This is a genomic window from Streptomyces sp. NPDC087906, assembly GCF_055584925.1.
This window is the reverse complement of the sequence record NZ_JBVJLC010000006.1, coordinates 112,435-168,373: the sequence shown is the minus strand read 5'-3', so window position 1 is coordinate 168,373 and position 55,939 is coordinate 112,435. Positions and strand designations below refer to the sequence as shown.

At 71.5% G+C, this 55,939-nt stretch carries 49 protein-coding genes (2 of these 49 running past the window's edge); 17 read left to right on the top strand and 32 right to left on the bottom strand.

Annotation, left to right across the window (positions count from 1 at the left end):
• From ACZ63I_RS19615 to ACZ63I_RS19605, 3 genes are all read right to left on the bottom strand, one after another.
• A protein-coding gene (locus ACZ63I_RS19615) for a ThuA domain-containing protein (RefSeq protein WP_469340516.1) crosses the window boundary here: on the bottom strand, positions 1-1,646 show its 5' portion. The gene continues 91 nt to the left of window position 1, outside the view; the window shows 1,646 of its 1,737 coding nt (coding positions 1-1,646); it begins with the start codon at positions 1,644-1,646; the stop codon falls past the left edge of the window.
• 20 nt (positions 1,647-1,666) lie between these two features.
• A complete protein-coding gene (locus ACZ63I_RS19610) occupies positions 1,667-4,495 on the bottom strand; it encodes a carbohydrate-binding protein (RefSeq protein WP_469340515.1) in 2,829 nt (942 codons plus the stop codon).
• A gap of 535 nt (positions 4,496-5,030) precedes the next feature.
• Positions 5,031-5,798 (bottom strand): SDR family NAD(P)-dependent oxidoreductase, encoded by a 768-nt coding sequence (locus ACZ63I_RS19605; RefSeq protein WP_469340193.1) that lies wholly within the window; start codon positions 5,796-5,798, stop codon positions 5,031-5,033.
• A gap of 172 nt (positions 5,799-5,970) precedes the next feature.
• Between ACZ63I_RS19605 and ACZ63I_RS19600 the strand changes: the two genes are divergently transcribed.
• Positions 5,971-7,119, top strand: coding sequence for an inorganic phosphate transporter (locus ACZ63I_RS19600; protein WP_469340191.1), 1,149 nt, complete (start codon positions 5,971-5,973; stop codon positions 7,117-7,119).
• A 19-nt stretch (positions 7,120-7,138) separates the two neighbouring features.
• The gene (locus ACZ63I_RS19595) at positions 7,139-7,384 is read left to right on the top strand and encodes a hypothetical protein (protein WP_469340189.1); all 246 of its coding nucleotides are present in this window, start codon (positions 7,139-7,141) and stop codon (positions 7,382-7,384) included.
• An 83-nt stretch (positions 7,385-7,467) separates the two neighbouring features.
• Here the strand turns inward: ACZ63I_RS19595 and ACZ63I_RS19590 are convergent, their stop codons facing one another.
• Positions 7,468-9,420, bottom strand: a complete 1,953-nt coding sequence (locus tag ACZ63I_RS19590) for a S53 family peptidase (RefSeq protein ID WP_469340187.1) — start codon at positions 9,418-9,420, stop codon at positions 7,468-7,470.
• Between the two features lie 320 nt (positions 9,421-9,740).
• On the opposite strand from ACZ63I_RS19590, the gene ACZ63I_RS19585 reads away from it, so the two are divergent.
• Positions 9,741-10,769, top strand: a complete 1,029-nt coding sequence (locus tag ACZ63I_RS19585; RefSeq protein ID WP_469340186.1) for a LacI family DNA-binding transcriptional regulator — start codon at positions 9,741-9,743, stop codon at positions 10,767-10,769.
• Between the two features lie 61 nt (positions 10,770-10,830).
• On the opposite strand, the gene ACZ63I_RS19580 is transcribed toward ACZ63I_RS19585, so the two are convergent.
• Complete coding sequence (locus tag ACZ63I_RS19580) at positions 10,831-11,214, bottom strand: VOC family protein (RefSeq protein ID WP_469340184.1); 384 nt, start codon at positions 11,212-11,214, stop codon at positions 10,831-10,833.
• A 137-nt stretch (positions 11,215-11,351) separates the two neighbouring features.
• On the opposite strand from ACZ63I_RS19580, the gene ACZ63I_RS19575 reads away from it, so the two are divergent.
• Positions 11,352-11,846: a spore-associated protein A gene (locus tag ACZ63I_RS19575; protein ID WP_469340182.1), complete on the top strand. Its 495-nt coding sequence runs from the start codon at positions 11,352-11,354 to the stop codon at positions 11,844-11,846.
• A 140-nt stretch (positions 11,847-11,986) separates the two neighbouring features.
• On the opposite strand, the gene ACZ63I_RS19570 is transcribed toward ACZ63I_RS19575, so the two are convergent.
• Complete coding sequence (locus ACZ63I_RS19570) at positions 11,987-12,949, bottom strand: SDR family NAD(P)-dependent oxidoreductase (protein WP_469340180.1); 963 nt, start codon at positions 12,947-12,949, stop codon at positions 11,987-11,989.
• A gap of 195 nt (positions 12,950-13,144) precedes the next feature.
• Between ACZ63I_RS19570 and ACZ63I_RS19565 the strand changes: the two genes are divergently transcribed.
• Positions 13,145-14,134, top strand: a complete 990-nt coding sequence (locus tag ACZ63I_RS19565) for an alpha/beta fold hydrolase (protein WP_469340179.1) — start codon at positions 13,145-13,147, stop codon at positions 14,132-14,134.
• A gap of 49 nt (positions 14,135-14,183) precedes the next feature.
• On the opposite strand, the gene ACZ63I_RS19560 is transcribed toward ACZ63I_RS19565, so the two are convergent.
• The 8 genes from ACZ63I_RS19560 to ACZ63I_RS19525 form a co-directional block, all read right to left on the bottom strand.
• Complete coding sequence (locus ACZ63I_RS19560) at positions 14,184-15,959, bottom strand: PP2C family protein-serine/threonine phosphatase (protein WP_469340177.1); 1,776 nt, start codon at positions 15,957-15,959, stop codon at positions 14,184-14,186.
• A 79-nt stretch (positions 15,960-16,038) separates the two neighbouring features.
• Entirely contained in the window at positions 16,039-16,398 is a 360-nt protein-coding gene (locus ACZ63I_RS19555; RefSeq protein WP_469340175.1) for an STAS domain-containing protein, read from the bottom strand.
• 30 nt (positions 16,399-16,428) lie between these two features.
• On the bottom strand, positions 16,429-17,223 hold the full coding sequence (locus tag ACZ63I_RS19550; RefSeq protein ID WP_469340173.1) for a YqjF family protein: 795 nt from the start codon (positions 17,221-17,223) through the stop codon (positions 16,429-16,431).
• A gap of 60 nt (positions 17,224-17,283) precedes the next feature.
• On the bottom strand, positions 17,284-18,768 hold the full coding sequence (locus ACZ63I_RS19545; RefSeq protein WP_469340171.1) for a UDP-N-acetylmuramoyl-L-alanyl-D-glutamate--2,6-diaminopimelate ligase: 1,485 nt from the start codon (positions 18,766-18,768) through the stop codon (positions 17,284-17,286).
• A 523-nt stretch (positions 18,769-19,291) separates the two neighbouring features.
• Positions 19,292-20,311 carry a DUF2510 domain-containing protein gene (locus ACZ63I_RS19540; protein WP_469340169.1) on the bottom strand — a complete coding sequence of 340 codons (1,020 nt, stop codon included), beginning with the start codon at positions 20,309-20,311 and terminating at the stop codon, positions 19,292-19,294.
• 42 nt (positions 20,312-20,353) lie between these two features.
• Positions 20,354-21,739: a carboxyl transferase domain-containing protein gene (locus tag ACZ63I_RS19535; protein ID WP_469340168.1), complete on the bottom strand. Its 1,386-nt coding sequence runs from the start codon at positions 21,737-21,739 to the stop codon at positions 20,354-20,356.
• A complete protein-coding gene (locus ACZ63I_RS19530; RefSeq protein WP_469340166.1) occupies positions 21,732-23,168 on the bottom strand; it encodes an acyl-CoA synthetase in 1,437 nt (478 codons plus the stop codon). The genes ACZ63I_RS19535 and ACZ63I_RS19530 overlap by 8 nt, the downstream gene beginning before the upstream one ends.
• 117 nt (positions 23,169-23,285) lie before the next feature.
• On the bottom strand, positions 23,286-24,536 hold the full coding sequence (locus tag ACZ63I_RS19525) for an MFS transporter (protein ID WP_469340165.1): 1,251 nt from the start codon (positions 24,534-24,536) through the stop codon (positions 23,286-23,288).
• 156 nt (positions 24,537-24,692) lie between these two features.
• Between ACZ63I_RS19525 and ACZ63I_RS19520 the strand changes: the two genes are divergently transcribed.
• A complete protein-coding gene (locus ACZ63I_RS19520) occupies positions 24,693-25,154 on the top strand; it encodes a MarR family winged helix-turn-helix transcriptional regulator (RefSeq protein WP_469340163.1) in 462 nt (153 codons plus the stop codon).
• A 111-nt stretch (positions 25,155-25,265) separates the two neighbouring features.
• Here ACZ63I_RS19520 and ACZ63I_RS19515 read toward each other — a convergent pair whose 3' ends face one another.
• Both ACZ63I_RS19515 and rpmG read right to left on the bottom strand, forming a co-directional pair.
• A complete protein-coding gene (locus ACZ63I_RS19515; RefSeq protein ID WP_469340162.1) occupies positions 25,266-25,517 on the bottom strand; it encodes a type B 50S ribosomal protein L31 in 252 nt (83 codons plus the stop codon).
• A 71-nt stretch (positions 25,518-25,588) separates the two neighbouring features.
• Positions 25,589-25,753, bottom strand: coding sequence for a 50S ribosomal protein L33 (gene rpmG / locus ACZ63I_RS19510; protein ID WP_469340160.1), 165 nt, complete (start codon positions 25,751-25,753; stop codon positions 25,589-25,591).
• Positions 25,754-25,966: 213 nt separating this feature from the next.
• On the opposite strand from rpmG, the gene ACZ63I_RS19505 reads away from it, so the two are divergent.
• On the top strand, positions 25,967-26,623 hold the full coding sequence (locus ACZ63I_RS19505) for a histidine phosphatase family protein (RefSeq protein WP_469340159.1): 657 nt from the start codon (positions 25,967-25,969) through the stop codon (positions 26,621-26,623).
• Positions 26,624-26,768: 145 nt separating this feature from the next.
• Entirely contained in the window at positions 26,769-28,262 is a 1,494-nt protein-coding gene (locus ACZ63I_RS19500) for an MFS transporter (protein ID WP_469340157.1), read from the top strand.
• Between the two features lie 80 nt (positions 28,263-28,342).
• Here ACZ63I_RS19500 and ACZ63I_RS19495 read toward each other — a convergent pair whose 3' ends face one another.
• The 3 genes from ACZ63I_RS19495 to ACZ63I_RS19485 form a co-directional block, all read right to left on the bottom strand.
• Positions 28,343-29,347 carry a hypothetical protein gene (locus ACZ63I_RS19495; RefSeq protein WP_469340156.1) on the bottom strand — a complete coding sequence of 335 codons (1,005 nt, stop codon included), beginning with the start codon at positions 29,345-29,347 and terminating at the stop codon, positions 28,343-28,345.
• Positions 29,348-29,629: 282 nt separating this feature from the next.
• Entirely contained in the window at positions 29,630-29,833 is a 204-nt protein-coding gene (locus tag ACZ63I_RS19490; protein WP_041994569.1) for a cold-shock protein, read from the bottom strand.
• A 277-nt stretch (positions 29,834-30,110) separates the two neighbouring features.
• Positions 30,111-31,094 (bottom strand): aldo/keto reductase, encoded by a 984-nt coding sequence (locus tag ACZ63I_RS19485; protein WP_469340154.1) that lies wholly within the window; start codon positions 31,092-31,094, stop codon positions 30,111-30,113.
• A gap of 92 nt (positions 31,095-31,186) precedes the next feature.
• Here ACZ63I_RS19485 and ACZ63I_RS19480 point away from each other — a divergent pair, with 92 nt between their 5' ends.
• From ACZ63I_RS19480 to ACZ63I_RS19465, 4 genes are all read left to right on the top strand, one after another.
• Complete coding sequence (locus tag ACZ63I_RS19480) at positions 31,187-31,813, top strand: TetR/AcrR family transcriptional regulator (RefSeq protein WP_469340152.1); 627 nt, start codon at positions 31,187-31,189, stop codon at positions 31,811-31,813.
• 86 nt (positions 31,814-31,899) lie between these two features.
• Positions 31,900-33,447 carry an MDR family MFS transporter gene (locus ACZ63I_RS19475; RefSeq protein WP_469340514.1) on the top strand — a complete coding sequence of 516 codons (1,548 nt, stop codon included), beginning with the start codon at positions 31,900-31,902 and terminating at the stop codon, positions 33,445-33,447.
• Between the two features lie 79 nt (positions 33,448-33,526).
• Positions 33,527-33,880 (top strand): YciI family protein, encoded by a 354-nt coding sequence (locus ACZ63I_RS19470; protein WP_469340150.1) that lies wholly within the window; start codon positions 33,527-33,529, stop codon positions 33,878-33,880.
• Entirely contained in the window at positions 33,877-35,145 is a 1,269-nt protein-coding gene (locus ACZ63I_RS19465) for an RNA polymerase sigma factor (protein WP_469340148.1), read from the top strand. The genes ACZ63I_RS19470 and ACZ63I_RS19465 overlap by 4 nt, the downstream gene beginning before the upstream one ends.
• 15 nt (positions 35,146-35,160) lie before the next feature.
• Here ACZ63I_RS19465 and ACZ63I_RS19460 read toward each other — a convergent pair whose 3' ends face one another.
• From ACZ63I_RS19460 to ACZ63I_RS19435, 6 genes are all read right to left on the bottom strand, one after another.
• The gene (locus tag ACZ63I_RS19460; RefSeq protein WP_469340146.1) at positions 35,161-35,718 is read right to left on the bottom strand and encodes an anthrone oxygenase family protein; all 558 of its coding nucleotides are present in this window, start codon (positions 35,716-35,718) and stop codon (positions 35,161-35,163) included.
• A gap of 140 nt (positions 35,719-35,858) precedes the next feature.
• Positions 35,859-36,803: a methylenetetrahydrofolate reductase [NAD(P)H] gene (gene metF / locus ACZ63I_RS19455; RefSeq protein ID WP_469340144.1), complete on the bottom strand. Its 945-nt coding sequence runs from the start codon at positions 36,801-36,803 to the stop codon at positions 35,859-35,861.
• 168 nt (positions 36,804-36,971) lie between these two features.
• The gene (locus tag ACZ63I_RS19450) at positions 36,972-37,814 is read right to left on the bottom strand and encodes an NmrA family NAD(P)-binding protein (RefSeq protein WP_469340143.1); all 843 of its coding nucleotides are present in this window, start codon (positions 37,812-37,814) and stop codon (positions 36,972-36,974) included.
• A 108-nt stretch (positions 37,815-37,922) separates the two neighbouring features.
• A complete protein-coding gene (locus ACZ63I_RS19445) occupies positions 37,923-38,495 on the bottom strand; it encodes a cupin domain-containing protein (RefSeq protein ID WP_469340141.1) in 573 nt (190 codons plus the stop codon).
• Entirely contained in the window at positions 38,492-39,742 is a 1,251-nt protein-coding gene (locus ACZ63I_RS19440; RefSeq protein ID WP_469340139.1) for a cytochrome P450, read from the bottom strand. The genes ACZ63I_RS19445 and ACZ63I_RS19440 overlap by 4 nt, the downstream gene beginning before the upstream one ends.
• Positions 39,743-39,744: 2 nt before the next feature.
• Positions 39,745-40,881: a type III polyketide synthase gene (locus ACZ63I_RS19435; RefSeq protein WP_469340138.1), complete on the bottom strand. Its 1,137-nt coding sequence runs from the start codon at positions 40,879-40,881 to the stop codon at positions 39,745-39,747.
• A gap of 260 nt (positions 40,882-41,141) precedes the next feature.
• Here ACZ63I_RS19435 and ACZ63I_RS19430 point away from each other — a divergent pair, with 260 nt between their 5' ends.
• The 3 genes from ACZ63I_RS19430 (at position 41,142) to ACZ63I_RS19420 (ending at position 45,837) form a co-directional block, all read left to right on the top strand.
• Positions 41,142-42,410 (top strand): cytochrome P450, encoded by a 1,269-nt coding sequence (locus ACZ63I_RS19430; protein ID WP_469340136.1) that lies wholly within the window; start codon positions 41,142-41,144, stop codon positions 42,408-42,410.
• A gap of 104 nt (positions 42,411-42,514) precedes the next feature.
• Positions 42,515-43,813 (top strand): ATP-grasp domain-containing protein, encoded by a 1,299-nt coding sequence (locus tag ACZ63I_RS19425; protein WP_469340135.1) that lies wholly within the window; start codon positions 42,515-42,517, stop codon positions 43,811-43,813.
• On the top strand, positions 43,813-45,837 hold the full coding sequence (locus ACZ63I_RS19420) for a CocE/NonD family hydrolase (RefSeq protein ID WP_469340134.1): 2,025 nt from the start codon (positions 43,813-43,815) through the stop codon (positions 45,835-45,837). The genes ACZ63I_RS19425 and ACZ63I_RS19420 overlap by 1 nt, the downstream gene beginning before the upstream one ends.
• 18 nt (positions 45,838-45,855) lie before the next feature.
• On the opposite strand, the gene ACZ63I_RS19415 is transcribed toward ACZ63I_RS19420, so the two are convergent.
• Positions 45,856-46,977, bottom strand: a complete 1,122-nt coding sequence (locus ACZ63I_RS19415) for an enolase C-terminal domain-like protein (RefSeq protein WP_469340132.1) — start codon at positions 46,975-46,977, stop codon at positions 45,856-45,858.
• Between the two features lie 238 nt (positions 46,978-47,215).
• Between ACZ63I_RS19415 and ACZ63I_RS19410 the strand changes: the two genes are divergently transcribed.
• On the top strand, positions 47,216-48,700 hold the full coding sequence (locus ACZ63I_RS19410) for a hydrolase (protein ID WP_469340130.1): 1,485 nt from the start codon (positions 47,216-47,218) through the stop codon (positions 48,698-48,700).
• Positions 48,701-48,773: 73 nt separating this feature from the next.
• Here the strand turns inward: ACZ63I_RS19410 and ACZ63I_RS19405 are convergent, their stop codons facing one another.
• The 5 genes from ACZ63I_RS19405 to ACZ63I_RS19385 all read right to left on the bottom strand — a co-directional run bounded on the left by ACZ63I_RS19405 (position 48,774) and on the right by ACZ63I_RS19385 (position 54,723).
• Positions 48,774-49,982 (bottom strand): acyl-CoA dehydrogenase family protein, encoded by a 1,209-nt coding sequence (locus ACZ63I_RS19405; RefSeq protein ID WP_469340128.1) that lies wholly within the window; start codon positions 49,980-49,982, stop codon positions 48,774-48,776.
• Positions 49,979-52,018, bottom strand: a complete 2,040-nt coding sequence (locus ACZ63I_RS19400) for an FAD/NAD(P)-binding protein (RefSeq protein ID WP_469340127.1) — start codon at positions 52,016-52,018, stop codon at positions 49,979-49,981. The genes ACZ63I_RS19405 and ACZ63I_RS19400 overlap by 4 nt, the downstream gene beginning before the upstream one ends.
• Positions 52,019-52,559: 541 nt before the next feature.
• Positions 52,560-53,444: a glutathione S-transferase C-terminal domain-containing protein gene (locus ACZ63I_RS19395; protein WP_469340125.1), complete on the bottom strand. Its 885-nt coding sequence runs from the start codon at positions 53,442-53,444 to the stop codon at positions 52,560-52,562.
• A 165-nt stretch (positions 53,445-53,609) separates the two neighbouring features.
• Complete coding sequence (locus ACZ63I_RS19390; RefSeq protein WP_469340124.1) at positions 53,610-53,729, bottom strand: putative leader peptide; 120 nt, start codon at positions 53,727-53,729, stop codon at positions 53,610-53,612.
• Between the two features lie 19 nt (positions 53,730-53,748).
• On the bottom strand, positions 53,749-54,723 hold the full coding sequence (locus ACZ63I_RS19385; protein WP_469340123.1) for a DMT family transporter: 975 nt from the start codon (positions 54,721-54,723) through the stop codon (positions 53,749-53,751).
• Between the two features lie 39 nt (positions 54,724-54,762).
• On the opposite strand from ACZ63I_RS19385, the gene ACZ63I_RS19380 reads away from it, so the two are divergent.
• On the top strand, positions 54,763-55,272 hold the full coding sequence (locus tag ACZ63I_RS19380) for a MarR family winged helix-turn-helix transcriptional regulator (RefSeq protein WP_469340121.1): 510 nt from the start codon (positions 54,763-54,765) through the stop codon (positions 55,270-55,272).
• 53 nt (positions 55,273-55,325) lie between these two features.
• Here the strand turns inward: ACZ63I_RS19380 and ACZ63I_RS19375 are convergent, their stop codons facing one another.
• A protein-coding gene (locus ACZ63I_RS19375) for a DUF1684 domain-containing protein (RefSeq protein WP_469340119.1) crosses the window boundary here: on the bottom strand, positions 55,326-55,939 show its 3' portion. It continues 202 nt past the right edge of the window; 614 of the gene's 816 nt are visible here — the last part of the coding sequence; its start codon lies beyond the right edge, outside the window; its stop codon occupies positions 55,326-55,328.

Sequence of the window (55,939 nt, the reverse complement as noted above, 5' to 3'; positions counted from 1 at the left end):
GGCAGTGTCGTGGAGACCGTCTGGAAGGTCTCCCAGCCACCGGTGTTGCGGACGGCGACCGACCCGATGACCGGTCCGGTGGCCGAGCCCGAGCGGATCTGCACGGTGCCGCCGGCGCCCGCCGAAGAGACCTTCGCCGTGAAGGACTTGACGCCGTTCAGGCTCGCCTGGGAGTAGCCGGCCCAGTCGCCGTTCTCGATGTAGCCGAGCGTCCTGCCACCGCTGGCGGGACCGTGGTCGGCGGGCTGCACACCGGCTCCCGAGGTGTACGACTCGCCCTCGTACGTCGAACTGGTCGGGGTGGTGCCGCCCAGTTCCTTGATCCGGATGTTGCGGAACGCCACGTCGTCACCGGTGCCGTGGTTCTGGATCCCGATGTAGCCCTGCTTGAGCGACCTGACCGGGTCGGTGTTGGTGAAGTCGTTGATCTTCGCGCCGTTCAGGAAGACCTGCAGGCGCTCGCCCTCCACCCGCAGCTCGTAGGTGTTCCACTGGCCCGGCGGGTTGAGCGCCGCGTCCCTCGCCGCGAGGTCGGCGGACTTGAACCCGTAGACGGACCCGGTGGTGCGGTCGGCGGTGTCCGTCGCGTCGATCTGCACCTCGTAGCCCTGGTTGACGGCCGAGTTGGGGTCGTCGGAGGCCGGGAAGCCCACGTAGACACCGGAGTTGTCGTCGCCCGCCAGCTTCCAGTCGAGCTTCAGGGAGTACGAGGCGTACTCCTTCGCCCGGTACCAGAGCAGGCCCATGCCTCCGGTGGAGGTGAGGGTGGCGTCGGTGTTGGTGAAGCTGCCGGGTCCCGCCTGCGACCAGCCGGTCGTCGAGCCGTTGTAGAGGCTCGTGTACCCGCTGTCCGGACGGCAGTCGGCCTTGGCGAAGCCGGCCGCGTACCGGATGCCGCCGAGCAGCAGCGTGCGGAACGACGAGTCGGCGTAGGTCTCGATGGTGTGGCCGAGACCGGTGTAGAACGAACGTCCGCCGCCCTGCGGGTGGCACCACGTGATGGGGTGGTCACCGCCCATCTCGCCGCCGGAGTAGCTGGATTCGTCGAGGGTCTGCAGGACGTGCACGTTGGCCCGCGGGTTGGTGCGGTAGTTGTACAGCTCGTCGGTGTGCGCCCAGGTCTGCCCGAAGTGGGCGGTCGCCGGGTTGGCGCGGTCCTCGGTGCGCACCGTGGCCTGCTGGATCGCCGGGTGGCTCTTGAACCAGGCGCCGACGAGCTGCTCGTACTGCGGCGACTCGTACTCGGCGTCGGCCGCCGCGTGGACGCCGACGTACCCGCCGCCGCCGGCGACGTACGTCTGCAGCGCCGACTGCTGCGCGTCGGTCAGCATGTCGCCCGTGGTGCTGAGGAAGACCACCGCCTTGTACTGCGCCAGGTTGGCCGCGGTGAAGGCGCTGCTGTCCTCGGTCGCCGTGACGGTGAAGTTGTTGGCCGCCCCGATGTCCCGTACGGCCTGGGTGCCGGCCGGGATGGAGTCGTGCCGGAACCCGGCCGTCTTGGAGAATAGGAGCACCTTGTACGCCGGGTCGGCGGCCTGCGCCGTCACGGCGGGGGTGAGGAACGCCCCGACGAGGGCGAGCGTGGTGACGATCACCGAGGCGGAGGCGGTGGACAGCCGTCTCAGCCGTGGGGGCAGCACTTTCATCATGGTCCCTTTCCCGCCCGTCACTTGGTGAGGGTGAGCGTGTCGATGTCGAACAGGGACCCGGAGCCGCCGGTGAAGGTCAGGAAGAGCGCTCCGGAGGATGCCGTGCCCGTCAGCGGCGTGGAGACGGTGGTGAAGGTCTCCCAGTTGCCGGTGGGCTGGACGGCGACGGTGCCGAGCACGGCGCCGGTCGCCGAACCCGAGCGGACCGTGATGGTGCCGCCGGCTCCCGCGGACGAGACCTTGGCCGAGAACGTCTTGGTGCCGGCCGTGGGTGCGGACGCGTAGCCGGCCCAGTCGCCGTTCTCGATGTAGCCGAGTGTCTTGCCGCCGCTGGCGGGCGCGTGATCGGCCGCCTGGACACCGGAGTTGGAGGTGAAGGACTCACCCTCGACCGTCTGGCTGGAGCCGCCGCCCGTCGTGCCGGTGGTGAAGGTGAAGGCGTCCAGGTCGAAGAGGTTGCCCTGGCCCGTCGGGCCCTTGAAGACGAGGAACAGCTCCGTGGAGCCGGCCGGTGCGCCACTCAGGTTGGCCGACACGTCGACGAAGTTCTCCCAGCCGCCGGTCGGTGCCACCGCGGCCGTGCCGAGCAGGGTGCCGGTGGCAGAACCGGCCCGTACCTCCAGGCTGCCGCCCACACCGCCGGAGGAGACCCGTGCGGTGATCTTGGTGGCGTTGCCGAGGGCGTAGGGCTTGAAGGAGATCCAGTCGCCGTTGTCGGTGAAGCCGACGGTGTTGCCGCCCTCGGCCGTGCCGTGCGCCGCGACCTGGATGCCGTTCTGGGCGCCGTAGTGCTCGCCCTGGCGGTGGCGGGGCTGGAGGACCCGCTGGTTGTGCGAGGTCAGCCCGGCGGCGTCGGTGTACTCGGCGTCCAGGACGCCGTAGATGTTGGCGGCGCTGTCGTGCTCGCCGTCGACGGGCACGGCGATGCTGCCGGTGCAGCCGTTCTTCGAGGTGATCTGGTGCTGGTGGACGTCATGGCCGAGCAGGTAGGTGACCTTGACCTTGGCGCAGTCGATGGCACCGTCCTCGGGGTCGCTGACGGTCACGTTGAAGGGGACCGTGTCACCGAAGGAGAAGAGCTGCCCGTCGTTGGGTGTGGTCAGCGTGACGGTCGGGGCGGTGTTGCCCGCGGTCACGACGAGGCTGGCGCTGCCGGTCAGCCCCTCCGGGTCCTTGACGGTCAGGGTCGGCCGGAAGGTGCCGGTGGTCGTGTACGTGTGCGACGGGTTGGCGGCCGTGGAGGTGGCGCCGTCACCGAAGTTCCACGCGTAGGTGAGGGCCTTGCCCTCGGGGTCGGAGCTGCCGGCCGAGGAGAAGTTCACGGCGAGCGGGGTGGGTCCTGAGGTCTTGCTGGCCGCGGCGACGGCGACGGGGTTGCGGTTGCTCCCGCCGACGTACTCCACGCGGTACAGGGCCTGGTTGTTGGCTCCGGTGCCGTAGTCGAGGACGTACAGCGCGCCGTCGGGGCCGAAGGCGGTGTCCATGACCTGGGTGCCGGTCCACGGGAAGGCGTCGATGGTGCCGGGGCTGCCGTCGGCGTTGACCGTGATGGCCTTGATCCACTTGCGGCCGTACTCACCGGCGAAGAACTTCCCGTCCAGGGACTGGGGGAACTTCACAGCCGAGTTGAGGTTCGCGTCGTAGCGGTAGACCGGGCCGCCCATCGGCGACTCGGAGCCGCCGCCGAACTCGGGCGGGGAGCCCGCGTCACCGCCGTACCTGATCCAGGCGGACTTGACCGCGGGCAGCGTGGCAAGACCGGTGTTGCGGAACGAGTTGTTGGCGGGGCCGCTGCCGCAGTTGTACTTCGCCGCGGCCGGGCCGCTGGGGAAGGTGTACTCGTTGTAGGTCTCGGTGGCGGTGTTCGTGCCGGTGCAGTACGGCCAGCCGTAGTTGCCCGCCGAGGTGATCCGGTTGAACTCGACCTGGCCGCTGGGGCCGCGGTTGGCGTCGGTGACGCCGGCGTCCGGGCCGTAGTCGCCGAGGTAGACGATCCCGGTGGCCTTGTCGACGGACATCCGGAAGGGGTTGCGGAAGCCCATCGCGTAGATCTCGGGCCGCGTCTTGGCGGTGCCGGGGGCGAAGAGGTTGCCCGCGGGGACGGTGTAGCCGCCGGCCGCCGTGGGCTTGATCCGCAGGACCTTGCCGCGCAGGTCGTTGGTGTTGCCCGAGGAGCGCTGGGCGTCGAACTGCGGGTTGCGGTCGGTCCGTTCGTCGATCGGCGAGTAGCCGCTCGACTCGAACGGGTTGGTGTCGTCGCCCGTCGTCAGATACAGGTTGCCCTGCGCGTCGAAGTCGATGTCACCGCCGACGTGGCAGCACTGGCCGCGGTCGTTGGCCACTTCGAGCAGGACCTTCTCGCTGGCCAGGTCCAGGGTGCCGTCGGTCTTCAGCGTGAACCGGGACAGGTTGAGGTGTCCCTTCCACTGGTCGAAGGTGGCGGCGGAGCCGGTGACCGGCGCGTCGCCGTCGGGGGTGCTGAGCCGGGGCGAGTAGTACAGGTAGAGGAACCGGTTGGTGGCGAAGCCGGGGTCGGCGGCGACGCCCTGGAGCCCTTCCTCGTCGTGCGTGTACACATTCAGCTTGGCCGAGGTCTTGGTGTTGCCCGCGGCGTCCGTGTACCGGAGTGTGCCGTCGCGGGCGGTGTGCACGACGGCTCGGTCCGGCAGGACGGCGAGCGACATCGCCTCGCCCAGTTCGGCTCCGCCCAGGGCGAGTTGCACCTGCTGGTAGTCGCCGGCCGGTATCGCGGCGGCGGCTTCGGGGTCGTGCGCGACCACGGCGGGTGCGGCGGCGGGGGCGGCTGCGGCGGCCGGGCTGACGGCTGCGCCGCCGGCGACGATCATCGCCAGCGCCGTGACCCATCTCAGCCATGGCTGTCTGTGCTTCCGTGCTGTTCCTGGCGTTCTTGACATGGAGCTTCCTTCCTGACCTTGCGGGGGGTGAGTCAGGCATGGGCGCGCGTCGCGTCGACCGCGCTGCCGTGTCACTTGGGGGGAGGAACCTGCGGCCTGGGTGATGTCCCTTCACCCAGGCGACAGCCGTACCGATCTCAGGCGAACTTTCGAAACGCATGCCGGTAATTGCAGGTACTCAAGGAGTTTTTGCATGTTGGCAACGTGGCGTTAATTTGTCAAGGGAGTATCTAAATACCCGAACGGGCGACCCAACTCGTGCACTCGGCAACGACCTTGGACGCGAACGCGGGGCCAGGGACGATGCCGGGAGTGCACGGAATGAAACGTTTCGGTTACCCGAAACGTGCATCGCACACCCAGTCGCCCGACACACGGCGGCCCCCGCCGGCGAGGGCCGGGAGGGGCCGGGAAGGATTTGGTCGGGTCGCGACAGAAAGGGGCCCGGGGGACAGCGGCTCCGCACTCAGCCGAGCCGCGGGCCGGGCCGGGTCGCCAGTACGCCGCCGTCGACGGCCAGCGTCGTACCGTGCACGTATCCCGCGCCGTCGCCCGCCAGATACGCGGCGGCGTTCGCGATGTCCTCGACGCTGCCCGCGTGCCCGAACGGCGAGGTCTCGACCATCTTGTGGCGGAACTCGGCCGCAGGACCCTCGGGGTCGGAGATGATCACGCCGGGGGCGATGGCGTTGACCCGGACGCCCTGACCGCCGAACTCCGCGGCCCAGCCGCGGGTGAGCTGCTCCAGCGTCGCCTTGCTCGCCGAGTAGAGCGCGCCGCCGATGAAGCCGACCTGGGCGACCCAGGACCCGATGTTGATGATGACGCCCCGCGACCGGCTCAGCATCGAGGGCAGCAGCGCCTGGGTCAGGAACACCGGGCCCCGGACATTGAGGTCCATGACCCGGTCGTAGGTCGCCACGTCGAGGTCCAGCGTCGCCGTGCCGGGCGAGATGCCCGCGTTGTTGACGAGGATGTCGAGGCGCCCGCCGACCAGCTCCAGGGTGGCGGCCGCCAGCCCCTGGGCCGCCTCGGCCGTACTGAGGTCGGCGGCCACGAAGTCGGCCCGGCCGCCCGCCTCGCGGATCGCCGAGACGACCGCGCCGCCCCGGTCCGCGTCCCGCCCGCTCACGATCGCGTACGCCCCTTCGGCGGCGAGCCGGAGGGCGATCGCCCGGCCGATCCCTCTGGTGGAACCGGTCACGAGCACTGTCCTGCCGTCCAGATTTCCCATGGTGACGAGCCTTCCTCGCAGATTAATGGACCGAACGGTTCACTCTAAACCGCGATGGACCGGACGGTCCAATATCCGCCCCGGTGATCCTTGTCGTCCTTTGGGAGGACGCACGTGGTGTCTTCACATCGGATTTCCCTGGGGTACGTGTAGCTGCGCTTGTATGAGGCGAATGGACCACATCACCTTCCTTGTGGCAGTGGTGATCGTGACGGCTCTGGCCTTCGACTTCACCAACGGATTCCATGACACGGCGAACGCGATGGCGACCTCGATCGCCACCGGCGCGCTGCGTCCCAAAGTCGCCGTCCTCATCAGCGGCGTACTCAACATCGTGGGCGCGTTCCTCTCCACCGAGGTCGCCAAGACGATCTCCGGCGGCATCGTGGAGGACAGCCTGGTGACACCGGGCATGATCTTCGCGGGGCTGATCGGCGCCATCATCTGGAATCTGGCGACCTGGCTGCTGGGCCTGCCGTCCAGCTCCTCGCACGCCTTGTTCGGCGGGCTGATCGGCGCGGTGTGGGTCGGTGCGGGTCAGCACGGTGTGCACTTCGACCAGGTCGTCGAGAAGATCCTCGTCCCGGCCCTCGCCTCCCCGCTGGTGGCCGGTCTTGCGGCGCTGTTCGCCACCTATCTCGCCTACCGGATCACCGCGAAGGGCCGGGAGTCGTCCGTCAACAAGGGCTTCCGGCTCGGCCAGATCGCCTCGGCCTCACTGGTCTCCCTGGCGCACGGGACGAACGACGCGCAGAAGACGATGGGCGTCATCACCCTCACCCTGATCTCCGCCGGCGCGCTCGGCCATGACGCGGGACCGCCGCTGTGGGTCATCGGTTCGGCGGGTCTCGCCATCGGCCTCGGCACGTACCTCGGCGGCTGGCGCATCATCCGGACGATGGGCAAGGGCCTCACCGACATCAAGGCCCCGCAGGGCTTCGCGGCCGAGTCGGCGGCGACCACCGTCATCCTGACCTCGGCCCACCTCGGCTTCGCCCTGTCCACCACGCAGGTGTGCTCGGGCGGCATCCTCGGCGCCGGGCTCGGCAGGCGGCTCGCCGAGGTGCGCTGGGGCACCGCGGGACGGATGGTCGTCGCCTGGTGTGTGACGCTCCCCGCCGCGGCCGCCGTGGGCGCGGTCGCGGCGAGCGCCGTCGTGCACGGCGGGACGTTCGGCACGGTCGTGATCGCCGTGGTGGCCGCCGCCGCTGCCGCGTTCATCGTCCTCATGTCCCGCCGCAACCCGGTCACTTCGGGCAATGTCAACGACGACCACGCCGTGGCCGTCCGCACCGGTGCCGCCACAGCGGCGCACGCCTGATCAGGCAGGAGGAGTCCCGATGAGTCTCGACTGGAGTTCGCTGGGCGAGGTGGCGCTCGTCAGCATCGGTGTCACCGTCGGCGTCGTGATCGTCTTCTCGCTCGGTGTGCGCGCCCTCGGCGCGGGGGAAGAGGAGAACGGTACGGGAGGGGCCACCACACGGCGGGCCGCGACCCCCGCCACGGCCGTCGCCGCCGTCTGCTTCCTCGCCTGCGCCGCCGTCGTCGCGTACGGCCTCTATCTGATCATCCCGCAGTTCCACTGAGCGCACGGCGCGAAGGAGCGCACAACCCGAAGGCGGCCCCCGCGTCACTCACGCGAGGGCCGCCTTCGTGCTGATGTGTCCCGCTACTTCTTGCTGTACGACTTCACGTAGCCGGCCGCCGGACTGCCGACACCCGTCACGTTGTCGTATCCCGGGGTCGCCGACAGCGAGCTGTCGTGGCCGAGGGAACGCAGCGAGGTCGAGATGCCGTCGGTGGCGTCCTGCCCGTTGACGAAGTCGTTGCGGACAACGGCGAGACCCTGCCCGGCGCCCAGCGGATGGTCGTTCACGTCGTGGTAGGACGACGTGCCGTACCGCTGGTAGATGCCGGGGTTGGCGAAGCCGATCGGCAGGCCGTGGTGCGCCTGCTGAGCCAGCGCCTGGACGCCCGCGATGACCGGAGCGGCCAGCGAGGTACCGCCGATGCGGTACTCGTCGTACCCCTGCGTGCCGTCGGCGAGCGTCTGGGTCTGGCCGACGAGGAACCCGGTGTTCGGGTCGGCGACGGCCGCGATGTCCGGGATGACACGCATCGGGGCGGTCGTACCGTTCGCCTTCGAGAGCGAGTCGGCGACGATGCCCTTCTGGTAGAACGGCTGCGGAACGGTGGCACTCGTGCCGCCGCCCGCCCCGGAGGTGTAAGACCCCGGGAAGTTCGTCCAGTTGGTGCCGTCCTGCGACAGGGGCGACAGAAGCGTGCCCCAGCCGGTCTCCCACTTGTACTTGTCGTTCTTGCCGACGGCCAGCGACGTACCGCCGACCGCCGTCACCCACGCCGAGTTGGCGGGGACGTCAGCCTGCTTCGTACCGGTGGACGCGACATTGTCGCCCGCGTCACCGGAGGAGAAGTAGAAGCCGATGCCCTCGACGGCACCCGTCTGGAATATCTGGTCGTAGGCGGCAGCGGCGGCCGGAGTCTGATTGGCCTCCACGTCGCCCCACGAGTTGGAGACGATGTCGGCGAGGCGCCCGTCGACGATCTTCCCGAGCGAGTCGAGCAGATCGTCGTCGAAGCACGAAGCCCCGCCGACGTAGGTGATGTCGGCGTCGGGAGCGACCGCGTGGACCGCCTCGACGTCGAGCGTCTCCTCGCCGTACCAGCCGGAGGCCCCGCATTCCTCGGTGTTGGTGTAATCGGCGGGCAGCACCTGGGAGAGCTGTCCTGCCCGGTACTTCTTGTCACCGTTGCGCTTGGCGTACTGCGCGGCGTCCTTCGCGATGGTCGGCGAAGCGTAGGCGTCCGTGATGGCCACGGTGACGCCCTTGCCGGAGTAGTTCTTGCCTCCGTACACGGACCGCAGTTGCTCGCCGGTGTAACCCTTGATCGCGTACGGCGCTTTCGAACCGTAGGCGGACGGGAGCTTCTTGTCCGTCTTCGACCCGTAATAGGTCGAGAACGGACCGGCGTTGCGGAACACGGCGTCCGGCGGCGGCAGCGTGTCGTCGTGGTGCGACTTGCGCGGCGCGTTGTCGAGACCGGTCACCGTGAGGACGGCGCCGTTGAGCGACGCGGGCACCGAAGGTGTCGCGTCGGGCGCACGGTACGTCTTGCCGTCCTTCGCGTACTTGTGCAGCCGGGTGGAGAACGCCTTCTCCACCGCGGACTTGGAACCGCTCACCGTCAGGTAGTGCCGGCTGGTGCCGGTCACCGTGAGCCCTGCGGACTTCACCCAGGCGGTGACCTGGGCTATCTGCTGCTGGCTCGCACCGAAGCGGGCCGCCGTCTGCTTCGCGCTCAGATACTTGCCGTACGAGGCGGAGTTCGGGTCGGACACCTCCTTGGCGTACTGCGCGAGACCAGCGGCGTCACGTCCGGCGAGATAGACGCGAGCGGTGATCTTGCCGGCATCCGGGGCGGCACCACGGTCCGCCTGCTGCGTCGCCCAGAGCGGCTTGGTGCCGTGGAGGGCGGCGCGTCCGGCGGGGCCGCTGTCGGCTCCGGCGGACTGGATACCGAGCGCCAGGGCACCGGTGGCCATGGACAGTGTCGCTGCCCAGGCCAGTCCGGCCCGCAGGCGCGGTCGGCTGGATCTCATAGAACCCCCTGCGTTGCTAGTGAACGCGCATGGCGGGGCGAGGTAGTTGTTGGCCACACGCAATGAGCCACTCTGTCGATCAACTGTTCATATGGGGTACATGCATTGGCCAAGGGAACCCCAAAGGCCGCCCATGCGCCCGCCAATTGACCAGGTGGGGCGGGTACACCGCCGCTATGTCCGGCAACGGGCCGTCATGTCGGTCAAAGACGGCTTGTGTCCGGGGGGCAGGACAGGCCAGCAGCGCTCGGACGCGGTATGGGAGCGCTCCCAGTCGATTATGGAAGACTCTCCGCAGACCTCACGGAGCAGGAGAGCAGATGAACCCCCGCAACCGGCAGAGCCGGAGACCGACCCTTGAGGCCGTCGCCGCGCTGGCCGGCGTGGGCCGGGGAACGGTCTCCCGGGTCGTCAACGGCTCGACCGGCGTCAGCCCGAAGGCCAGGAAGGCCGTCGAGGCGGCGATCGCCCAGCTCAACTACGTGCCCAACCCGGCGGCGCGCAGCCTCGTCACCAGCAGGACCGACAGCATCGCGCTGGTGATCCCCGAGTCGGAGAGCAGGCTGGCCTCCGAGCCGTACTTCTCCGCAGTGATCCGCGGGGTGAGCACGGAACTGGCCGACACGGAGATGCAGTTGCTGCTCATCCTCGTCCGCGATCCGCGTGAACTGGCCAGGCTGACCCGGTTTTTTGAGGCGCAGCGCGTCGACGGGGTGCTGCTGGTCGCCGTGCACCGGGACGATCCGCTGCCCGCGCTGCTGGAGAAGATGCAGATCCCGACCGTGCTCGCCGGGCGGCGCTCGCCGGCCGAGGCCCTCAGCCATGTGCACGCGGACAACCTCGGCGGCGCCGCCTCCGCCGTCCGCCATCTGCTCGGCAGGGGACGGCGTACGGTCGCGACGATCACCGGGCCGCTGGACATGGACGTCGGCCACAGCCGCCTCCAGGGATGGCGCGACGCGCACACCGAGCACGGCGTGAGGCCGGACGAGACGCTGGTGGCCCCGGCCGACTTCACCGAGGACGGCGGCCGGGCCGCGATGCGCGAACTGCTCGACCGGCGGCCCGACATCGACGCGGTCTTCGCCGCCTCCGACGTGATGGCGGCCGGCGCGATGACCGAGCTGCGCCACCGCGGCCGCCGCGTCCCCGACGACGTGGCGATCGTGGGCTTCGACGACTCGATCGTGGCGCACCACACCGTGCCGCCCCTGACGAGCGTCAGCCAGCCGACCGAGGACATCGGACGGACCATCACCCGGCTGCTGCTGGAGGAGATCAACGACCCGGCCAAGACCCACCGCCGCCTGACGCTCCCCACCACCCTCACCCACCGGGGCACCGCCTGATCCTGGCGGACGCGCGCGCCGAGCGGGGCAGGTGGGCGGGGCCCGTCGAGTCGGCGGTGCGTCAGTCCGTGGCCACCCAGAGGCAGAACGGGTGGCCCGCCGGGTCCAGGCAGACCCGTACGTCGTCCTGCGGCTGGACCGCGGCGACCTCGGCGCCGAGCGAGACCGCGTGGGCCGTCGCGGAGGCCAGGTCGTCCACCTCGAAGTCCAGATGGAGCATCATCTGCTGCCGGTCGGCCTCGGCCGGCCAAGTGGGCCGCGTGTAGAACTCCTCGTGCTGGACCGCCACGCTCGCACCGCCGCCGGGCGGCGTCAGCTTGACCCAGCCGGGCTCGTCCTGCACGACCTCCCAGCCGAGCAGCTCCCGGTAGAAGCCCGCCAGCAGCGGCACGTCAGGGGCGGACAAAACCGTACCCGTCAGGGTCAGTCGTGGCGTTTTCGGCATCTCCGATGACCTTCCATGTCGCGAAGTGTCCCGATTTCGTAACAGGCAGCGGGCCCTACAACTCCTGCCCTGCCTCACGGGTCGTAATGAATGTGACGCGTGACCAGCGTCACTCAATCGAGGAAACGGGGCAAGACATGATCTTCTCTCAGCGTGCCACCGCGATCGGCGCACTCGCCACCACCCTGGTCTGCGGGGCGGCGGTTCTCGCACCGCAGGCAGGGGCCGCCACCCGGACCGAGGCGGCGGCCAAGCCGGTTCCGAAGGCAGCGGCGGCGGTGGTCTACAACGGCGTCTGCGGCGCCGGCTACGGGGTCGTGAACTCGGCGCCGATCGGTACGGCGGGGACGGTCTTCCTCACGTACAACGCGAAGACCGGCAAGAACTGCGTCGTGACGCAGCGGGCCAAGGCCGGCGCCAAGGTGTACATGGTGGCGAGCATCCGGCTGGCCCCGAGCGGCGTGCCGGTGGTCGACGCCGGGAACTACACCTCGTACGCGGGCCCGGTCTACCTGACCGCCAAGGGACAGTGCGTCACCTGGTCGGGCACCATCGGCGACTCGACCGCCGGCAAGAACGGCACCAACTGCGCCAAGCTGGCGAACGCCCTGCCGGGCGGCGCGAAGAACTAGCACGCGCCGGAACGGGGGGCGACACTCCCCCGTCGTCACACCCCTCCCCGGGCGGACAGCCTGACCACCTGTCCGGCCGGGGAGGCCGCGCGTTCACGGCAGCGCGCAGCGGCGCCGCTTCACGAACGGCCGCGCACCGCTCAGCCGGTGGCGGCGAAGGCGTCGACGCCGGTCAGTTCAGCCGAGAGCGCCCACAGCCGCGCCGCCTGCTCGGGGTCGGTGGCGTACGCGCGCACGCCGCCCTTGAACTCGCCCTCGGCCGCCGGTTCCGCGATGTCGCAGTCCTCGCAGTACACCCCGCCCTTACCGGCGAGCTGCGGCGAGGTCGCGGCCCACACCTGGGTGGCGGCGCCCTGCGCGGGCGTCTTGAACGAGTGGTTGAGCAGATTGCCGTCCTCGTCGATCCAGCCCAGCGCGATCTGCTCCTCCTTGGGCAGATGGCGCTGCAACGGTGTGAGGATGCCGCCGGGATGCAGGGAGAAGGCCCGTACGCCCTTGTCGCGGCCCAGCGCGTCGAGCCGCACGGCGAACAGCGCGTTGGCCGTCTTCGCCTGGCCGTACGCCTGCCACTTCTCGTAGCCGCGCTCGAACTGGAGGTCGTCCCAGCGGATGGCCGAGTTGCGGTGGCCCGCCGAGGAGACGGAGATGATCCGCGCGCCCGGGGCCACGGCCGGCCACAACCGGTTGACCAGGGCGAAGTGTCCGAGGTGGTTGGTCGCGAACTGCGCCTCCCAGCCGGGCCCCACCCGGGTCTCCGGGCAGGCCATGACGGCGGCGCTGTTGATCATGATGTCGATGGTGCGGCCCGAGGCGAGGAAGCGGTCCGCGAAGGCCCGTACGCTCTCCAGGTCGCCGAGGTCCAGTTCGTCCACCTCCACGCCGTCGAGGCCGGCGAGCGCCTCGCGCGCGGCCTCGGGGCGGCGGGCCGGTACGACGACCCGGGCGCCGGCGCCTGCCAGGGCGCGTGTCGTCTCCAGGCCGAGGCCGGAGTAGCCGCCGGTCACCACGGCGAGTTTCCCGGTGAGGTCGATCCCGCGCAGTGTCTCGGCCGCCGTGGTGCGGGCTCCGAACCCTGATCCGATCGTGTGCTGCGGCGTTGTCATACATCTCAGGCTACGGATTCGAGCGCGCTCGAAGTCAAGCGTCCCCGGCCGGCGTCCCCCGGCTGATCGAGTGTCGAATCCATCAGCGGGCCGCGGCGGGCGAATCGCCCTCGTACGGGGCAATGATGTCCGGTCGGCTCGCGCGGACTGCTAGGCAAGGACGTCGTTGCCCGTTTCGGAGCTCTGGAGCCACCCATGACCATCGATGCCGTCCTCGCCCAGGACCAGCAATCGCCGCGTGCTCACCGGACCGTGCCGGAGCAGGCGGCCGACCGGGACGGCGTACCCGGCCGGGTCGAGGAGCGGGATCTGACGTTCGACGGGTTCCGCTACACCTGCCGGATCGTGCACAACGAGACGCCGGTGACCGAGCCCATGCTGGTGCTCGGCGGTTCGTCGCAGGACCGCAACTCGTGGCAGCGGCACGAGAAGTGGCTCGCCCCGCTGGGACAGGTGATCACCGTCGACCTGCCCGGCTACGGCACGGCCGACTTCCTGCCCGCCCTGTACGGCGTCGACTTCCTGGCAGCGGCCGTCCGCCATCTGCTGACCGAGCTGGGCGTGGCCCGGATCAATCTGGTCGCCGCCTGCTACGGCGGCGCGGTCGGGGTGCGCTTCGCCCAGCACTACCCGGGGATGCTGGCGCGGCTGCTGCTGGTCGGCATGACGACCCGGATCCCCGCGGACTACGCGGCGGCGATGGAGCGCTGGGCCGTGATGATCGAGCGCGGTGAGACGGAGACCATCGCACGGGAGCTGGCGGACCGCTTCATGTCCCCGCCCGGCACCGGGCGGGTGCGCAAGCACGCGGCGGTGTCCCGGCTGGTCTACCAGCAGATCGCCGGGCAGACGCCCGAGCAGCTCCGGATGTCCGCCGAGCACAACACCCGGCTGATGCGCCACGAGTGGTACCGCCCGGAGCCGGTTCCGGCCGTGCCGAGCCTGGTGGTGACCGGTGAGCACGACACCCTGTGCACCCCGGCGATGGGCCGCGAGGTGGCGGCGCGACTGCCGGAGGCGCGGTTCCTCACCATCGAGGAGACGGACCATCTGGCGCCGGTGGAGCGGATCGCCGACTTCGCGGATCTCGTCGCGCGGTTCTGCACGGACCGCCCGCTGGACGGTCTGGCGTACTGCGGCGCCCCGGAGACGCTGGGCACCGCGGTGGCCGCCGGCCGGCGCTGAGCGAGGCGTACGGCACCGGCGCCCAGGCCGGTACGGCGGGTCACGGCGGTCACGGCACGGGCGGGATACGCGCGGCGATCAGCGTGATGTCGTCCCGGATGTCGCCGAGCGTCCTGGCGAGGGTGACGCACAGCCGGTCCAGCGGCTGTGCGTGGTGGACGGCGGTGTGCTGCCGCAGCCGGGTCATGCCGGTGTCGATGTCCTGGGTGCGGGACTCGATCAGGCCGTCGGTGTAGAGCAGAACGGTCGATCCGGGCGGCAGTTCGGTGGTCGCCGTCGGGCGGACGGTGTTCGGGCGCAGCCCGATCAGCATGGAGTGCGCGTCGGTCAGGTACCGGGTCCTGCCGTCCGCGGTGATGAGCAGCGGCGGCGGGTGGCCCGCCGTCGACCAGCGGAGCTGCCAGGCGCCGTCCGGCAGGGCGTGCAGCCTGGCCAGTACGACGGTGGCGGAGTCCGCGAGCCGCAGATGCGCCTGTGCGGTGTCCAGGCGGCGCAGGATGGTGCCGGGGTCCTCGTCGGGCCGGTCGACGGCCAGGGCCCTGAGCATGTTGCGCAGTTCGCTCATCCGCGCCGCGGCCTGTATGTCGTGGCCCGTGACGTCACCGACCACCAGGGCGAGGTCCCCGTCGGGCAGCGGGAACGCGTCGTACCAGTCGCCGCCGACCTCGGCGGTCCGCTCGGCGGGGCGGTAGTGCGCGGCGAGTTCCAGCGTGCTGACGTCGGGCAGGTCGGTGAGCAGGGCGCGTTGGAGGGTGGCGGCGATGTCGGCCTGCTGGGCGTGCAGCCGGGCGTTGTCGAGTCCGAGCGCGGTACGGCGCGCCACCTCCTCGGCGAGCACCCGGTCGGCGGCGCTGAACGGCGGGCCGGCGGCGCCCCGGCTGAGGGTCAGCGCGCCGAAGGTGCTGGTGCGCAGCCGTACGGGCACGATCAGGACGTGCTCGGCGGCGAGTTCGGTGAGCATGGCTGTCGTGGCCCTGCCGAGTGCGTCGCCTTCGGCGGGCGGCGCCGGGTCAGCGGTGTGGAAGGGCGCGCTCAGGTACTGGGTCGGTCCGCCGGTCAGCACCTGGGCCAGCGGCGCCGCCGACGCCTCCGTGTACGCGGGCGGGTCGGCTTCGAGCACTTCGGCGGGCACCTGGTCGGTGTCCTGGTGGGTCCAGGCGGTGCGCCGCACCCTCCCCCGGTCGACGACGAGGTCGATGACGGCGGCGTCGGCGAGCCGGGGTACGAGGAGCCTGGCGACCCGGGCGAGTGCCTCGTCCGCCTCCAGGGTGCTCACCAGGGCGAGCGTCAGATCGCCGAGCCAGGTGGCCTCGGCCAGTTCGTACTCGGCCTGCTCGCGGGCCATCTCGCTGTACGCGTAGCGGTCGGCGCTGCGGTCGATGCGCTCCCGCTCGGCGCCGGTGTCGTGGAACACGACGACGGCGCCGCCGGGGCCGCCGGCCGCCGACCCGCCGCGCGGCAGGGGCGCCGCCGACCACCAGACGGGCAGCGGGGTGCCGTCGGCGCGCAGCAGTACGGCCCTGTCGCCGCTGACCCGGCGGCCTGCGGCGACCACGCTGTGCGCGGGCTGCTGGACGGGCACGCCGTGCTCGCCGGCGCGCGGCGGGTGCAGTGCGAGCTGCGCGTCGAGTCCGACGAGGCCGCCGGGGGCGTAGCCGAGCAGGTGTTCGGCCCAGGGGTTGCAGGCGATGACGCGGCCCGTGGCGTCGACGGCGTACATACCGGCGCCCGCGTGGTCGAACAGCGCGGACAGCAGGTCGCCGTCGGCGTACCCGCCCGGTTCCAGGCCGAGGTCGGAGCTGACGTCTGAGCTGACGTCGGACATGATCTCCCCCACGTAGTGTGTCTGCCGCGCGCCGGCGGCAGGGCCCTGCGGACCATGGTTCGGCGGCCCCGTCACGAGGTCAGCCGGACCGCCCCTCGCAGGCGGCCTTCCGATCCGCGTACCCGGGGATGACCTCGGAGAGTCCGGTGAGTTCGAGCAGTTTGCTGACCTGCGGGCCTGCCGCCGCGATCCGCAGCCCGCCGCCGGGCCGCGCCTCGGCCCGGCGCATTCCGTACACCAGCACACCGATACCGGCGGAGTCCATGAACGACACGAGGGCGAGGTCGAGCACGATCCGGGTCCTGTTCTCGGCCAGCAGCCCGTCGAGCGCGGCACGCACCTCGGGTACGAGGCCCAGGTCAACCTCTCCCGCGAGCACGACCACCGCCCAGTCCCCCGGGCCGTCGGCCAGGTGCACGGTGGATGCCGGAACCAGCACTGTGGTTCCTCCTCACGCTGAAGAGCCCGATCATGTCACCTGTTCGGCGGGCGCGGGACGCGGGCGCTCGAACCGTACGGGCACGCCGGGCGAGTAGAGCACGCTCACCGGACCGCCCGCCGGTGCGGGCAGCCCGGCGGCGGTCAGCAGGTCCTCGGACAGCTCGGTCAGTTCGGCGCGGTGCAGGGCCCAGCGGGGATGGCTGTTCGGCAGGAAGAGCGGGCGTCCCAGCACGGTGTTGTGCAGCCCCCAGCGGGCGGTCACGAAGTGTTCGAGCGCGGTGGGCTCTTCGACGCGCTCCCCGACCCGCAGCCCGATCCTGCTGGCGGCGCCGCGCGGTCCCGGCCAGCGCCTGCGGCTGGTGTACGTGAGGGTGTCACCGGCGCGGTCGACGGTCATCCGGGACCAGGTGTACGGCAGTTTGAAGGCGGCCCTGGCGACGACGACGGGGATCAGCCGGGAGGCGTCGAGCGAGCGGAAGACCACGCCGCGCCTGCCCTGTCGGTCGACGGAGTACAGCCGGACGTTGGTCTCGGGGAAGCTGCCCAGATACGGGATGCCGGGCAGCCGGAGCCAGCCGATGCGGTGCATGCGGAAGGCGACGAGTCCCACGTAGGTGGTCCCGTCGAGGGTGTCGGGGACGGTCCCCGGCGGCAGCAGCGGAGCTACCGTCGCCGGGTCGGCGGTCCAGTGCAGGAAGGCGAGGTCCAGCCACGACTGGGTGAGCAGCGGCTTCGGCTCCTGCCTGGGCGGGTCGGGGGTGACGGGTTCGGGCGTGACCGGCTGGGGCGTGACCGGTTCGGGGGCGCTGGCGGTGGGCGGCACGCCGCCAGCATCGCAGAAGTCCGCCCGCCGCCCCGGTCGTGTCCGGCCGGGCTCGTCCGATCAGACCCCGGCGAGTTCGCGCACGGTCGCCATGTCGCTGAACGGGATCAACCGCTCGCCGACGATCTGGTACGGCTCGCTGCCCTTGCCCGCGATGAGCACGATGTCGTCGCGCCCCGCGGAGGCCAGCGCGAAGGCGATGGCCTCGCGGCGGTCGGCGAGCCGCTCGTACGGGGTGCCGGTTGCGGTGAGGCCGGGGGCGATCTGGTCCAGGATCGCCTCGGGGTCCTCGTCGCGGGGGTTGTCGGAGGTGAGCACGCACAGGTCGGAGTGCGTGCCGGCGATCTCGCCCATGGTGGCGCGCTTGGTGATGTCGCGGTCGCCGCCGCAGCCGAAGACGGTGACGATCCGGCCGCGCGCGAAGTCCTTGATGGTGGTGAGGACCTTCTCCAGGGAGTCGGGCGAGTGCGCGTAGTCCACGATGACGGCGGTGCCGTTCGGGGTCTCGAAGCGCTCGAACCGGCCGGGGATCGGCGGCATCCGGTCGAGGGCGCCCACCAGTCCGCGCAGGTCGTGGCCGAGCTGGTGGCAGGCGGCGAGGGTCGCCAGGGCGTTGGAGACCGAGAAGCGGCCGGGGACGGGGATCGCGGCCGGGTACTTGTGCCCCGCGTGGTGCAGCGTGAAGCGGGTGCCGAAGGCGTCCATGTGGAGGTCGGTCGCCTTGTAGTCGGCCTCGGCGTCGAGGGCGTACGTCTTGACGTTCCCGGGCATCATCGCCGCGATGCTCGCGCCCACCGGGTCGTCGGCGTTGACGACGGCGCGCCGGCAGAGTCCTTGGAACAGCCGGAGTTTGGCGTCCCGGTAGTTCTCCATCGTGCCGTGGTCGTCGAGGTGGTCCTGCGTCAGGTTGGTGAAGATGCCGACGTCGATGAAGGAGTGGTCGACGCGGTGCGTGAGCAGCCCCATCGAGGTGGCCTCCAGCACGACGGTGCCGACCGAGCGGTCCCGCATGACGCCCAGCAGGTACTGGAAGTCGGGCGATTCGGGGGTGGTCAGCACGGATCTCGGCATGGGGATCAGCTCGTCGCCGATCCGGCTCCCGGCCGTGCCGATGACGCCGACATGCGCGCCCTCGGCGAGTCGCAGTACGGACTCCACCATGTAGGAGACGGAGGTCTTCCCGTTGGTGCCGGTGACGGCCACCATGTCCATCGCGCGGCCGGGTTCGCCGTAGTAGCGGGAGGCGACGACGGCCGCGGTCACTCGCGTGTCGCGTACCCGCACCACGCATACCTTCTCGTCGGCGGCCCACGCGGGCGCCGGCAGGTCGGGGGACCCCGCGTCGACCAGGACGGCGACGGCGCCGCGGGCGAGCGCGGGGCCGACCGACTCGGGGCCGCCCTCGCGGTGGCCGGGAACGGCGATGAACAGCGAGCCCGGGGTGGCCCGGTGGGCGTCGAAGCAGGTGCCCGCGGTGATCGCCGTCTCCGGATCGCCCTGCAGAATCTGGTGGTCGTGTCCGGCGAGCAACTCGCTCAGCTTCACAGGGATCCTCTCGAAGGTGCGGCGTCACCGGCCGTGCGGCGGACGCCGAGGGGCGCCCGCCGCGCGCCGTGGCGTCGCTGGGGTGTGGGGAGATACGGGCTGTGCGCCGTACGGGAGAGTGCGGTGGGCGGGATGCCGCGCCGGGGGCGCCGGGTGGTGCTGGGGCCGGGGCGGACCTGGCGGGATGCCGGTCCGGGCGTACGGCGGGATCAGGGCCGCGCGGCCGTCCGGGATACCTCGGGACGTGTTAGCCGTGGCCGTGCAGGGCGCGACAGCCGGCTTCCGGTGCGGACACCGGGCCCGGGCCGTTCGCCACCGCGTGAGCGGCGGCCGAACACAGCGCGCAGGGCACGGCCTGTCGCAGGCACTCCCTCATCGCACGTGAACAACCCATGAGAGGAGTGTACGTGCGATGGGGCTCTCCCGGCCCTGTCCGCACACCGGAAAGATCTCGAAGGGCGGCCCGCCGCTGCGGACCGCCCTTCGGAACTGCGTGGTGAGATGCGTGATTCCGGCTGTGCCGTCAGGCTCCCTGGCCGCTGCCGCCTGCCGCGCCGGCCGCCGCCTTGATGCCCTTCGTGATCTGGTCCATGACTTCCAGCTTGGGCGCCTTGGTGTTGACGTCGAAGCCGGAGCGTACGAGGACCAGCAGCTTGGGGCTGGACGGTGAGGGGAAGGCCAGCGACTGCACATAGCCGTCGTCGCCCTTGGCGGTGACGACCTTCCAGCGCACCAGGTAGCCCTGCTGGCCCGCCACGGTGACCGCTTCGGACTTGAGCTGCTGGTGCGAGGTGATCTTTCCGTAGACCGAACCGCCGTACGACTCCTGGGCGTTGGCCGCGATGTCCTTCTCGGCGGTCGCCTTGGCGGTGGCCGCCTGATTGTTCAGGGCGGCGGCGGGCGAGGAGGAGACCCCGCCGCGCTCGCACATCTTGGAGGCGTCGCCGGGGCACTTGTAGTCGCCGGTCGAGACGGCGGCGCCCACGGTGCCCGACTGGCCCTTCCAGCCGTCCGGCACGGGGATGCTGATTCCGCTGGCCGCGTCGGTGGCGAAGCCCGGTTCGGTCTGCGGCTGCTGCGGTCCGCCGTTCTGGCCGCCGCCGCTGCCGCCTCCGGTGTCCCCGCCGCCACTTCCGCCGGTGTCGCCGCCGCCGCTGCCCCCGCCGAGACCGCCGTTCCCGCCGCCGAGACCGCCGGTGTCCCCGCCGCCGTTGCCGCCGCCGGGCTGCGAGGGGGCGGCGGACGCGGCGGAACTCGCGTTGTCGTCGTCGCCGCCGCTCCGCCCGAGCAGATAGAAGCCGCCCGCGAGCGCCGCGGCCACCACCACGGCCGTGGCGCCGATGGCGATCCGCCGGCCGCGTCTGCGGGGAGCCGGCGGCGCCGCCGCGGGGTAGGGCGGCGCTCCGGGGGCGCCCCAGGCCGCCGGGTCGGCGGAGCGGAGCTGATCGGTCCACGCCGATCCGTCCCACCATCGTTCCTGACGGGGGCCGTCACCTGTGTGTCCTGGATCGGGATGCCAGCCTGGCGGAGTCGAATACGTCACGGCTTCACCTTAAGCACCTTGTCTGAAAGGCCGGTGAGAGGCTCATGAGAATAAGGACGGCACCACCCCTCTGACGGCTCCGAGTTCCAGCAGATCCTGGGGCCGTAGCCGCAACTGGTCGGCGGTCGCGCGGATCTCCTCAGGCGGCCGTTTGAGGATCGAGGCGGCGGCTTCGGGTGCGATGACGGAGAAGTAACTGTCCGGTGTGGCCCAGGTGTTGCCGGGGGCGGACAGGGCCAGCGCGCCGCCTGACCCGCCCTCGCCGATCAGCAGCGTGGTGACCGGGACCCGGACGGTGGCCAGGGCGGCGAAGCAGTCGGCGATGGCGGCGCCCGCGCCGGTCCGCTCCGCCTCGGCGTCGTTGGCGGCGCCGGGTGTGTCGACGAGGGTGAGGACGGGGATCGCGAGCCGGTCGGCGAGCCGGATCAGCCGGGCGGCGGTCCGGTAGCCGGCCGGGAGGGTGGGGGTGCCGCACTGCGCCGCGTAGGCGACCGTATGCCCGTCGCGCCGTCCGAAGCCGCAGAGCATGCCGGGGTCGGTGCCGCCGCAGCGGTCGCCGTTGATGGGCTCGGAGCCGCTGAAGTACGCGTTGAGATAGGCGGCGGCGCGCGGCCGCAGCGGCGATCTGGCCTGGCCGACCGCGTCCCAGCCGCTGCCCGGGAGCCCGGTGTGGCCGAGGCCCGCGGGCGGTGGGGCGGGCTCGGTGGAGGCTCCGGTGAGCAGGGTCAGCCAGCGGGCGACGGTGGCCCGCAGGTCGTCCTCGGCCACGATCCCGTCGATATGACCGGCCGCCAGTTGGGCTTCGGCCGTGTACGCGTACGGGTCGGCGTCGGCCGGCCTGACCCGCGACCCGGCGAAGCCGATCTGGGCGCCGGGCAGGGCCAGGACGACATCGGCGCCCGCGCCGAGCGTGGCCCAGCCGCCGCCGGCCGTGGGGTCGCGCACCACGGCGAGCTGGGGCAGTCCCGCGCTCCGGTTGAGCGCCGACTGCTGCGCCACCCGCTGGAGTTGGAGCAGCGCGCGCATCCCTTCCTGCATCCGGCTCCCGCCGGTGGCGATCAGTGAGACGACGGGCAGCCGCGCTTCGCGCGCGTGGGTGTAGGCCGCTTCGAGCCGGTCCCCGGTCGCTTCGCCGAGTGAGCCGCCGAGGAAGCCGAACTCGAAGGAGATCAGGACCGCCCGGCCGCCGCCGATGCGTGCCAGGCCGCAGACGACGGATTCGTCCTCGCCGGTGACTTCGGCGGCGCGGGCGCGCTGTTCGTCGTACCCCTTCCAGCCGAGCGGTCCGCCGGGCGCCGCCTCGCGGCGCGCTGCGGGCAGTTCGGTGAAGGCGCCGGGGGCGCCGCCGGTGACGGCGGCAATCGCCTGACGCGCCGTCAGGCGGCTCGCTCTGCCACTGGTTCCGTCGGCCGCTCCGCTGTCAGCCATGGAGCGCCCGCTTCATGATCTTGCCCATGTCGTTGCGGGGCAGGGCGTCCAGATAGCGCACGACGCGCGGCCGCTTGTGGGCCGAGAGCTGCGCCGTCACATGTGCGGCGAGGGCTTCGGCGGCCGGTGGGTCGCCGGGCAGTTCGGGGACGATCCAGGCGACGATCCGCTCGCCGAGGTCGTCGTCGGGCTCCCCCGTCACCGCCGCCTCGCGCACACCGGGGTGTTCGAGCAGGACGCTCTCGATCTCGCCCGCGCCGATCTTGTAGCCACCGCTCTTGATCAGATCGGTGGCCTTGCGGCCGACGATCCGGATATTGCCCTGGCCGTCGCGGGTGGCCATGTCGCCGGTACGGAACCAGCCGTCGGTCATGGCGGCCTCGGTCGCTTCGGGACGGTTCAGATACTCGGTGAACAGGTTCGGGCCGCGTACCTGGATCTCGCCGATGGTCTCGCCGTCGGACACGCCGATCACCGCGTCCGACTCGTCGACGAGCCGCAGTTCCACGCCGGGCAGCGGCGGTCCGACCGTGCCGGGGCGCGGTTCGCCGTCGGCGCGGACGCTGGTGTTCATCAGCGTCTCCGTCATGCCGTAGCGCTCGACGACCCCGCGGCCGGTGGCCGCGGCGATCCGCCGGTGGTCGTGGAGCGGGAGTCCGGCGGAGCCCGACACCAGCAGCCGGGCACCGGCCAGGGCCTTGGCGAGCGCGGGGTCGTCGGGAAGCGCTTCGGCGACGCGGTGGTACATGGTCGGTACGCCGAAGAGCATGGTGCCGCCCCCGGCCAGTGCGCGGGCGACGGCCCCGGTCTCGAAGCGGCCCAGATGGACGACGGAGCCGCCCCTGCGCAGCGGGCCGAGGACGCCGAGGATCAGCCCGTGGACGTGGAAGAGCGGCAGTGCGTGGACCAGGACGTCGTCGGCGGTCCACTGCCAGGCGTCGGCGAGCGCGTCGAGCGTGGCGGCGACGGCCCGCCGTGACAGGACGGCGCCCTTCGGCGGGCCCGTGGTGCCGGAGGTGTAGACGATCAGTGCGGGTGACTCGGCGGACGGCTCGTCGGGCAGGGCTGCCGCGGGTCCTGCCGACCGGGGGTCGACGCGCTCCAGGGCGGCCAGCGCGGGCGGGAGTTGGGCGTCCTGCTCGGCGATGACGAGCGAGGGCGCGCTGTCGGTGACGACATGGGCCAGCTCGCGCTCGCCGCTGCCCGGATTGACCGGTACGGCGGGCACCCCGGCGAGCAGCGCGGCCACCACGCCCACCGCTGTGCCCAGGGTGGGCGTGGCCCAGACGGCGACCCGGTGGCTGCCCGCGATCCGGGCGGCGACGCCGGCCGCCGAAGCGGCCAGCTCGTCGTAGCTGAGCGTGCGGTCGCCGAAGCGCAGGGCGGGCCGGTCCGAGCCCGTTGCCAGGGCGGGGAAGAGAGAGGACACGCGTCGTTCTCCAGGGGTGTCGACGAGTCTGGCCGGTCGACACGAAGCCTGGCACACGCACGGGAAAGCCCCGACTGGTTCGGGGGGTTCCAGTCGGGGCCGTTCCTGGGTGGCCGCTCAGCCACGTATGGATGAACGCTCAACCATCGGTTCGTGTTCCACGGCGCCCGCACTGACCCGTGTGAGCTGTGCCACCGGAACGGCGACCGGGCGGCCCGCCGCGTGGCTGCGGCGTTCAAGGGCGCCGGAGACAAGGGCGAGCGCGAGCGCCGAGGCGGCGAGCGCGGCGCCGACCCAGTTGGGCGCGGTGTAGCCGAATCCGGCGGAGATGACGATGCCGCCGAGCCAGGCCGCGAGCGCGTTGCCGAGGTTGAAGGCGCCGATGTTGACGGCCGAGGCGAGGGTCGGCGCCGCCGACGCCTGGTCGAGCACCCGCTTCTGCAGCGGCGGTACGGTCGCGAAGCCGAGGGCGCCGATCAGCAGGATCGTGACGGCGGACGCGGCCTTGTGGTGCGCGGTGAGCGTGAACAGCGCCATGACGACGGCGAGCGAGCCCAGCGAGACGTAGAGCAGCGGCATCAGCCGCCGGTCGGCGAACCGGCCGCCGACGAGATTTCCCACGACCATGCCGACGCCGAGCAGCACCAGCAGCCAGGTGACGGAGGAGTCGGCGAAGCCGGCCGTCTCGGTCATCATCGGCGCGATGTAGGTGATCGCGGCGAAGACCGCGCCGAAGCCGAGGACCGTCATCGCCATGGCGAGCAGCACCTGCGCGTTGCGGAAGGCGGCCAGTTCATGGCGCAGCCGTACGCCCTGCGGCTTCGGCTGTTCCGGCACCAGCTTGGCGATGCCGAGGAGACCGACGACGCCGAGAGCGGCGACGACGAAGAACGTGGCGCGCCAGCCGACGCTCTGGCCTATGTAGGTGCCGAGCGGTACGCCGACGACGTTGGCGACGGTGAGGCCGGTGAACATCATGGCGATGGCGCCGGCCTTCTTCTGCGGCGCGACGAGTCCCGCGGCCACGACGGAGCCGATCCCGAAGAACGCTCCGTGGGCGAGCGAGGCCACGACACGCCCGGCCAGCATCATCCCGAAGCCGGTGGCGAGCGCGGACAGCACGTTCCCCGCGACGAAGAGCCCCATCAGGAGCATCAGCATGCGTTTGCGCGAGATCCGGGTGCCGAGGAGCGTCATCACCGGTGCGCCGGCGACGACCCCGAGGGCGTAGCCGGTCACCAGCAGGCCCGCGGTCGGGATCGTGACACCGAAGTCGGCGGCGACGTCGGGGAGCAGCCCCATGATCACGAACTCGGTGGTGCCGATACCGAAGGCCCCGATGGCCAGGGCGATGAGTGCGAGCGGCATGGGCTGTCGCCTTTCCGAGGATGATTGCACGTGCGCTTAACAAGCGCCCACAATACTTGCACACGCGGACTATGCGCAAGCGCACTCTATTGCAGCCGTGCTCTATCCTGGACGGCAGCACCCGTACCGGCCGCACCCCCTCCCGCAGGAGCACGTATGACCGCCACCGACCCCGCGCTCACCGGCCTCGCCCAGGGCTGGTGCGCCCTCTCGCTGCTGCACGACAGGATCGAGAGCCACATAGAGCGGGCCCTGCAGGCGGCCCACGAACTGAGCGCGCGCGAGTACTCCCTGCTGGACGTGCTCAGCAGGCAGCACGACGGCGAGGGCGGCCATCTGCAGATGAAGCAGGTCGCCGAGGCCGTGGTGCTCAGCCAGAGTGCCACGACCCGCCTGGTGACCCGCCTCGAGGACCGCGGCCTGCTCGTCCGCTACCTCTGCCCCACCGACCGCAGGGGCATCTACACCAACGTGAGCGCCCCGGGCCTCGACCTGCTCGCCGAGGCGCGCCCGACCAACGCCGCCGCGCTGCGCGAGGCGCTGGACGCGGCGGCCCGGGTGCCGCAGCTCGCTCCGCTGGTGCGGTCCCTCGAATCCCTCGAAGCACCGGTCGGCTGAGCACGCCGCCCCGGCTTCCCCCCGGCACGCGGACCCCGGGCACAAGAAAGAGCCGGGCAGCTCCCCTTTTCCAGGGGTGCTGCCCGGCTCTACGGCTCTCGCGTCAGGCGGTCAGCCGCGGTCCGTCCCGTAGCGGCGCTCGAAGCGCTCCACGCGGCCCGCCGTGTCCACGACCCGGCCCTTGCCGGTGTAGAACGGGTGGCTCGCGGAGGAGATCTCCACGTCGATGACGGGGTACGTGTTGCCGTCCTCCCACTCCACCCGCTGAGTCGAGTCAGCGGTGGAACGGGTCAGGAAGGCTGCTCCCGCGGCGCGGTCGCGGTAGACGACCGGACGGGAGACGGGGTGGATACCAGGCTTCATTACGTGATCCTTCCTCGGAACGGCGATTGCGGAGTGACGGTCTCGGGCGCCCGGAACGGGCCGCCGCGCGGTCAGCGCGCCTCTCGGAACAGGACGTGCTCGCCGGCCGCGGAGTCGAACTTGCGCAGCTCCAGCCGGTCGGGGTCGTTCCTACGGTTCTTGCGTGTCACGTAGGTCTGTCCCGTACCCGCGGTGGAGCGCAGGGTGATGACCGGACGGGTCTCGCTGCGTGCCATGAACATCTCCAGACACTGTCGGTGGAAACCGTCCCGATCTCAGCCGGGAATGGGTTTCGTTTGCATCAAGCGGTACATGCGGTGTAACGCGACGCCCCCCGGTGGCATTCCCGCCATGACCCGTCCGCCGTTACAGGGGACACTGGTGGCGAGCAGGCCGCCGGGACGACGTCGGCGGCGGGACGGCGAGAGAGCGGGAAGTGGGCGGCACCGATGGGTGAGTTGATCCTCGTACGGCACGGCGAGACCGCCTGGTCCCTGTCCGGGCAGCACACCGGCCATACCGACCTCCCGCTCACCGAGAACGGTGAGAGACAGGCGGTCGCCGTCGTGCCGCTGCTGGCGGGGCTCACGATCGGGCTGACACTGGTCAGCCCTGCGCAGCGGACCCGGCGCACGGCCGAGCTGGCCGGGCTCTCCCCCTACGAGGTCGTACCGGATCTGCACGAGTGGGACTACGGCGGCTACGAGGGCGTCACCACCGAGGAGATCTACGAGACCCGGCCCGACTGGGACCTGTGGACCGACGGCGTGGCACCGGGCCCCGCCGACCATCCGGGCGAGAGTCCGGCGGCGGTCGGCGAGCGCGCCGACCGGGTGCTCGCCAGGGCTCTGGAGGCGCTGCGCTCCTCGGACGACGATGTCGTGCTCGTGTCGCACGGCCATTTCCTGCGCGTGCTCACCGCCCGCTACCTCGGTCTTGCCCCGGCCGGCGGCGGGCTCTTCAAACTGGAGACCGGCACGATCTCCCGGCTCGGCACCGAGCACGACCGGCCGGTGATGACCGCATGGAACGTGGAGGTCCCGCAGGACCTCACGGGCTCGGCCGAGCAGGAGAAGGCAGGGCAGGAGAAGGCGGACGCGGCCTGACGGAACGGCCTCGATCGCGCTCCTCAGCCCCCTTTGTTCGGCACGGCGCTGCGGGAAAGTTACCCGTTTATGCAGTTTGATCATCGGGTACCCGCAGCCAACACCGTTGACGCCGGTGGAGCCGCTGTCAAGCAGGAGGCAGAGCATGAGCCGTTCCGGAGCCCCCACGATGGGGACCATCACCACCAAGGTCCCGTCGAGGCTCGACCGCCTCCCGTGGTCCCGATGGCACTGGATGATCGTGATCGGACTGGGGACGGTCTGGATCCTGGACGGTCTGGAAGTCACCGTCGTCGGGAACATCGCGAGCCGGCTGTCGGAGGACGGCAGCGGACTGCCGATCTCCGACTCGCAGGTCACCGGTCTCGCCGCCGCGCTGTATGTGGCGGGCTCCTGCTCGGGCGCGCTGTTCTTCGGCTGGCTCACCGACCGGTTCGGCCGCAAGAAGCTCTTCCTCATCACCCTCGCCGTCTACCTCGCGGCGACGGCGGCGACGGCGCTCTCCTTCTCCGTCTGGTGGTTCTTCCTCTTCCGCTTCCTCACCGGCTTCGGCATCGGCGGCGAGTACGCGGCCATCAACTCGGCCATCGACGAGCTGATCCCGAGCAAGTACCGGGGCCGCGTCGACCTCATCATCAACGGCAGCTACTGGCTCGGCGCGATGGGCGGCGCCCTGCTCTCCGTGCTGGCGCTCAACACCGACATCTTCCCGAAGGACGTCGGCTGGCGGCTCACCTTCGCCCTCGGGGTGGTGCTCGGCCTGGTCATCCTGCTGGTCAGGCGGCATGTCCCGGAGAGCCCCCGGTGGATGTTCATCCACGGGCAGTCGGCGGGCGCGAACGAACTCGTCGACGACGTGGAACGGCAGATCGAGTCGGAGAAGGGCAAGCCGCTGCCGGAACCCGGCGCGGCCATCACCATCGAGCAGCGCCGCTCCGTCGGGTTCGGCGAGATCGCCAAGTCACTCTTCCAGCAGTACCCCAAGCGGGCGATTCTCGGCTTCTCGCTCTTCGTCGGCCAGGCGTTCCTCTACAACGCCATCACCTTCGGCTTCGGCTCGATCCTGGTGAACTTCTTCGACGTCTCCAGCGGTTCGACGGGCTACTTCTTCGCCGCCATCGCCTTCGGCAACTTCCTCGGCCCGCTGCTGCTCGGCCGGCTCTTCGACACCGTGGGCCGCCGGAAGATGATCTCGGGCACCTACATCCTCTCCGGCCTGCTGCTGTTCGTCACCGCCTGGGTGTTCAACAGCGGCTGGCTGAACGCCACGACCATGACCATCTGCTGGGCCGGGGTGCTGTTCTTCGCGTCGGCGGGCGCCAGCTCCGCGTATCTGACGGTCAGCGAGGTCTTCCCGATGGAGACCCGGGCCATGGCCATCGCGTTCTTCTACGCGATCGGTACGGCGACCGGCGGTATCTCGGGCCCGCTGCTCTTCTCCAGCCTCACCTCCAGCGGGAACGTCGGCGACGCCGTCCTCGCCTTCTGCATCGGCGCCTCCCTGATGGTGCTCGCCGGCCTGGTGGCGGTGGTGTTCGCGGTGGCGGCCGAGGGCAAGTCCCTCGAAGACATCGCGGCGCCGCTGTCGGCCCGCAAGCCGACCGACGGCGACACCCCGGCACCGACCCCGACGGCCTAGCGACCGCGGACTCAGTACAGCGGCGCGCCCCCCGGCGGACGGATCCGTCGGGGGGCGCGCCGTTGTGCGGCTCGCGTGGCTCAGGCGTCGGTGGGGGCGCCCGCCGTCTTCTGGCGGCGGCTCAGGGCCGAGCCCGACAGGACGGCGGCGAGGACGGCGCAGACCACGGCGGCCGTGGTCGCCCAGCCGAACGAGTTGCCCAGGCTGTTCGCCAGCAGATGGACGGTGCCGAAGCCCGCCGCCACCGAGTGCGCGGCGACGATCGCGACCGCGGCCAGGGCGCTCGCCGCCCAGACCCAGACCGTGTCCTGGACCGCCAGCAGCACGGCCAGCACCAGACACAGCACGGTGACGACGAGCGAGACGCCGTTGGCGTACCCGCCGGAGCGCAGCCCCGCGAAGTCGGTCGGCAGATGGATCACGCCGATCACGAGCAGCGCGACGGCGGCGGGCCAGCGCAGCACCGAGCGCAGGGCGGGCGAGACCGTCCGGTCGGCCGCCCGGCCGGCGACCGGGTTGGTCCTGCGCCGCGCGGGCGCGGCGGGCGCGCCGGAGGCCGTGCTGGTACGCGCCGCGGCCCCGGCCGGCGGAACCGGCGCTTCCAGGCGTACGGCGGGCTCGGGCTGCCGCTCCTGCGCCGCAGGCTCGGCGAACCGCTGCTCCTCGGCGACCGGCCGGTCGCCGGCGTGGCCGTCCGCGGGGGGCGCGCTCCGGGGAGCGGCCGGGGCGCCCGGCTCGTCCTCCTCGGAGCCGAGGATGTTCACCAGGTGGGCGACGTCCTCGATGGACCGGCCGACCGCGACGGCGCGCAGCGCCGTGTCGGCCTCGTCGGTCTCGTGCGGCGGCTCGTTGAGCATGGCGACGAGCTGCCTGACCTCGTCGACCGGGCGGGAGACCGCCGCTGCTCGCAGGGCTTCGTCACCGGGGCTGGGGAACTCTCCGGTGCGCTTGAGGAGGCTGACCAGTGCGGCGACCTCGTCCAGCGGCCGGATGGTGGCCGCCGTCCAGAGCAGGGTTCGTATGGGCTCGTTGCCGGGCTCCACGGGCGGATCGTCGTTCTGTACGGGTTGGGGGTCAAGAGACATGGCGCGGCTCCCTTTGCCGAACTCCATGGGTGGCACACACCCTGTTGGTCACCGCACGTCCGTAAGGACGCACGCTTTGTTACATAACACCCCGGTACCGGCCCATTGCGCCATCTGAGACAGGCATAAGGGGGGTGTGAGGGCGCCGACCTGGAGAAACGGCTGGGTTCAGGTGCGTACCCGCCGGGTTCCGGAAACGCGGCGGGCGCCGGTCCGGTGGGGATTCCCACCGGGCCGGCGCCCTGTCGTCCGTGCCCCTGGGGGCGTGGTCCGACTGCGGTGTTACGAGGGGAGGATGTTCTCCGCCTGCGGGCCCTTCTGGCCCTGCGTGACGTCGAAGGTGACCTTCTGGCCTTCCTGGAGCTCACGGAAGCCCGACGTCGCGATGTTCGAGTAGTGCGCGAAGACGTCGGGGCCGCCGCCGTCCTGCGCGATGAAGCCGAAGCCCTTTTCCGAGTTGAACCACTTCACGGTGCCACTGGCCATGCCGAAAACTCCGAATCTGGGACGCAAGGTTCCCGCACGGTACGGAAACCCGGAGGTGATCGCCTTGGTCCGCAGAGACGCTGAACAGCACAAACGCCCGTGACTGCACGTCACGGGCGAGCGGTACTTCGGAACCACGACAGCTGATCAAGACGCTACATGGCCGGACGCGATACAGCCACAGAAACGACCAACTCTTGCGTCCGTGCCGCCTGTCCGGCCACGTCAGCGCTATCCAACCAGCCATATCTTCGTGATTTTAGTATTTTTCGGATTTCTACCAGCGCGGGTGGATCGACGCCCTGAGCCGTCGGTCGTACAGCTCCTGGACGGCGTCGAGCGTCGCCTCCGGCAGCGGGGCGAGCGCGGCGGCAGCTCCGTTGGCGCGCGCCTGGGCCACGGACCGGGCGCCGGGGATGACGCTGGTGACGCCCGGCTGCTGGATGATCCAGCGCAGCGCGGTTTGGGCCGGGGTCGCGCCCTCGGGGGCCAGTTCGCCGAATTCGGCGGCGGCGGCGAGACCCGTCTCGAAGTCGATGCCGGAGAAGGTCTCGCCCTGGTCGAACGCCTCGCCGTGCCGGTTGAAGGTGCGGTGGTCGTCGGCGGCGAAGACCGTGTCCTTGGTGTACTTCCCGGTCAGCAGCCCGGAGGCGAGCGGGACACGCGCGATGATGCCGACGCCTGCCGCGCGCGCCGCGGGCAGCACCTCTTCGAGCGGCTTCAGCCGGAACGGGTTGAGGATGATCTGCACGCTCGCCACGCCCGGCCTGGCGATGGCGGCGAGCGCCTCGGCGCAGGTCTCGACACTCACCGCGTAGGCGGCGATCCGCCGCTCGGCGACGAGGGTGTCGAGCGCGTCGAAGACCGCGTCCGTCGCGTAGACGGCCGTCGGCGGGCAGTGCAGTTGCACCAGATCGAGGGTGTCCACGCCCAGGTTGGCCCGCGAGCGGTCGTTCCACGCCCGGAAGTTGTCCAGGGCGTAGTTCTCCGGCCGCTGCTCGGCCCTGCGGCCCATCTTGGTCGCGACGAAGATCCCGGCGTCCGGGCGCTCCTTGAGATAGCGGCCGATGAGCTGCTCGCTGCGGCCGTCGCCGTACACGTCGGCGGTGTCGAAGAAGGTTACGCCCGACTCGACGGCGGCGTCGAGGACGGCGAAGGCGTCCGACTCGCTGACATCGCCCCAGTCGGCGCCCAGTTGCCAGGTGCCCAGTCCGACGACCGAGACGTCACGCTTTGTCCTGCCCAGTACACGTTGCTCCATGACGGGCAGCCTACGTGGCCGGGAATCCGTCGCCCGAACGGGCGCCCGCACCTGATTTTGCAGGGTCTGCACTTTTGCGTACTCTGCAACATGTGGTGAACAAGGGGACCGGACCAGGTCTGCGTGAGCGCAAGAAGCTCGCGACGCGTACCGCTCTCGCCGAGGCCGCGGTACGGCTGGCGGCGGAGCACGGCGCGGAGAACGTCACGGTCGAGGCGATCAGCGAGGCGGCCGGCGTATCGGCGCGCACGTTCTTCAACTACTTCGACAGTCACGACGACGCGTTCGTGATGATCGACCGCGAGGTCGGCGAGCGGATCCGGCGCGCCGTGCGCGAGGCACCCGCGGCGCTGCCGCCGCTCGAAGCCGTACGCGGCGCGTTCGCCGCCGAGCTGGCCGACGTGGCGGAGCGCCACGAGATATGGAATCTGCGCGCCCAGGTCCTCCAGCGCTCCCCGCACCTGCTGGTGCGCGGGCTCGGGGTGCACATGGCCGAGGAGCTGGAGCTGGCCGAGGCGATCCAGACCCGGCTGGGGCCCGCCGCCCCGGGTGGCGCCGGTCCCCCGGCGCCCGGTCTCTATCCGCGGCTGCTGGCCGCCGTCGCCGGCACCGCCGTACGGGTCAGTGTCGAGCACTGGTCGGCGCGCGCCCCCGACGCCGTCTTCCCCGACGTGTTCCAGGAGACCTTCGACCGGCTGGCCGCCGGCCTCACCCCCTGACCGCTCTTCCCCGAGCAATCGACCATGGACCGACGAAGAAGGACAACGTGACCGCTATCGAGGCGCCGGAAGAGGCGCCCACTTCCATGTCCAACCGCCAGATACTTCAGGCGATGTCCGGACTTATGGCAGGTATGTTCGTCGCCATTCTGGCCAGTACCGTCGTGGCCAACGCGCTGCCCCGGATCATCGCCGACCTCGGCGCCAGCCAGTCCTCGTACACCTGGGTCGTGACCGCCGAGCTGCTGGCCATGACGGCGACCGTGCCGCTGTGGGGCAAGCTCTCCGACCTCTTCAACAAGAAGCTGCTGCTCCAGCTCTCGCTGTGCATGTTCGTCGCCGGGTCGCTGCTGGCCGGCTTCTCGCAGGGCGTCGGGCTGCTCATCTTCAGCCGTGTCGTCCAGGGCGCCGGCGCCGGCGGTCTCACCGCGCTCGCCCAGGTCGTCATGGCGGCGGTCATCCCGCCGCGCAGGCTCGGCAAGTACTCCGGCATCTTCGGCGCCGTCTTCGCCATCGGTACCGTGGCCGGGCCGCTGATCGGCGGGGTCCTCGTCGACACGTCCTGGCTGGGCTGGCGCTGGTGCTTCTTCATCGGCGTGCCCTTCGCGCTGGCCGCGATCCTGCTGCTCCAGCGCACCCTTCAGCTCCCCACCACCCGGCGCGAGGTCAAGATCGACTTCCTGGGTGCCTTCCTGATCATCGCCGGGGTCTGCTCGCTGCTCGTCTGGACGACCCTCGCGGGCAACCAGTTCGACTGGGCGTCCTGGCAGACGGCAGCGCTGACCGGCGCAGGTGTGGTCCTGCTGGTGGCCGCCGTGCTGGTGGAGATGCGGGTCCCCGAGCCGATCATCCCGCTGACCATCTTCCGCAACCGCACCATCACGCTGACCACGGTCGCGAGCCTGCTGGTCGGTGTGGCCATGTTCGGCGGCACCGTCTTCCTCTCGCAGTACTTCCAGATATCGCTGGGCAAGTCCCCGACCGTCGCGGGGCTGATGAGCCTGCCGATGATCCTCGGTCTGCTGGTGTCGTCGACCGTCGCCGGGCAGATCATCAGCGCCACGGGCAAGTGGAAGCGGTATCTGGTCGCGGGCGCCGTGATCATGACCGTGGGCCTCGGACTGCTGTCGACCATCGGTGACGACACCGGATTCGGCCTGCTCAGCCTCTACATGGCGATCCTCGGCGTCGGGATCGGCATGCTGATGCAGAACCTGGTGCTCGCCGCCCAGAACGACGTACCCGCCTCGCAGCTCGGCTCCGCCACGTCAGTCCTGTCGTTCTTCCGGAGCATGGGCGGCACGATCGGCACCAGCGTGCTGGGCGCCGTGCTGGCCAACCGGGTGTCGGCCGAGATGACCAAGAGCCTCGGCGAGTCGGGACAGGCGCAGTCCGGCGGTTCCGGCAGCGGCGCCGTGCCCGACCTGTCCAAGCTCCCCGCCGCCATGCGCGAGATCGTGGAACATGCCTACGGTGTGGCGACGGCCGATCTGTTCCTGGTCGCGGCGCCCTTCGCGCTGCTCGCCCTGATCACGGTCGTCTTCATCAAGGAGAAGCCGCTGAAGACCACGAACGGTATGCAGCGGCTGGCCGAGGAGGAGGCGGAGGCGGCTCCGCCGACGCCAGTAGGCTGAGAGTGTCGATCCGGCCGTGGTCCGTTCGTACAGAGGGTGAGAGCCGGAGAAACCGGCACCACGGCGGAGGAGGACCACCATGAAGCAGTATCTGCTCAGCGTCATGCAGCCCGGCGGGGAGCCGCCGGCGCCCGAGGTACTGGCGGACATCGGCCGCAATCTCGACGCCTTCCACGCGGAGCTGAAGGCCGCGGGGGCGTGGGTCTTCGCGGGTGGGCTGCACTCCCCCGAGACGGCCACCGTCGTACGGTCGCACGGCACCGAGACCCTGGTCACCGACGGTCCGTACACCGAGAGCAAGGAGTTCCTCGGCGGTCTGTGCATCGTCGCGGCGCCCGATCTCGACGCGGCGCTGGCCTGGGGACGCAAGGCGGCGCTCGCGTCCACCCTGCCCATCGAGGTCCGCCCGTTCCACGGCGGGACCGGGGCTTGACGGCACGCGGTACGGCGGTGGGCGCCCGGGAGGCCGAAAGGGTCTTCCGGAGCGCCTACGGCCGCGCGGTGGCCGTCCTGGTCCGGGTCTTCGGTGACATCGACATCGCCGAGGAAGCGGTCCAGGACGCGTTCACCACGGCGCTCGAACGGTGGCCCGCCGACGGGCTGCCGCCGAGCCCGGCCGGCTGGATCGTCACCACCGCCAAGAACCGCGCGATCGACCGGTTGCGCCGCGAGTCGTCCCGCACCGACCGGCACCTCCAGGCCGCCCTGCTGCACGCGCGCGACGAACCGGTCGACGAACCGGTCGACAAGGGTCCCGTGACCGACGACCGGCTGCGGCTGATCTTCACCTGCTGCCATCCCGCACTCTCCGAGCAGGCCAGGGTCGCGCTGACGCTGCGGCTGCTGGGCGGGCTCACCACGGCGGAGATCGCGCGGGCGTTCCTGGTCCCCGAGCCGACCATGGCCCAGCGGCTGGTGCGGGCCAAGGCCAAGATCAGGGACGCCGGGATCCCCTACCGGATCCCGGCCGAGGCCGATCTGCCCGAGCGGGTACGGGGCGTGCTGGCCGTGGTGTACCTGATCTTCAACGAGGGCTACGCCGCCAGCTCGGGCGACGACCTGATCCGCGAGGACCTGTCCACGGAGGCCGTCCGGCTCGGCAGGCTGCTGGCCGATCTGCTGCCGGACGACCCGGAGGTCGTCGGCCTGCTGGCGCTGATGCTGCTCGTCGAGTCCCGCCGGCCGGCCCGCACCGCCCCTGACGTGGGTCTGGTGCCGCTGGCCGAGCAGGACAGGAGCCGCTGGGACGGGGCGCTGATCGCCGAGGGCCAGGCGCTGGCGCGGCGCTGCGTCGAGGGCGGCAGGCCGGGCCCGTACCAGATCCAGGCGGCGGTCAACGCGGTGCACAGCGAGGCGCCCACCGTCGCCGACACGGACTGGGAGCAGATCCTGCGGCTCTACGACCACCTGCTCGTCCTCAGCCCGAGTCCGGTCGTGGCGCTCAACCGGGCGGTGGCCGTGGCCGAGGTGGAGGGGCCGCGCACCGCGCTGGCGCTCGTGGACGCCCTGGAGCTGGACGGCTACCACGCGTTCCACGCCGTCCGCGCCGATCTGCTGCGCCGGCTCGGCCGGATCCCGGAGGCGGCTGCCGCGTACGACGCGGCGCGTGCGCACACCCGCAACGCGGCGGAGCGGGACTTCCTGCGGCGCAGCCGCGCCTCGCTGACGATGCGCCGGCCGCGCCAGGACGGCGGCTGACGGCCGATCGGATCCTCAGCCGGCCGGTCGGGTTGGCCCGCGGTCCGCCCCCGCCAGCAGCAGGGCGCGGGTGAGGACGCCGAGGGCCGCCGTGCAGAGCAGGGTGCGGGCGATGTTGGTCGCGACCCAGGTGGACCTGAAGTCGTCGACGACGGAGAAGTCCGTGATCCGGCCGGGGTCTCCGGCGGCGGCCAGCTCGTCGTTGAGCGGGATGTCCACGGCGAAGGTGATGATCACGGCGACGAGGTAGAGCGCGGCTGCCGCCCCGGCCCGGCGGGCCAGCGGGCGCAGGCCGCCGAGGTGCGCCAGTACGGCCGCCAGGGCGGTCACGACCAGCGCGGCGCTGAAGACCAGCAGGAACAGTCCGCTGCCGTCGATGGCCGCGTTGAAGTTCTGCATGGCCTCGGCGTAGGTACGGTCGTCGGTGTGCGCGAGGCCGGGCATCACGGAGATGTCGAAGGCGAAGAAGAGGCCAGCCATCAGCCCCGTCGTGACGGTGCCGATCGTCAGCAGGGGCACCGTGGCGCGGCTCTGCCGCCGCTGGGTCGTCGCGGTCGCCGTGGTCGTTGTCATCCGGTCGAAGCTCATGGAGCCAGTCAAGTGCGGCCGGGGACACGGGAACATGGCCCCGGATCTCAGGTCCATGTTCCTGCGTCCAACCGCCGCACACGTCCAGCCGCGTCCGGATCCTGCCGGGCCGGCCGGGACCGCCGTCAGCGCGGGGCGAGCACCTGCGCGTTGCCGCGCGGCGCGCTCACTCCTAGATTCTGGTGGATCTCCAGCGTCGCCGTGGAGCGGTTCAGGGTGATGTAGTGCAGCCCGGGAGCGCCCTCGGCGAGCAGCCGTTCGGCCATGGCCGTCGCGTACTCCACCCCGATGCGATGGCCGGCTTCCGCGTCGCCGCGCGCCGCCTCCAGCCGCTCGGCCAGCTCGGCGGGGAAGCGCGCGTCGCTCAGTTCGGCGAAGCGCTTGATCTGCCGTGCGTCGGTGGCCGGCATGATCTCCGGGATGATGGGGGTCGTGCAGCCGGCGGCGGCGATCCGGTCCCGCAACCGCAGGTAGTCGTCCACGTCGAAGAACATCTGGGTGATGGCGTAGTCGGCGCCCGCCCGGCACTTGGCGACGAAGTGGCGTACGTCGCTGTCCCAGTCGGGTGAGCGCGGGTGGCGCTCGGGGAAGGCCGCGACGCCGACCGTGAAGTCGCCCAACTCCCTGATGAGCGTGACCAGTTCGCTGGCCTGGGCGAACCCGTCCGGATGGCGCACCCATTCGGCGCGCGGGTCGCCCGGCGGGTCGCCGCGCAGGGCGAGTACGTCCCGGATGCCGGCGTCGGCGTACTGGCCGACGATATGGCGCAGTTCGGCGACGGAGTGGCCGACGGCCGTGAGGTGGGCGACCGGGCGCAGTGTGGTCTCGGCGGCGATGCGCTTGGTCACGTCGATCGTCCGGTCGCGCGAGGAGCCGCCCGCGCCGTAGGTCACGGAGACGAAGGAGGGAGCGAGCGGCTCGATGCGCCGGATCGCGTTCCAGAGCGTGCGCTCGCCTGCCTCGGTCTTGGGCGGGAAGAACTCGAAGGAGTACGAGCGGCCGCCTCCGGCCAGCAGGGCGCGCAGCCCCGGCCCTCGGCCGTGCGGACGGTCTGTGGTCTCTGCCGCCATGGCAGGGTTCCTCCCTGGATTCGCGCCGCGCTCCGCCGTCTCGGGCGGGGCTCGTGCGCACACACTAACCGTGATGTGCGCGCGGGCTGCGGAGCTGTCCGGAAACGGCCGTTCCCGGTGGCCCGGGAACGACCGTACCGGCCGCGGGAGGCAGTACGGGGCGCCGGGTCAGCCGTGCCACACCCCGGTGGCGGCCGCGTCGCGCGCAAAGTCGGCGAAGTCGCGGGGCGCCCGCCCGAGGACTTCGCGCACGTCCTCGGTGACGTGGGCGTTGCGGCCGTCGAGGATCAGTCCGAACAGCTCGGCGAAGTCGGCGGGCAGCCCGTTCTCCGCCAGTTCGGCCCGGTAGGCGTCGAGGGTGACCGGGACGTACGCGATGTCGCGTCCGGTGGCCTTGGTCAGCTCGGCCGCCACGTCACCGAAGCTGAGCAGCCGGGGCCCGGAGAGTTCGTAGGTCCTGCCGATGTGCCGGTCGTCGGTGAGCGCGGCCGTCACGACGTCGGCGATGTCGTCGGCGTCGACGAACGGCTCGACGGCGTCGCCGGTCGGCAGGGCCAGCTCACCGGCGCGTACGGGCTCCAGGAAGAAGCTCTCGCTGAAGTTCTGGGCGAACCAGTTGGCCCGGACCACGGTCCAGTCGGCGCCGGACTCCTTCATCCGGTCCTCCGACGCGTGCGCGCCCTCCTCGCCACGTCCGGAGAGCAGCACGAGCCTGCGGGCGCCGTGTGCGACGGCGCGTTCGGCGAAGGCGCCGACGGCTTCGGCCGCGCCGGGGAAGCCGAGGTCCGGGTAGTAGGTGATGTAGACGGCGCCGATGCCGTCCAGCGCCGCCTCCCAGGTGTCCGGCTTCTCCCAGACGAAGGGGCGTGCGGCGCCGCGCGAGCCGATCCGTACCGGGACGTGCCGGAGGGTGAGGCGGTCGGCGACCCGGCGCCCTGTCTTGCCGGTGCCGCCGATCACCAGGGTGTGGGTGTTGTGTGCGGTGTTCGGGATCTGCTGTGTCTCGGTCATGCGTCCAGTCAAGTGCCGGTCCTGCCGCCGGCCCATGGCCGCGAAGCTCAGCTCCATACGCGTGCGTCCACGCGCTCGCGCGCCTTCGGCGGCCGGGCCTGCGACCCGTCAGGCGTCGTGGCGCAGCGGGGTGAGCTGTTCGATGTCGTAGCGCACCCGCAGGTCGGCGATGGCCTCGGGGTCCGGCGGCCGGTCCTCCTTGAGGATGTCGAGCAGTTCCTCGAAGTACCGTTCGTGGTCGGTGGGCGGTGACGCCTGGAAAAACATCGTGGCCGGGCTTTCGCTCCGATTGGCGAAGGCGTGCGGACAGCCCGGCGGTACGACGATGACGGTGCCCCGGGTGGCCCGTACCGCCGTGAGCCCCGACTCCGACTCCCAGTGCCGCCAGTCGCCGCTCAGGACGCGCGGCTCGAAGGCGAGGACGTCCAGCTCGCCGTCGAGGACGTAGAACAACTCCTCGCTGCGGGTGTGCCGGTGGGCGCCGACGTCGAAACCCGGCGGGACGACGACCTCGAAGCTGGAGGAGACCCGGGAGTGCTCGCCGGTGACCTTGAAGGTGACTTCCTGGGCGGCGGTCCGGATGGTGGTCCCCGCGCCAGGCGGTACGACCAGGCCCTCGGTGGCGCGAGCCCCTGTCGTCGTGCCGGCCGGTGCGGGACGGGCGGCTGTCAGGTCGGTCATCCGGCGCTCCCGGCGGTGTCCCAGGTGACGGGCAGGGTCTCGGGGCCCCGGATGAGGGCGCTGCGGCGCCAGCGGACCTCCTCGCGCGGTACCGCGAGCCGCAGCCCCGGCAGCCGGTCCAGCAGGGTGGCGAGGGTGATCCGCGACTCCAGCCTGGCCAGCATCGGGCCGACGCAGTAGTGCGGGCCGTGGCCGAAGGCGAGGTGCGGGGTCGGGCCGCGGTCGAAGTCGAGCCGTCCGGGGTCGGCGAAGACGTCCGGGTCCCGGTTGGCGGCGACGTACGACGCGTAGACGGCCTCGCCCGCGCTGATCCGTACGCCGCTGACGGTGACGTCCTCCGTGGCGATACGGGCGAGGCCCACGCCGTTGCGGTGCGGGATGAAGCGCAGCAGTTCCTCGATGGCCGCGGGCATCAGGGCGGGCTCAGCGCGCAGCCGGGCCAACTGCTCGGGGTGGGTGAGCAGGGCGTAGAGCATGTTGGCGCTGTTGTTGGTCACCGCGTGGGCGCCGCTGACCTGGATGAGGACGGCCAGCGCGACGGCTTCGGCGAGGCTCAGCTCGTCGGCGGCGACGGCCCGCGAGAGCTGCGCGGTGAGATCCTCGTCCTCGGGGGCGCGTGGACGGTCCAGCAGTCGGGTGAAGTAGCCGCCGATCTCCGCCTTGGCCTGGTCGCTGTGGGCGCGGCCGTGCGTGGCGGACAGGATCGAGGCGGTCCAGCCGCGCATCAGCGGGCGGTCCTGCTCGGGGACGCCCATGATCTCGCTGACCACGGCGAGCGGGAAGGGCCCGTTGACATGGGTCATCAGGTCGGCGGGCGCGCCGTCGCGCTCCATGGCGTCGACCAGCTCGTCCATGATCCGCTGGGCGCGCAGCTCGACCTGGGCGACGCTGCGGGAGGTGAACGCCTTGGCGACCGAGCGGCGCAGCCGGGTGTGGTCGGGCGGGTCGGCGAAGCCCACCGCGTCGTCGAGCGGAATGAAGTGCGGGGCCAGCCGGGTGACGGACCGTCCGACGACGGCCCGCCGGCTGAAGCGCGGGTCGTTGGTGACGGCCTTGACGTCCTCGTAGCGGGTGACGAGCCAGGCGTACCCCTCCCCGTTGGGGAGTTGGATCCGGCTGATCGGATCCTCGCGCAGCATGGTGTCGAGGAACGGGTCGAAGTCGAGGCCGGGCAGGTCGGGCACGGCCCAGAAGCGGACCGGCGCGCTCTCGCCGGTGGGGGGTGTCTCGTCGGTCGTGCTTGTCATCGTCAGCTCACCGGTTCGGTAGCGGGGGTCTGTTCTGCTCTTCGGACAGGCGCGGTGAGAACTTGACGCTCCGTCAGGGTGAGTTCGGCGGTGTCCGTGGTCCACCGGCCGAGGCCCATCTCGGCGGTGATGCCGGGCCCGAAGCCGGCGATGATGCCCTGGGCGCCGTCGCTCACGCCGCCCTCGTCGAAGAGCCTGCGGACGGCGTCGAGGACGACGGCGCTGGCGATGTTCCCGTACTCGGTGAGCGTGGACCTGCTGAACCGGAAGGCCTCGGGCGGGACTTCGAGGTAGCGGCTGAGGTCGTCGAGGATGCGCGGGCCGCCGGCGTGGATGATGTAGAAGTCGAGCCCGGTGGCGTCCCAGCCGTGTTCGGCGGCCATCGCGCGCAGCGCGGGCGCCAGCGGTTCCATCGTGCCGGGCACCCGCTTGTCCAGCAGGAAGTGGAAGCCGGTGGCGCGGACGCTGTAGGCGATCCAGTCGGTGGTGTCGGGCACCAGGTGGGAGGCGTTGCGCTCCAGCGCGATACCGGTGCCGCCCTTGCCGCGTACGACGGCGGCGGCGACGGCGTCCCCGAACAGCCCGTTGGACAGCAGCGAGCCGACCCCGAGGTCGGTGGGCTGGTAGCAGAGCGAGCAGAACTCGCAGGCCACGATGAGGACGTTGGCCTCGGGGTAGGCGGCGCAGAAGTCGTGCGCCCTGTTGATGGCCGCGCCGCCCGCCGCGCAGCCGAGCTGGGCGATCGGGAGCTGGCGGGTGTGGCTGGGGAAGCCCATGGTGTTGATGAGCCAGGCCGTCAGCGAGGGCATCATGAAGCCGGTGCAGGACACATAGACGATCATGTCGATGTCCTGCGCACGCAACTCGGCCTGGTCGAGGGCTTCGTTGACGACGGCGGGCACCCGCGACTTCGCCTCGGCCTCGTAGAGCCGGTTGCGGTCCTCGAATCCCGGGTGCTTCAGCGTCTCCTCGATGGGCTGCACGAGATGCCGCTTCGCCACTCCGGTGTTGGCGATCAGCCGCAGCGCCAGCGGGAGTTGGGGGTGGTCCGGGTGCAGCGAACGTGCGAGGTCGAGCGTGTCTTCCATTGTGATCACATGCTCAGGAACCGATACTGCGGGTTTGCACAGGGTCGCCACGACACGCTCTCCTTTGTTGGTTCATGGTGAATTGCGGCCCGACTCCGGCCCACACTCCGGGCTGGTCCGGCAGCCCGCAACCCGGGGCTCCCGCCGGTACGGCTCCGCTCGGGTGACTACGGAGCGTGCGCGCGTGGCGGGCGTGACGCCAGGTAAGACATGGAGACGGAGATCCGACCAGCCGTCCGTACGAGTGGTTCCGGCACGCAGAGTGACCGCCGGGCGACCGCAGTCACCGAGCACCGGGAGAACCCGCAGCCATGACGAGTGAACCGATGACCGAGCAGGCGCCGGCGGAGGGACCCGCCGGCGCCTCCTGTCCCGTCGCACACACCCGGCCCGCCGCACACGTCTGGCCGCTGGACGACCTGCCGGCGCTGGACTTCGATCCGCTGCTGTCCGACCTGCTCGCCCACGAGCCGGTCGCCCGGGTCAGCCTGCCGTTCGGTGCGGAGCGCGAGGCGTGGCTGGTGACCCGCTACGAGGACGTCAGGACGGTCACGTCCGACCCGCGGTTCAGCCGCAGCGCCCTGCTGGAGCGCGAGGTGACCGGGGCGACGGGTCATCGGGTGGCGTCCAAGGCGGCGCTGAACTACGCCGATCCGCCGTACCACACCAAACTGCGCAAGGTGGTGATCCGGGCCTTCACCGGACACAACACCAAGCGGCTGCGGCCGCTGGCGCAGCGCACCGCCGACGAGCTGTTCGACGCGATGGAGCGGCAGGGACCGCCGGCCGATCTGATGGAGCGGCTGCACGGCCCCTTCCCGCTGGCCGTCGTGTGCGACCTGCTGGGTGTGCCGCGTGACGAGCGCGCCCGGTTCGCCGCGTGGCCGGACCTGGTCCTCTCGTCGGGTCCGGGGCCCGAGCGCAGCAGGGCGGCGAAGGCTGAGATCAAGGAGTACGTCGAGGAGCTGCTGGCGCGACGGCGTGCGGAGCCGGCCGAGGATCTGGCGGGGGTGCTCGCGGAGGCGCTGGCGCAGGGGGAGATCACAGCCGAGGAGGCGGTGTCGCTGGCGACTGCGGTGCTGGTCAGCGGCGCGCACGCGGTGCGCAACAACAGCGCCAACATGGTGTATCTGCTGCTGACCAGGCCGGAGCTGACGGCCCGTCTGCGGGCCGAGCCCGCTCTGCTGCCGCAGGCGGTGGACGAGCTGCTGCGCTACATCCCGCACCGCAACGGGGTCGGGCTGCCGCGTATCGCCACCGAGGACGTGGAGATCGGCGGGGTGCTGATCCGGGCGGGTGACGCCGTGTACGCGTCGTACCTGGCGGCGAACCGCGATCCGGCGGTCTTCGCCGAGCCGGACTCGGTGGACTTCGACCGGCAGGGCGTCGCGCACCTGGCGTTCGGCCACGGCCCGCACCACTGCATGGGCGCGATGCTCAGCCGGATGGAGTCGGAGGTGCTGATCGCCGGTCTGCTGGCCCGGTTCCCGGAGTTGCGGCTGACCGGTCCCGCAGGGAGCACGCCCTGGCAGCGCAAGGGGCTCATCCGCGGGCCGAAATCGCTGGTGGTGAGCTGGTAGCGGGGAGGCGGAACTTCGCCCTCGGTGTGAGAACGGATCGGTCGGGCACCCGAAAATCCAGCCCGGTGCGCCGTACCGGGAGTTCGACCGACAGGGAGTTTTTGATGGTTCCGGCCAACATATTCGTCATGGGGCTCGACGACCTCAACAGGGAGACGCTGGAAAGGGTGCCGGGCGCCGACCGGTACCGTTTCCGCCCCTTGCTGACGATCGAAGAGCTGCAGTTCGGCGACATCGACATCGCCGGACTGCTGGCCAAGGCGGAGAAGGAGCTGGACGATTTCGACGGCACGGTCGACGCCATTGTGGGCTACTGGGATTTCCCGGTGAGTTCGCTGGTGCCGATCCTGTGCGAGAAGTACGGGCTGCGCAGCACGAGCCTGGAGTCGATCATCAAGTGCGAGCACAAGTACTGGAGCCGCCTTGAGCAGCGGAAGGTCATCAGCGAGATACCGGGTTTCGGAATTGTCGACCTCGAAGGCGAGGCGGCCGTCCCCGAGGGGCTCCGATATCCGCTCTGGCTGAAGCCGGTCAAGTCCTTCTCCTCCGACCTGGCCTTCGGGGTCAATGACGAGAAGGAGTTCCAGGAGGCCGTGGCCGAGATACGTGACGGCATCTCCCGTATCGGCGAGCCCTTCGAGACGGTCCTGAGCCATCTGGACATTCCCGCCGAGATCTCCGACGTCGGCGGCCAGGCCTGTCTGGCGGAAGAGGCCCTGACGGGGGCACAGGTCGCGGTCGAGGGATATGTGTACGACGGCGAGGTGACGGTGTACGGGGCGCTCGACTCGCTCACCTATCCGGACAGCGCCTGCTTTCTGCGCCACCAGTATCCGTCGAGCCTGCCCGACGGCGTGGTCCAGCGGCTCAAGGACATCTCGGTGCGGGTGATCCGGCAGATCGGGCTCAACTCGGTGACGTTCAGCATCGAGTACTTCTACAACGCGGAGACCGACGAGATCGGTCTGCTGGAGATCAATCCCCGGCATTCCCAGTCGCACGCCGAGATGTTCGAATATGTGGACGGTGTGTCGAACCACCACTGCATGCTGCGTCTCGCCCTCGGTGACGCTCCCCATATGCCGGACGAGAAGGGGCCTTACGAGGTCGCGGCCAAGTGGTACTACCGCCGGTTCGAGGACGGCGTGGCGCGCCGCGTCCCGAGCGCCGACGAAATCAAGCGGATCGAGGCGGAGATCCCGGGCGTGACCATCGATGTCGTTCCCCAGGAAGGCCAGCGGCTTTCCGACATGCCGGGGCAGGACAGTTACAGCTTCGAGCTGGCGCACCTGTTCATCGGCGCGGCGAGCGAGGCCGATCTGTGCGCCAAGTACGAGCGCTGCGTCGGCCTGATGAATTTCGAGATCGACGGAGCGACGACAGAGGGAGATGAGTCGCGGTAATGCGTTCGGTGACCGACCTGCCCCATCCCGTCAAGGAAAAGGAGCATGTCTGGATCCCCGTCTCGGACGGCGTCCGGCTCTCCGCGCACGTGTGGCGGCCGGTGTCGTCGGACGACGATCCGGTGCCCGCGGTGCTGGAGTACATCCCGTACCGCAAGCGGGACCTGTCCTCGGTCCGGGACTCCATCCACCACCCGTACATGGCGGGGCACGGCTACGCCTGCGTCCGGGTCGACATCCGGGGTACGGGCGAGTCCGACGGCGTCCTGCTCGACGAGTACCTGGAGACGGAGCAGCGCGACGCCGAGGAGGTGCTGGCCTGGCTCGCCGAGCAGCCGTGGTGCGACGGGCGGCTCGGCATGATGGGCATCTCCTGGGGCGCCTTCAGCGCGCTCCAGGTCGCCGCGCGGCGACCGCCGGGGCTCCAGGCGATCGTCATCGCGTCCTTCACCGACGACCGGTACGCCGACGACATGCACTACATGGGCGGCTGCATGCTGTCCGACAACCTCGCCGAGGCGGGCACGATGTTCGCCTACGCCACCTGTCCCCCCGATCCCGCCCTGGTGGGCGACCGGTGGCGGGAGATGTGGCTGGAGCGGCTGGCGGGCAGCGGCCCCTGGGTGGCCGAGTGGCTGCGCCACCAGCAGCGCGACGACTACTGGCGGCACGCCTCGGTCTGTGAGGACTACCCGGCGGTGGAGTGCGCCGTGCTGGCGTCCAGCGGCTGGGCGGACGGCTACTCCAACGCGGTGACCCGGCTGCTGGAGCATCTCGACGCGCCGCGCAAGGGGCTGATCGGCCCGTGGTCGCACAAGTTCCCCCATCTCGGGGAGCCGGGGCCGGCGATCGGCTATCTGCAGGAGGTCGTGCGGTGGTGGGACCACTGGCTGAAGGACGCCGACAACGGCGCCATGGACGGGCCGATGCTGCGGACGTACATGCAGGACAGCGTGCCGCCCTCGACCTCGTACGAGGAGCGTCCCGGCCGGTGGGTGAGCGAGGAGCAGTGGCCCTCGCCGAAGATCGAGCGGATCAGCTCCTCCCTCGCGCCGCACCGGATCGCCGGGCCCGACGAAGAGGTGGCCGAGTCGGTGCTGTCCGTCCAGTCGCCGCTGTCGGTCGGGCAGTTCGCCGGCAAGTGGGCGTCGTACAACGCCCCGCCCGACCTGCCCTACGACCAGCGGGAGGAGGACGGCGGTTCGCTCGTCTTCGACAGCGACGAGCTGACGGAGCGGCTGGAGATCCTGGGCGCGCCGACCGTCGAACTCGACGTCACGGTGAACGAGCCGGTCGCGATGATCGCGGCCCGGCTGTCGGACGTCGCCCCGGACGGCCGGGCGACCAGGGTCAGTTACGGGCTGCTGAACCTCACCCACCGCTCAGGTCTCGACGAGCCGGAGCCGCTCGAACCCGGCCGCCGCTACCGGGTGCAGGTGCAACTCAACGGGGTGGCCCAGGCGTTCCCGCCGGGACACCGCGTCCGGCTCTCGCTGTCGACGTCGTACTGGCCGCTCGCCTGGCCGCCGCCCCGGCCCGTGCACCTGTCCGTGTACACGGGGCGCAGTTCGCTGTCGCTACCGGTACGTCCCGTGGACGGAGCCGACGGCGACGGCGGGCGGCCGTTCGGCGAGCCCGAGGGGGCGCCGCCGATTTCCACCACGCTGAAGCAGCCGCCCGAGCAGCGCTGGACGGTCTCCCGTGACCTGGTGGACTACCGCTCGGTGCTGGAGATCGTCAAGGACAACGGGGTCACCCACTACGACGACATCAACCTCGACGCGGGCAAGCGGGCCTTCGAGCGGTACTCGTCGGTCGCCGACGACTTCTCCTCCGTACGGGGCGAGTCGACGTGGACGATGACGTTCGGCCGCGACGACTGGCAGACGCGTACCGTCACGAGCACCGAACTCACCTCCGACGAGCACGAGTTCAAGTTGCACGCCACGCTCGACGCGTACGAGGGGGCCCGGCGGGTGTTCTCGCGGAACTGGAGCCTCGCCTTCCCGCGCGAGCTGTGCTGACGGCGTACGCCGGGCCGGTCAGCCGGTCCTGTACCGCTCCGCGTGGGCGCGTTTGAAGGTCAGTCCCAGCCCCGGTGCCCCTGCGGCGCCGGGGCTGACGGCGCCGCCCGCCGGGTCGAGCACACCGTCGAAGAGGTCGCTCTCGACGCGGACATGGTCGTGGAACCACTCCAGGTGCCGGAGGTTGGGGACGGCCGCCGCGACCTGTGCGTGGAGGTGGGGCGCGCGGTGGCCGGAGATCTCCAGGCCGTGTGCCTCGGCGACGGCGGCGGCGCGCAGCCAGCCGGTGATGCCGCCGCAGCGGGTGACATCGGCCTGGAGGCAGTCGACGGCGCGCGCTTCGGCCATCCGGGCGAAGTAGGGCAGGTCGTGGCCGTGTCCGCCGGCGGTGACCTCGGCGGTGACGGAGTCGCGGATCTCGCGGAGCCCCGCCAGGTCGTCCGAGGGGACCGGCTCCTCGAACCAACTGACGACGTCGTCGGCGAACGCCTCGGCGACCCGGACCGCCTGCTTGCGGCTGTAGGCGCCGGCGGCGTCGACGTACAGCTCGCAGCCGTCGCCGATGATCTGGCGGGCCAGATGGATCCGGTCGAGGTCGCGCTGGGGCGCGCCGCCCCAGGACTCGCCGATCCTGATCTTGACGCGCGGAAGGGCGAGTTCCTCGGTCCAGCCGCGCAGTTGCTCCTCCATCTGCCGCAGGTTGTCGCCGACGAAGCCGCCGCTGCCGTAGACCGGGACCTCCGGCCGCACCGCGCCGAGCAGGGCGGTCAGCGGCAGGCCGAGGATCCGGGCCTTCAGGTCCCACAGGGCGATGTCGACGGCCGAGAGCGCGCGGCCTGCGATCCCGGAGCGGCCCGTGTCGCGCAGCGCGCGGCTCATCGCGCGGTGGGCCGCCGGCACGTCGTACGCTCCGCTTCCGGTTACGGTCCCGGCGAGCTGACCGGTGACCACCGAAGCGACGGCCGGCGGGCCGTACGTCCAGCCGAGGCCGGTGGCGTCGCCGCTCACGGCTTCGACGAGCACCAGCGTGGTGGCGGCCCACGCGAACGTGCCGTCGGCCTCGGGGCGCTCGGTGGGCACGGTGTAGACGGAGACGTCGAGGCGCTCGACCGCGGGTGCTGAACCGGCTGTGGTGGTCATCGTCCGCACATTACCTTCCGTCACCGGCCGTCCGGTGCGGGTGACGGCGGCGCGGCCGCCGTACGCGGCGGGGCGGCGGAAGCCGGGAAATGTTCATCGATCTGTAGCGCTGCGGTCTTCCGCTTCCGGGGTCTACGCGCGCAGAATCATCTCTCGCACCTGCCCCTCGCTCGGCCCACGCACGGGCACAGCACTGTCTCGCACCCTCTTCACCCCACCCCCATACGGAGGTTGACGGATGCCCAGAACGCGGATACTCAGATCAAGAAAGTCCCGCCTGCTGCTCGCGGCGACCGCCACGGCGCTCGGCGTCGTCGCGGCGGGACCCGGCCTCTCGGCCACCGCCGCGGCCCCCGCGGCGGCGCCCGCCGCCGCCGCGGCGACCCACCGGGTGCTCTTCGACAACTCCAAGGCCGAACAGGCCGGGAACGCCGACTGGGTCATCAGCAGCAGCCAGCCCGACCCGCTGTCGCAGGACTCCTCGCCGTCGAGCGAGAAGGACTGGACCGGCGGGCTCTCCGCCTGGGGTGTGGCGCTCCAGAAGACCGGCGACTACAGCCTCAAGACGCTGCCCAGCGGCAGCACCATCACCTACGGCGGCTCCGGCGCGCTCGACCTGAAGAACTTCGACACGTTCGTGCTGCCCGAGCCGAACATCCGGCTCAGCACGGCCGAGAAGACCGCGGTGCTGAAGTTCGTCCAGGCGGGCGGCGGTCTCTTCCTGATCTCCGACCACAACAACAGCGACCGCAACAACGACGGCTACGACTCCCCCAAGGTCATCAACGACCTGATGACCAGCAACGGCGTAGACAACACCGACCCGTTCGGGTTCTCGGTCGACCTGCTCGACGTCAGCTCCGGCACGCCCAAGGCGATCACCGACAGCTCCAACCCCGTACTGAACGGCGCCTTCGGCAAGGTGACGGGCAGTCTGATCGCGAACGGCACCACCTTCACCCTGAAGCCGGCCGACAACGCGGCGGTCAAGGGCCTGGTCTGGCGCTCGGGTTCCAGCCAGACCGGCACGACCGGCGCGTTCTTCGTCACCAGCACCTTCGGCAGCGGCCGGGTGGCGATCTGGGGTGACAGCTCGCCGATCGACGACGGCACCGGCGCTTCGGGCGACACGCTGTACGACGGCTGGAACGACCCGTCGGCGACCAACGCCGCTCTCGCGCTCAACGCCACGGCCTGGCTGTCCGGCGAGGGGTCGACCGGCGGCGGCGGCGGTGGGGGCGGCGGCAACGACGACTGCACCGCGGGCCAGCTTCTGGCCAACCCCGGCTTCGAGTCGGGGAATTCGGGCTGGAGCGCCACCTCCGGCGTCATCACCTCCAGCACCGGCCAGGCGGCCCACGGCGGTTCGTACAAGGCGTGGCTGAACGGCCGCGGCACGGCCAACACCGGCACCCTCGCGCAGTCGGTGACCATCCCGGCGGGCTGCGCCGCCTCGTTCAGCTTCTGGCTGCACATCGACACGGCGGAGACCGGCAGCACCGCCTACGACACCCTCAAGGCGCAGGTGGTGAACAGCTCGGGGACCGTACTCTCCACCCTGGCCACCTACTCCAACACCAACGCGGCCAGCGGCTACACCAAGCGCACCTTCGACCTCAGCGGCTACGCGGGCCAGACGGTCACGGTGAAGTTCACCGGCACCGAGGGCAGCAAGCTGAAGACCTCGTTCGTGGTGGACGACGCGGCGCTCGACGTGAGCTGACCGTTCGGCGTGCGCTGACCCCGTACCCCCGGTTCGTCGCCGCCCCGGCGGAGGCGGCGGCGAACCGGCCGGGTCAGACCGGAAAGGCCAGTCGCGGGTGGGTGCCGTTCAGGTAGTGGTCCCCGATGTCCCGCAGTCTGCGCGCGGCCGGCTGACGGGCCGTCACCATCCGGGCGTTGCGCCAGAACCGGTCGAGTCCGGTGGGAGCCGCCGCCTCGGCGCCCGCCGCCAGTTCCAGCAGCCGGGTGGTGATGCCGGTCGCGGCTTCCCCGCTGACGGCCTCGGCCACCGCCACATGGACGGCGATGTCGCCCCGCTCCTCCACCCCCAACTCCTGTCCTGCCGAGAGCCCGTGCGCGAGGGCCCCTGTCGCCTGGTCGACCACGGCGGCGGCGCTGCGCTCCAGGGTCGCCAACTCGCCGTAGGCGAGGAGGACATACGGGTCGTGGCTCGGCCGCACCACACTCTCCTGGCCGTCCTCGCCGGCCGGCTGCCAACTGCCGGGCGCCGAGCGCAGCAGGTCCCTCGCCTCGGCCAGCGCCCCCTCCGCTATCCCGAGCGCGGTGTGGACGAGGACCAGCCGGATCGCGAGCGAGGCGAGCGTGGCGGCGGGCGGCACCGCGTGCTCGTCGCGCGGCAGCGCCCCGATCAGCTCCGTCCTGGCCACCGGCACCGCGTCGAACTCCACACCGCCGCCGCCGGCGAGCCGCTGCCCGTAGCGCTCGGCGGGCCGGTCGGCGGTGACGCCCGGGTGGGCCGGGTCGACCTGCACGACGAGGACATCGCCGCTGTCGAGGGTGGCGCCGAGGATCAGCCGGTCGGCGACGCCCACCCCCGCGGCCAGCGTTTCGCGGCCGTGCAGCAGATAGCCGTCACCCGCCGGGGTCAGCGCGAGGCCGGGGTCGGCCTCCGGAAGGTCGAGCGCGCCGCCCCAGAGCCACTGCCGCGCCACCGCCTTCTTCTCCAGCCGCTCCGCCGTTTCGGCGGTGCCGAAGAAGCGGCCGCTCCAGGACAGCGCGTAGTGCCTGCCGACGAGTTCGCCGACGGATCCGTCGGCGGCGGCGATCTCCCGGATCACGGCGCAGCCGGTGGCCCAGTCCGTGCCCCGGCCGCCGGGGCCTGGTGCGGTCAGCAGGGCGAGCAGCCCCGCTTCACGCAGCCGGGCCACCTCGTCGAGCGGCGGTTTCCCCGCCTGGTCGCGGGCCGAAGCGTCCACGGCGAGGTCGTCGGCGACCTCGCGGGTGACGCGCGGCCAGTTCACTTTCGCGGCTTTCGGGGTCACGTGGTGCCTCCGGGGAGCAGTGCGTCGGACGGCGCCGGCATGCCGCTGCCGGAACGCGGTGCGGACAGGGTGCGCAGCAGGGTGCGGGCGACGGAGTCGTTCTGCCGGAACGCCGGTGCGTCGGTGCGCGGCCTGGCGAAGGCGGCGACGGCCCGCCCGTTGGTCGCGTGGCCGAGCGCGATCCGCCGGGGGTGCGGTCCGCCGCCGGGGGCCAGGATCCGCCCGTCGGGCAGTACGGTGGCGAGCCGGCCCGAGTGGTAGCCGCCGCTCGCGTCCTCGATGACCTCCTCGCCGGCCTCGCCCGCTCCGTACAGCCGGCGCAGCAGCGGGTCTTCCGTGCGGTCGAGTGACGGGGTGGGCAGATACGCCTCGACGAGTGCGGTGGCCCTGACGGTGTGTCCGGGTACGGAGGCGCCGGAGGCCAGGAAGGTGCCGGTGTGTTCGTCGGTCTCGACGCGCAGGCCCGCGCCGGTGAACCGGACCACGCCCGCCCGGGACAGGGCGTGGAGTTCGCGCAGCCGGAAGCCCGGGGGGCCTGAGGCGAGGAAGCTGAAGAAGCCCTGCCACCAGCCGTCGACGTGGTCGCGCACGGAGTGGGCGCTGAGTCCGCCGGCGGCCACGATCCCCGGCAACTGGCCGTAGACGGAGAGCAGGGCGAGGAAGGCGCCCAGGTCGGCGCTGTGTGCGGAGTCGGCCCTGCGGGCGATGTCGGCGGTGACGTACTGCCGGATGTGCTGCTGGAACGCCTCTGGGGTGGGGAAAGTGGCGCCGGCCAGCGGGTGGTCGAGCGCCTCGAAGTCCAGCCGGTCGGCGGGGTCGGGGACGGCCGCTGCGACCAGGTCGCGCATCGGCTGCGTGTACCAGTCGTGGCGGTCGTAGCCGGCGAGGAAGTCGTCCCAGCTCAGCGCGGTGCGCCGCGGGTGGGCGTGGAAGAGTTCGTGGTAGTGGCCGAAGCCGATCTCCTTCGCCATCAGCGGCCACAGGTCGGCGCGCAGATCCAGCGGGGCCGGGCGGCCCTCGGCGGCCAGCCGCTCCACGGTGTCAGGGCCGAAGTAGCGGGGCAGCGGCGGGCGGGGGCCCTGGAGCTGGTAGTCCGTCTTGGAGTGGTACGGCACGCCGCGCCGCGACCCGGCGTGCAGCACGGGTTCGCGTCCCGAGGGGAGGTAGCTGAGGGTGCCGTCCGGCTCCTGCCTGAAGCGTCCGCCGCGGCCTTCGGTGAGCAGCGCCGTCACATCGACGAACGCGAGTCCGAGCCCGCGCAGCACGACGTGCTCGCCGGGGGCGATCGCGGACAGGTCGGCGTCGGCGGTGAAGGCGGGCGGTACGTAGACCCTGCCGTGCCGTTGGGCGAAGGCCGCGAGTGCGCTGTGCTCGGCGCGGGGCAGCGAGCCCAGATGCCCCTGGGTGAGGATCACCAGATCGGCGGTGAGGGGGGCCTGGCGTCCGGCGAGGGTGACGGACTGCGGCCCGTCGGGCGGTCCGTCGAGGGCGAGTGCGGTGGTGCGGTGGACGCGTACGGTGATGTGCGGCGGCAGCTCGGCGAGCGCCCGGCGCAGGGCCCAGTCCAGATAGGCGCTCTGGGTGCGGCGGGTCGGGAAGTCGGTGGGGGCGAGCGCGGCCAGTTCGGCGCGCACTCCCGGGTCGGCGGGCGGCGTGTGCGGCAGATGGCGGGCGGCGCGTCCCGAGACGCCTGCCGCCCATTCGGCGAGCGAGGGTCCTGGCCGTATCGGGCCCTCGATGTCGGAGCTGCTGTCCGTGAACATGGTGACGTCCTCGGCCATCGAGTTCATCCGCAGCAGCGGCGACTGGTCGTGCCGCCAGATCCGGCCGGGTCCCGCCGGGTACGGGTCGACCAGCTCGATCTCCAACCGCCTTCGCGCGGGCCAGAGTTCGGCCGCGTTCGCCGCTATCCGCTCCAGCAGCCCGGTGGCGCGGGGACCGGCGCCGACGATGACGACCGAAGCGGCGCCCGGCTCGGGGCGCGGGGCGCCGAGGAGTTGCGGTACATCGGGGGACGCGGAAGGTGACGCGGGCATGCGGGCTCCGGCGGAGGGTGCGGTCGGTGGCCGCTCCGGACGCCGCGCGTGGTGGCGGGGCGTGGGCAGCGGTAGTCATCACGCGCACCGTGTCCCTCAACACGGCCGGTGCGACGCGGTGTTCACACCGGAGCCGCACACCTGTCGATCGTACGCGCGCGAACCGCCCGGCTGTCAAGGTGCGCCTGCCGGCCACGGCACACCGCCCACAGTGCGGGCACCGGTTGACTTCGGGGGGACGTCGGGTGCTCAATTGGCAGCATGTACGAGCAACTGCCGCTGGTCACCCGTGACCACATCGACTTCGGTCGCGTGTGGTCCGCGTCGTGTTGCGCCTGACCCGGCAGCGGGCCGCCTGACCGGCCCTTCCCTCCTTCGGTTCCCCCCGTCGCGGGCCGGATTCCCTGAATCCCGCCGGGCGCACGCTGCCGATCACGCACACGCGCATCACCCTTGTCCGCTTCCTCCCGACGCCGTTGCCACCAACGCCGTACGGCTGGTTCCCCATGCCTGTGGAGTCCCGCGCCCGGCCAGCCGGCTGTCAGCCGTCCGATTCGACCGGGCCGCCGGCGGGCGCGTACCGCGTTTCGTGGGCCGCCCAGTCGACGAGTGTGGTCGTGTCGGTGTGCGGCGGGCAGCCGCGGTGCGTGTGGTGCCGCCGCTGGATGGCGTCCAGATGCACCTGCGCGCCGAACTCGCGGTGGGCCGACTGCCGTTCGGCGTACGCCCACAGGTTCGGGTAGTCGGCGACGCACTGCGCGGCAGCGGCGCCCAGGTGCGGGCGGTGCACGGTGTCGAGCAGCAGCAGGGCCACCCAGACCTGCACGTCGGCGGCGGTCGGCCCGTCGCCGCTCAGCACGTACGCGCGGCCGGCGAGCTGCTCCTCCAGCGTGTCGAGCGCGCGGAACAGGGTGCGCAGGGCGCCGTCCCGCGCCGCGCAGTCGGCGTCGTCCCGGCCGGCCCGGCGCGCCGACCGGCTGATGTCCTGCTCGCAGAGCCGGGTGATCTCGTCGATCTCCCGCTCGGCGCCGTGCGGGCGCAGCGCGGGAGCCGCGCCGCCGAACCGCTCGGCGAGGTCGAGCAGGATGTCGGGGGCGTAGGTGCTGACCAGCCGCCCGGTCCAGGTGTCGCTGAGCACCGGGGCGAGGACGGGGCCCGGATAGTGGTGCGAGCTGGCCTCGTAGAGGGGGCGCAGCGCGGTGTAGCCGCCTTCGGGGGCGTCGGGCACCGCGGGGAGCAGGGTCACGGGGAGGGTGTCGCCGAGTTCGAGCAGGCTGTGGGTGACGGCGATCTGCAGACAGTAGGGACAGGACGGCGAGAGGTGGAGGCGGTAGCGGCGCGGCACCGGGTAGTGGCCGCTGCGCGCGTCGCAGCCGATTCTGCCGCGGATGACTGACGGCTCTGCTGTCGGGGATGTGGCGGACATGCGTCTCCCTCGGTCCTGAGGCTGGTGCTGCGGGCAGGCGTACGTGACGGAACGCGTTGGTGGGCGGACGCGTACGTGATGGAGGGCGTGCGGGAAGAGGCACGTTCTGCGGGCCTGCGGGGGTGACCCGCACGGCGCAGAACGGCGACGGGCGCCGTTGCCGCGTCAGACGAGGGGACCTGCCGCGCTGCAGACGCGCAGGAGGTCGATGTGGCGGCGGGAGGTCAGCAGGATGGACGGGTCGATGGCGGCGGTGCGGTCGATGCCGAGCTCCGGTCGTCCCATGTCACACCCCACCCGTTCGCTAGAGTCCCGGCCTTGAGTCTCCGGCCGTGCTGGTCGCCCCGTCAAGAGTGCCCGCCTGCTTGCCGTCCGTCATCTCGTATGGTGAGAACGGTTCCGGCGCCGTACGGCGTCCGGCGCGCGTCCGGCGCGAACGGCGCGTACCGCCCAGCAGGATGCCGGCCAGGACCAGGGCGAGGCCGCACCACTGCCGTCCGGTGAGCACCTCGCCGGCGACGGCCATGCCGAGGAGCACGCCGGTGACCGGGTTCAGCAGCCCGACAAGACCGACGGTCGCGGCGGGCAGCCGGCGCAGTCCCGCGAACCACGCGGCGAAGGCCAGCGCCGTCGCCACGACGGTGACGTAGCCGAAGCCGAGCAGCGCGGGACCGTCGAGGGCCGGCGGCGCGCCCTCCATGGCGACCGCGAAGGGGACCAGCAGCAGGCCGCCCGCGACGAGCTGCCAGGACGTCGAGGCGAGCACGTCCACGTCGGCGCTCCACCGCTTGGCGAGGATGTAGCCGAGTGACGACATGAGCATGGCCCCGGCGGAGGCGAGGACGCCCGCACCGGCCGCGTCCCCCGTCCCGGCGAGCAGCATCAGGCACACCCCGCCGATGCCGACACCGGCGCCGGCCACCTGCGGCAGGCGTGGGCGCTCGGCGAGCAGCCCCCAGGCGAGGCCCGTCATGACCAGGGGCGAGGTGGCCATGACGGACGAGGCGATGCTGGTCGGCAGGAGCTGGGCGGCGAGGTAGACGAGGACGAAGAACGCGCCGATGTTGAGCACGCCGAGCACCAGCGACTTCCACCACCAGGAGCCGTGCGGCAGTTGGCGGCGGACCAGCAGGAGCAGCAGCCCGGCCGGCAGCGCCCTGAGGGCGGCGCCGTAGAGCGGTGCGCCGGACGGCAGGTACTCGTGGGTGACGAAGTAGTTCGTGCCCCAGGCCACGGGGGCGATCGCCGTGACCAGTACCCACCGCAAAGTAGCTTCCATGGAAGCCACTATAGCTTCCTAGGAAGCTATGATGCGGGGATGTCCGATTCTCTCGACCATGTCGCCCGTATCCAGGCCGCGTGGGCGCGCGAGCGCCCCGACGTCGATGTGCGCCCGCAGGGCGTGATCGGCAGGCTGCACCGCCTCGGCGCGCTGCTCACCGAGCAGCTCTGCCTCGTCTACCGCCGACACGGGCTCAGCGAGGGGGAGTTCGACGTGCTGGCGGCGCTCAGAAGGGCCGGGGAGCCGTACGAGCGGGCCCCCGGCGAGCTGGCGTCGCACACGATGGTCACGACCGGCGCCATGACCAAGCGGATCGACCGGCTGGAGCGCGGCGGCCTCGTGACCCGCCGCCGCTCGGCGGGCGACGGCAGGGCACGTGTGGTGGCGCTCACCCCGGCGGGCCGGGAGCTGATCGACCGGGCGTTCACCGAGCACATGCTCGGCGAGCGGCGGCTGCTGGACGCGCTGACCCCGCAGGAGGCGGCCCAACTGGAGGCGCTGCTCACCCGCTGGCTGGCCCGGGTGGAACCGCCGCCGGCGCCGTGACCGGGCGTACGCAGTCCCGGGGCGTACCTCGCATCGGGGCGTACGCCGCCTCGTCAGCCGAGCCGCTCCAGCGGGATCTTCTCGCCCGCCTCGACCGCGACCGGCAGCCGGTTCTCGGCGGGCGGCAGCGGGCAGGTGGCCAGATCGGTGTAGGCGCAGGGCAGGTTCGTCGCGCGGTTGAAGTCCACGACCACGGCGCCCTGTTCGTCGGGGGCGTCCACGGCCAGCGCCCGGTTGGCGGCGTACGTCGTCACCCCGGACGTGGCGTCGGTGAACAGCACCAGGAGGCTGCCGGGCGCCCGGCCGTTGAACGCGGTCAGCCGGTGCGTCGTACCCGCCACCTCGAACTCGACCTGGCCCGGGGCGTCGTAGACGTGCTGGAGCCCTTCGACGGCGGCCCCCACGGTCACCGCGCGCGGTGCGTCGAAGGGGACGTAGCGGCCGGTGCGCGCCCAGCGCGGGTCGGGGTCGTAGGCCGGGGTGCCGGTGTGCTCGACCCGCAGCGGGTTCTCCGGGTGGCGCGGGCGGACGATGTCGTGGCCGCCGCGTTTGGCGACCTCGATCACCGCGTCGCCGGCCGCCGCGTACACACTGCCCCGCTCGGCGATGACGCCGAAGCTGTGGCTGCCGCGCACCGCCTCGCCGTCGACGGTCAGCTCCTCCCCCT

What these genes read in the sequence shown, in the direction of transcription:
- ACZ63I_RS19485 (WP_469340154.1), bottom strand. Translation starts at nt 31,094, where the DNA reads ATGGAGCAACGTGTACTGGGCAGGACAAAGCGTGACGTCTCGGTCGTC.
- ACZ63I_RS19500 (WP_469340157.1), top strand. Translation starts at nt 26,769, where the DNA reads ATGAGCCGTTCCGGAGCCCCCACGATGGGGACCATCACCACCAAGGTC.
- ACZ63I_RS19470 (WP_469340150.1), top strand. Translation starts at nt 33,527, where the DNA reads ATGAAGCAGTATCTGCTCAGCGTCATGCAGCCCGGCGGGGAGCCGCCG.
- ACZ63I_RS19580 (WP_469340184.1), bottom strand. Translation starts at nt 11,214, where the DNA reads ATGCCGAAAACGCCACGACTGACCCTGACGGGTACGGTTTTGTCCGCC.
- ACZ63I_RS19515 (WP_469340162.1), bottom strand. Translation starts at nt 25,517, where the DNA reads ATGAAGCCTGGTATCCACCCCGTCTCCCGTCCGGTCGTCTACCGCGAC.
- ACZ63I_RS19475 (WP_469340514.1), top strand. Translation starts at nt 31,900, where the DNA reads ATGTCCAACCGCCAGATACTTCAGGCGATGTCCGGACTTATGGCAGGT.
- ACZ63I_RS19450 (WP_469340143.1), bottom strand. Translation starts at nt 37,814, where the DNA reads ATGACCGAGACACAGCAGATCCCGAACACCGCACACAACACCCACACC.
- ACZ63I_RS19445 (WP_469340141.1), bottom strand. Translation starts at nt 38,495, where the DNA reads ATGACCGACCTGACAGCCGCCCGTCCCGCACCGGCCGGCACGACGACA.
- ACZ63I_RS19600 (WP_469340191.1), top strand. Translation starts at nt 5,971, where the DNA reads ATGGACCACATCACCTTCCTTGTGGCAGTGGTGATCGTGACGGCTCTG.
- ACZ63I_RS19605 (WP_469340193.1), bottom strand. Translation starts at nt 5,798, where the DNA reads ATGGGAAATCTGGACGGCAGGACAGTGCTCGTGACCGGTTCCACCAGA.
- ACZ63I_RS19440 (WP_469340139.1), bottom strand. Translation starts at nt 39,742, where the DNA reads ATGACAAGCACGACCGACGAGACACCCCCCACCGGCGAGAGCGCGCCG.
- ACZ63I_RS19495 (WP_469340156.1), bottom strand. Translation starts at nt 29,347, where the DNA reads ATGTCTCTTGACCCCCAACCCGTACAGAACGACGATCCGCCCGTGGAG.
- rpmG (WP_469340160.1), bottom strand. Translation starts at nt 25,753, where the DNA reads ATGGCACGCAGCGAGACCCGTCCGGTCATCACCCTGCGCTCCACCGCG.
- ACZ63I_RS19535 (WP_469340168.1), bottom strand. Translation starts at nt 21,739, where the DNA reads ATGGCTGACAGCGGAGCGGCCGACGGAACCAGTGGCAGAGCGAGCCGC.
- ACZ63I_RS19410 (WP_469340130.1), top strand. Translation starts at nt 47,216, where the DNA reads ATGCCCAGAACGCGGATACTCAGATCAAGAAAGTCCCGCCTGCTGCTC.
- ACZ63I_RS19570 (WP_469340180.1), bottom strand. Translation starts at nt 12,949, where the DNA reads ATGACAACGCCGCAGCACACGATCGGATCAGGGTTCGGAGCCCGCACC.
- ACZ63I_RS19560 (WP_469340177.1), bottom strand. Translation starts at nt 15,959, where the DNA reads ATGTCCGACGTCAGCTCAGACGTCAGCTCCGACCTCGGCCTGGAACCG.
- ACZ63I_RS19525 (WP_469340165.1), bottom strand. Translation starts at nt 24,536, where the DNA reads ATGCCGCTCGCACTCATCGCCCTGGCCATCGGGGCCTTCGGTATCGGC.
- ACZ63I_RS19385 (WP_469340123.1), bottom strand. Translation starts at nt 54,723, where the DNA reads ATGGAAGCTACTTTGCGGTGGGTACTGGTCACGGCGATCGCCCCCGTG.
- ACZ63I_RS19590 (WP_469340187.1), bottom strand. Translation starts at nt 9,420, where the DNA reads ATGAGATCCAGCCGACCGCGCCTGCGGGCCGGACTGGCCTGGGCAGCG.
- ACZ63I_RS19415 (WP_469340132.1), bottom strand. Translation starts at nt 46,977, where the DNA reads ATGACCACCACAGCCGGTTCAGCACCCGCGGTCGAGCGCCTCGACGTC.
- ACZ63I_RS19520 (WP_469340163.1), top strand. Translation starts at nt 24,693, where the DNA reads ATGACCGCCACCGACCCCGCGCTCACCGGCCTCGCCCAGGGCTGGTGC.
- ACZ63I_RS19425 (WP_469340135.1), top strand. Translation starts at nt 42,515, where the DNA reads ATGGTTCCGGCCAACATATTCGTCATGGGGCTCGACGACCTCAACAGG.
- ACZ63I_RS19575 (WP_469340182.1), top strand. Translation starts at nt 11,352, where the DNA reads ATGATCTTCTCTCAGCGTGCCACCGCGATCGGCGCACTCGCCACCACC.
- ACZ63I_RS19565 (WP_469340179.1), top strand. Translation starts at nt 13,145, where the DNA reads ATGACCATCGATGCCGTCCTCGCCCAGGACCAGCAATCGCCGCGTGCT.
- ACZ63I_RS19610 (WP_469340515.1), bottom strand. Translation starts at nt 4,495, where the DNA reads ATGATCGTCGCCGGCGGCGCAGCCGTCAGCCCGGCCGCCGCAGCCGCC.
- metF (WP_469340144.1), bottom strand. Translation starts at nt 36,803, where the DNA reads ATGGCGGCAGAGACCACAGACCGTCCGCACGGCCGAGGGCCGGGGCTG.
- ACZ63I_RS19395 (WP_469340125.1), bottom strand. Translation starts at nt 53,444, where the DNA reads ATGTCCGCCACATCCCCGACAGCAGAGCCGTCAGTCATCCGCGGCAGA.
- ACZ63I_RS19380 (WP_469340121.1), top strand. Translation starts at nt 54,763, where the DNA reads ATGTCCGATTCTCTCGACCATGTCGCCCGTATCCAGGCCGCGTGGGCG.
- ACZ63I_RS19420 (WP_469340134.1), top strand. Translation starts at nt 43,813, where the DNA reads ATGCGTTCGGTGACCGACCTGCCCCATCCCGTCAAGGAAAAGGAGCAT.
- ACZ63I_RS19595 (WP_469340189.1), top strand. Translation starts at nt 7,139, where the DNA reads ATGAGTCTCGACTGGAGTTCGCTGGGCGAGGTGGCGCTCGTCAGCATC.
- ACZ63I_RS19400 (WP_469340127.1), bottom strand. Translation starts at nt 52,018, where the DNA reads ATGCCCGCGTCACCTTCCGCGTCCCCCGATGTACCGCAACTCCTCGGC.
- ACZ63I_RS19390 (WP_469340124.1), bottom strand. Translation starts at nt 53,729, where the DNA reads ATGGGACGACCGGAGCTCGGCATCGACCGCACCGCCGCCATCGACCCG.
- ACZ63I_RS19460 (WP_469340146.1), bottom strand. Translation starts at nt 35,718, where the DNA reads ATGACAACGACCACGGCGACCGCGACGACCCAGCGGCGGCAGAGCCGC.
- ACZ63I_RS19490 (WP_041994569.1), bottom strand. Translation starts at nt 29,833, where the DNA reads ATGGCCAGTGGCACCGTGAAGTGGTTCAACTCGGAAAAGGGCTTCGGC.
- ACZ63I_RS19585 (WP_469340186.1), top strand. Translation starts at nt 9,741, where the DNA reads ATGAACCCCCGCAACCGGCAGAGCCGGAGACCGACCCTTGAGGCCGTC.
- ACZ63I_RS19430 (WP_469340136.1), top strand. Translation starts at nt 41,142, where the DNA reads ATGACGAGTGAACCGATGACCGAGCAGGCGCCGGCGGAGGGACCCGCC.
- ACZ63I_RS19505 (WP_469340159.1), top strand. Translation starts at nt 25,967, where the DNA reads ATGGGTGAGTTGATCCTCGTACGGCACGGCGAGACCGCCTGGTCCCTG.